Annotated in this window: 49 protein-coding genes, 2 tRNA genes and 1 pseudogene (2 of these 52 cut by a window edge); 39 read left to right on the top strand and 13 right to left on the bottom strand. The window is 35.8% G+C overall.

What is annotated here, in order from left to right:
* A protein-coding gene (gene trhA / locus KE503_RS01835; RefSeq protein WP_022374701.1) for a PAQR family membrane homeostasis protein TrhA crosses the window boundary here: on the bottom strand, window positions 1-516 show its 5' portion. 129 nt of this gene lie to the left of the window's left edge; the window shows 516 of its 645 coding nt (coding positions 1-516); it begins with the start codon at window positions 514-516; its stop codon lies off the left edge, out of view.
* Between the two features lie 190 nt (window positions 517-706).
* Between trhA and KE503_RS01840 the strand changes: the two genes are divergently transcribed.
* The 11 genes from KE503_RS01840 to KE503_RS01890 all read left to right on the top strand — a co-directional run bounded on the left by KE503_RS01840 (window position 707) and on the right by KE503_RS01890 (window position 10,907).
* A complete protein-coding gene (locus KE503_RS01840; protein WP_022374702.1) occupies window positions 707-1,396 on the top strand; it encodes a FadR/GntR family transcriptional regulator in 690 nt (229 codons plus the stop codon).
* Window positions 1,397-1,651: 255 nt separating this feature from the next.
* Window positions 1,652-2,440, top strand: a complete 789-nt coding sequence (locus KE503_RS01845; protein ID WP_008394146.1) for an electron transfer flavoprotein subunit beta/FixA family protein — start codon at window positions 1,652-1,654, stop codon at window positions 2,438-2,440.
* Window positions 2,441-2,455: 15 nt separating this feature from the next.
* Complete coding sequence (locus tag KE503_RS01850) at window positions 2,456-3,649, top strand: electron transfer flavoprotein subunit alpha (RefSeq protein WP_117944225.1); 1,194 nt, start codon at window positions 2,456-2,458, stop codon at window positions 3,647-3,649.
* Window positions 3,650-3,654: 5 nt separating this feature from the next.
* Window positions 3,655-5,058, top strand: coding sequence for an FAD-binding oxidoreductase (locus tag KE503_RS01855; protein WP_022375622.1), 1,404 nt, complete (start codon window positions 3,655-3,657; stop codon window positions 5,056-5,058).
* Between the two features lie 202 nt (window positions 5,059-5,260).
* Window positions 5,261-5,656 carry a Fur family transcriptional regulator gene (locus tag KE503_RS01860; protein ID WP_022375623.1) on the top strand — a complete coding sequence of 132 codons (396 nt, stop codon included), beginning with the start codon at window positions 5,261-5,263 and terminating at the stop codon, window positions 5,654-5,656.
* 132 nt (window positions 5,657-5,788) lie between these two features.
* Window positions 5,789-6,334: an NADH peroxidase gene (locus KE503_RS01865; RefSeq protein WP_022375624.1), complete on the top strand. Its 546-nt coding sequence runs from the start codon at window positions 5,789-5,791 to the stop codon at window positions 6,332-6,334.
* Window positions 6,335-6,434: 100 nt separating this feature from the next.
* Window positions 6,435-6,890 carry a hypothetical protein gene (locus tag KE503_RS01870; RefSeq protein ID WP_022375625.1) on the top strand — a complete coding sequence of 152 codons (456 nt, stop codon included), beginning with the start codon at window positions 6,435-6,437 and terminating at the stop codon, window positions 6,888-6,890.
* Window positions 6,868-7,854, top strand: a complete 987-nt coding sequence (locus KE503_RS01875) for a hypothetical protein (protein ID WP_022375626.1) — start codon at window positions 6,868-6,870, stop codon at window positions 7,852-7,854. The genes KE503_RS01870 and KE503_RS01875 overlap by 23 nt, the downstream gene beginning before the upstream one ends.
* A gap of 2 nt (window positions 7,855-7,856) precedes the next feature.
* Window positions 7,857-8,729 (top strand): diadenylate cyclase CdaA, encoded by an 873-nt coding sequence (gene cdaA / locus KE503_RS01880; protein ID WP_212384348.1) that lies wholly within the window; start codon window positions 7,857-7,859, stop codon window positions 8,727-8,729.
* Window positions 8,713-9,936 (top strand): CdaR family protein, encoded by a 1,224-nt coding sequence (locus tag KE503_RS01885; RefSeq protein WP_212384349.1) that lies wholly within the window; start codon window positions 8,713-8,715, stop codon window positions 9,934-9,936. Before cdaA ends, KE503_RS01885 begins: the two co-directional genes overlap by 17 nt.
* A 23-nt stretch (window positions 9,937-9,959) precedes the next feature.
* The gene (locus KE503_RS01890; protein ID WP_117944220.1) at window positions 9,960-10,907 is read left to right on the top strand and encodes a glycosyltransferase family 2 protein; all 948 of its coding nucleotides are present in this window, start codon (window positions 9,960-9,962) and stop codon (window positions 10,905-10,907) included.
* A gap of 116 nt (window positions 10,908-11,023) precedes the next feature.
* Here the strand turns inward: KE503_RS01890 and tnpA are convergent.
* The 4 genes and pseudogenes from tnpA to KE503_RS01910 form a co-directional block, all read right to left on the bottom strand.
* Window positions 11,024-11,284 (bottom strand): annotated as a pseudogene (tnpA, locus tag KE503_RS01895) (IS200/IS605 family transposase); the annotation flags it as partial.
* 106 nt (window positions 11,285-11,390) lie between these two features.
* Complete coding sequence (locus tag KE503_RS14945) at window positions 11,391-11,573, bottom strand: hypothetical protein (protein WP_249182929.1); 183 nt, start codon at window positions 11,571-11,573, stop codon at window positions 11,391-11,393.
* A gap of 634 nt (window positions 11,574-12,207) precedes the next feature.
* Complete coding sequence (locus KE503_RS01905) at window positions 12,208-14,898, bottom strand: YfhO family protein (protein ID WP_212384350.1); 2,691 nt, start codon at window positions 14,896-14,898, stop codon at window positions 12,208-12,210.
* Between the two features lie 38 nt (window positions 14,899-14,936).
* A complete protein-coding gene (locus tag KE503_RS01910; RefSeq protein WP_117944218.1) occupies window positions 14,937-15,362 on the bottom strand; it encodes a GtrA family protein in 426 nt (141 codons plus the stop codon).
* Between the two features lie 129 nt (window positions 15,363-15,491).
* Here KE503_RS01910 and KE503_RS01915 point away from each other — a divergent pair, with 129 nt between their 5' ends.
* From KE503_RS01915 to KE503_RS01975, 13 genes are all read left to right on the top strand, one after another.
* Window positions 15,492-18,203, top strand: a complete 2,712-nt coding sequence (locus KE503_RS01915) for a YfhO family protein (RefSeq protein WP_212384351.1) — start codon at window positions 15,492-15,494, stop codon at window positions 18,201-18,203.
* Window positions 18,204-18,264: 61 nt separating this feature from the next.
* Window positions 18,265-19,383, top strand: coding sequence for a UDP-galactopyranose mutase (gene glf / locus KE503_RS01920; protein WP_212384352.1), 1,119 nt, complete (start codon window positions 18,265-18,267; stop codon window positions 19,381-19,383).
* 24 nt (window positions 19,384-19,407) lie between these two features.
* The gene (locus KE503_RS01925; protein ID WP_249182930.1) at window positions 19,408-20,649 is read left to right on the top strand and encodes a DUF1015 domain-containing protein; all 1,242 of its coding nucleotides are present in this window, start codon (window positions 19,408-19,410) and stop codon (window positions 20,647-20,649) included.
* Window positions 20,650-20,748: 99 nt separating this feature from the next.
* The gene (gene galE / locus KE503_RS01930; RefSeq protein WP_022375635.1) at window positions 20,749-21,771 is read left to right on the top strand and encodes a UDP-glucose 4-epimerase GalE; all 1,023 of its coding nucleotides are present in this window, start codon (window positions 20,749-20,751) and stop codon (window positions 21,769-21,771) included.
* Window positions 21,772-21,891: 120 nt separating this feature from the next.
* Window positions 21,892-24,414: a glycosyltransferase gene (locus tag KE503_RS01935; RefSeq protein WP_022375636.1), complete on the top strand. Its 2,523-nt coding sequence runs from the start codon at window positions 21,892-21,894 to the stop codon at window positions 24,412-24,414.
* Window positions 24,415-24,430: 16 nt separating this feature from the next.
* A complete protein-coding gene (locus KE503_RS01940) occupies window positions 24,431-26,197 on the top strand; it encodes a hypothetical protein (protein WP_022375637.1) in 1,767 nt (588 codons plus the stop codon).
* An 81-nt stretch (window positions 26,198-26,278) separates the two neighbouring features.
* Window positions 26,279-27,055 carry an ABC transporter permease gene (locus KE503_RS01945; RefSeq protein WP_117944211.1) on the top strand — a complete coding sequence of 259 codons (777 nt, stop codon included), beginning with the start codon at window positions 26,279-26,281 and terminating at the stop codon, window positions 27,053-27,055.
* Window positions 27,056-27,064: 9 nt separating this feature from the next.
* On the top strand, window positions 27,065-27,805 hold the full coding sequence (locus KE503_RS01950; RefSeq protein ID WP_212384353.1) for an ABC transporter ATP-binding protein: 741 nt from the start codon (window positions 27,065-27,067) through the stop codon (window positions 27,803-27,805).
* A gap of 23 nt (window positions 27,806-27,828) precedes the next feature.
* On the top strand, window positions 27,829-28,245 hold the full coding sequence (tagD, locus tag KE503_RS01955; RefSeq protein ID WP_022375640.1) for a glycerol-3-phosphate cytidylyltransferase: 417 nt from the start codon (window positions 27,829-27,831) through the stop codon (window positions 28,243-28,245).
* Between the two features lie 6 nt (window positions 28,246-28,251).
* A complete protein-coding gene (locus KE503_RS01960) occupies window positions 28,252-29,424 on the top strand; it encodes a CDP-glycerol glycerophosphotransferase family protein (protein ID WP_117944210.1) in 1,173 nt (390 codons plus the stop codon).
* An 8-nt stretch (window positions 29,425-29,432) separates the two neighbouring features.
* The gene (locus tag KE503_RS01965) at window positions 29,433-31,583 is read left to right on the top strand and encodes a bifunctional glycosyltransferase/CDP-glycerol:glycerophosphate glycerophosphotransferase (RefSeq protein WP_212384354.1); all 2,151 of its coding nucleotides are present in this window, start codon (window positions 29,433-29,435) and stop codon (window positions 31,581-31,583) included.
* A gap of 76 nt (window positions 31,584-31,659) precedes the next feature.
* Entirely contained in the window at window positions 31,660-32,595 is a 936-nt protein-coding gene (locus KE503_RS01970; RefSeq protein ID WP_022375642.1) for a glycosyltransferase family 2 protein, read from the top strand.
* A gap of 9 nt (window positions 32,596-32,604) precedes the next feature.
* On the top strand, window positions 32,605-33,774 hold the full coding sequence (locus KE503_RS01975) for a CDP-glycerol glycerophosphotransferase family protein (RefSeq protein WP_212384355.1): 1,170 nt from the start codon (window positions 32,605-32,607) through the stop codon (window positions 33,772-33,774).
* Between the two features lie 57 nt (window positions 33,775-33,831).
* On the opposite strand, the gene KE503_RS01980 is transcribed toward KE503_RS01975, so the two are convergent.
* A complete protein-coding gene (locus tag KE503_RS01980) occupies window positions 33,832-34,860 on the bottom strand; it encodes an LCP family protein (protein WP_212384356.1) in 1,029 nt (342 codons plus the stop codon).
* A 55-nt stretch (window positions 34,861-34,915) separates the two neighbouring features.
* Entirely contained in the window at window positions 34,916-36,346 is a 1,431-nt protein-coding gene (locus KE503_RS01985; RefSeq protein ID WP_212384357.1) for an undecaprenyl-phosphate glucose phosphotransferase, read from the bottom strand.
* 257 nt (window positions 36,347-36,603) lie between these two features.
* Between KE503_RS01985 and KE503_RS01990 the strand changes: the two genes are divergently transcribed.
* From KE503_RS01990 to KE503_RS02010, 5 genes are all read left to right on the top strand, one after another.
* Window positions 36,604-37,992: a S1C family serine protease gene (locus tag KE503_RS01990; RefSeq protein ID WP_212384358.1), complete on the top strand. Its 1,389-nt coding sequence runs from the start codon at window positions 36,604-36,606 to the stop codon at window positions 37,990-37,992.
* A 98-nt stretch (window positions 37,993-38,090) separates the two neighbouring features.
* The gene (locus KE503_RS01995; RefSeq protein WP_249182931.1) at window positions 38,091-38,564 is read left to right on the top strand and encodes a DUF5721 family protein; all 474 of its coding nucleotides are present in this window, start codon (window positions 38,091-38,093) and stop codon (window positions 38,562-38,564) included.
* A gap of 207 nt (window positions 38,565-38,771) precedes the next feature.
* Window positions 38,772-39,608 carry a DegV family protein gene (locus KE503_RS02000; protein WP_022375648.1) on the top strand — a complete coding sequence of 279 codons (837 nt, stop codon included), beginning with the start codon at window positions 38,772-38,774 and terminating at the stop codon, window positions 39,606-39,608.
* A 282-nt stretch (window positions 39,609-39,890) separates the two neighbouring features.
* Complete coding sequence (locus tag KE503_RS02005) at window positions 39,891-41,723, top strand: NAD(P)-binding protein (RefSeq protein WP_022375649.1); 1,833 nt, start codon at window positions 39,891-39,893, stop codon at window positions 41,721-41,723.
* Entirely contained in the window at window positions 41,717-43,429 is a 1,713-nt protein-coding gene (locus KE503_RS02010; protein WP_212384359.1) for a [FeFe] hydrogenase, group A, read from the top strand. Before KE503_RS02005 ends, KE503_RS02010 begins: the two co-directional genes overlap by 7 nt.
* A gap of 110 nt (window positions 43,430-43,539) precedes the next feature.
* Here KE503_RS02010 and KE503_RS02015 read toward each other — a convergent pair whose 3' ends face one another.
* Together KE503_RS02015 and deoC are read right to left on the bottom strand one after the other, a co-directional pair.
* Window positions 43,540-44,115 (bottom strand): glucose-6-phosphate isomerase family protein, encoded by a 576-nt coding sequence (locus tag KE503_RS02015; RefSeq protein ID WP_022375651.1) that lies wholly within the window; start codon window positions 44,113-44,115, stop codon window positions 43,540-43,542.
* Between the two features lie 40 nt (window positions 44,116-44,155).
* The gene (gene deoC / locus KE503_RS02020) at window positions 44,156-44,866 is read right to left on the bottom strand and encodes a deoxyribose-phosphate aldolase (protein WP_117944204.1); all 711 of its coding nucleotides are present in this window, start codon (window positions 44,864-44,866) and stop codon (window positions 44,156-44,158) included.
* Window positions 44,867-45,079: 213 nt separating this feature from the next.
* Here deoC and KE503_RS02025 point away from each other — a divergent pair, with 213 nt between their 5' ends.
* Complete coding sequence (locus KE503_RS02025) at window positions 45,080-45,802, top strand: GntR family transcriptional regulator (protein ID WP_212384360.1); 723 nt, start codon at window positions 45,080-45,082, stop codon at window positions 45,800-45,802.
* A gap of 101 nt (window positions 45,803-45,903) precedes the next feature.
* Entirely contained in the window at window positions 45,904-47,103 is a 1,200-nt protein-coding gene (locus tag KE503_RS02030) for an NADP-dependent isocitrate dehydrogenase (protein ID WP_055196228.1), read from the top strand.
* A gap of 138 nt (window positions 47,104-47,241) precedes the next feature.
* On the opposite strand, the gene KE503_RS02035 is transcribed toward KE503_RS02030, so the two are convergent.
* Both KE503_RS02035 and KE503_RS02040 read right to left on the bottom strand, forming a co-directional pair.
* A tRNA-Leu gene (locus KE503_RS02035) sits at window positions 47,242-47,325 on the bottom strand.
* Window positions 47,326-47,330: 5 nt separating this feature from the next.
* Window positions 47,331-47,415: transfer RNA gene (locus KE503_RS02040), tRNA-Leu, on the bottom strand.
* Window positions 47,416-47,577: 162 nt separating this feature from the next.
* On the opposite strand from KE503_RS02040, the gene KE503_RS02045 reads away from it, so the two are divergent.
* Both KE503_RS02045 and KE503_RS02050 read left to right on the top strand, forming a co-directional pair.
* Window positions 47,578-48,480 (top strand): deoxyribonuclease IV, encoded by a 903-nt coding sequence (locus KE503_RS02045; RefSeq protein ID WP_022374171.1) that lies wholly within the window; start codon window positions 47,578-47,580, stop codon window positions 48,478-48,480.
* Entirely contained in the window at window positions 48,477-49,151 is a 675-nt protein-coding gene (locus KE503_RS02050) for an MBL fold metallo-hydrolase (RefSeq protein WP_212384361.1), read from the top strand. Before KE503_RS02045 ends, KE503_RS02050 begins: the two co-directional genes overlap by 4 nt.
* Here KE503_RS02050 and KE503_RS02055 read toward each other — a convergent pair.
* Window positions 49,133-49,630 carry a DNA-deoxyinosine glycosylase gene (locus KE503_RS02055; protein WP_022374169.1) on the bottom strand — a complete coding sequence of 166 codons (498 nt, stop codon included), beginning with the start codon at window positions 49,628-49,630 and terminating at the stop codon, window positions 49,133-49,135. The two genes, KE503_RS02050 and KE503_RS02055, sit on opposite strands and share 19 nt — an antisense overlap.
* A 175-nt stretch (window positions 49,631-49,805) precedes the next feature.
* Here KE503_RS02055 and KE503_RS02060 point away from each other — a divergent pair, with 175 nt between their 5' ends.
* From KE503_RS02060 to recO, 6 genes are all read left to right on the top strand, one after another.
* The gene (locus KE503_RS02060) at window positions 49,806-50,591 is read left to right on the top strand and encodes a sigma-E processing peptidase SpoIIGA (protein ID WP_283092986.1); all 786 of its coding nucleotides are present in this window, start codon (window positions 49,806-49,808) and stop codon (window positions 50,589-50,591) included.
* Window positions 50,581-51,312 carry an RNA polymerase sporulation sigma factor SigE gene (gene sigE, locus KE503_RS02065; protein ID WP_055196226.1) on the top strand — a complete coding sequence of 244 codons (732 nt, stop codon included), beginning with the start codon at window positions 50,581-50,583 and terminating at the stop codon, window positions 51,310-51,312. The genes KE503_RS02060 and sigE overlap by 11 nt, the downstream gene beginning before the upstream one ends.
* A gap of 132 nt (window positions 51,313-51,444) precedes the next feature.
* Window positions 51,445-52,839, top strand: a complete 1,395-nt coding sequence (locus KE503_RS02070; protein ID WP_249182933.1) for a GH25 family lysozyme — start codon at window positions 51,445-51,447, stop codon at window positions 52,837-52,839.
* 93 nt (window positions 52,840-52,932) lie between these two features.
* Window positions 52,933-55,833: an insulinase family protein gene (locus KE503_RS02075; RefSeq protein ID WP_212384363.1), complete on the top strand. Its 2,901-nt coding sequence runs from the start codon at window positions 52,933-52,935 to the stop codon at window positions 55,831-55,833.
* A 23-nt stretch (window positions 55,834-55,856) separates the two neighbouring features.
* Window positions 55,857-56,762: a GTPase Era gene (gene era, locus KE503_RS02080; protein ID WP_022374164.1), complete on the top strand. Its 906-nt coding sequence runs from the start codon at window positions 55,857-55,859 to the stop codon at window positions 56,760-56,762.
* A gap of 2 nt (window positions 56,763-56,764) precedes the next feature.
* Window positions 56,765-57,487 (top strand): DNA repair protein RecO, encoded by a 723-nt coding sequence (recO, locus tag KE503_RS02085; RefSeq protein WP_055196223.1) that lies wholly within the window; start codon window positions 56,765-56,767, stop codon window positions 57,485-57,487.
* Window positions 57,488-57,584: 97 nt separating this feature from the next.
* Here the strand turns inward: recO and KE503_RS02090 are convergent, their stop codons facing one another.
* A protein-coding gene (locus KE503_RS02090) for a helix-turn-helix domain-containing protein (protein ID WP_242852072.1) crosses the window boundary here: on the bottom strand, window positions 57,585-57,671 show its final stretch. Its footprint extends 246 nt past the window's final position; the window shows 87 of its 333 coding nt (coding positions 247-333); its start codon lies beyond the right edge, outside the window; it ends in the stop codon at window positions 57,585-57,587.

The following is a 57,671-nucleotide window of genomic DNA, read 5'->3' on the forward strand; positions in this document are numbered from 1 at the left end:
GCCAACAGTATAAATGATTCCACCAGCAAGCAGCCATCCAAAGGATGCGTGGGAAAGCGAATGAATGATCGGAGCGATCGCAACGATACAAAGCCATCCCATGGCAATATACATTACAGAAGACACCCACTTTGGACAAGTAACCCAGAACATCTTAAATACGATACCAAGGATTGCAATAGCCCAGATGACAGATAATAATCCATAACCAATCTTACCGCCAAGAACGATCGTACAGATCGGAGTATAAGAACCGGCGATCAGAACAAAGATCATTGCATGGTCGAGTTTCTTTAACTTTTTGTTGATCCGAGGTGAGATATTAAAAGAGTGGTAAGCAGTACTCGCTCCATAAAGTCCGACCATGCTTAAAGTAAAGATGATCAGAGAAATAATGCGTACATAGTCCCCGCTTAAAAAACTCTTGATGATCAAAGGGATGGAAACGATCGCTGCAAGGATCATTCCGATCAAATGTGTAATAGCACTTCCGGGATCTTTTAATTTATGTGTCATGGTAAAACCTCCAGTCATTCTAGTATGATAAAATCTATAACATAGTATTAAAAACCACATCTAACTTTCCTACATACTACTACTATTTTAATAATATTGCAAGGGCTTTTCAAAAAAAAATGAATCTGTTATACTATTAACAATTATAGGATTTAAAAGAAAAGTAACAGACAGAATGGATATTTAAAATATGGAAAAAACGAAGAAAGCCTATGAGATCGTCATAGACAGTATCAAAGAACAGATCATGGATCAGGAACTCGTCCTTGGACAAAGTCTTCCACCAGAGAGAGAAATTTCAGAGAAGCTTGGAGTCAGCAGAAATTCCGTCCGTGAAGCACTAAAGATCTTAACCGTCATGGGAGTTGTTTCAAGCAGGCAGGGAGCAGGCAATTATATATCAGGAAATTTTAAAGGATATATGGTAGATGCCCTTTCTATGATGTTTATGCTTGATAAGCTTGATTATGATCAGATCAACCAGATCCGTATCGGACTGGAGATGCAGGCATATGCACTTGCAGTGAAGAATGCAGAGACAAAAGACATCATAGAATTACAAGAATATGTGAATGCATTAGATCAGAGTACAGATAACGATGAGAAGACAATGTACGATAAGAAGATCCATTATGCGATCGCGAAAGCATCAGGCAATGTTCTGATCGTGAATATCTTAGATGCATTATCTGAAGTGATGGATATCTTCATTTTTGAAATGCGTCGAGAAATCTTAAGAACTGAGAAGCGAAAAGGAATGTTACAGGAAGCACATAAGCAGATTGTCGAATGTTTATTAAAGAGAGATGTGGTCAATGGACAGAAAGCATTGATGAAACATTTTGATATGATCGATAACATTATTCACAAAGAACTTTAAGGAAAGAGCCATTTTGGCTCTTCTTTTTTATGCAAGATTAACAAAAAAAAGAAAAATATCAAATAGTACTTTACAAAAGTAGACAATGTATATATAATAAAAACATAAATTGGTAGTACCAATAAGACAAAAACAGATAAAAACAATGGATGCGAAAACATCCAAATTTTTTTCAAACAAAATTGGTAGTACCAATATAGAGCGGAAGAGCTTAAGATAAAGGATAGAAAGTCTTAGGAATGAGGAGGAATAGCAATGGACATTTTAGTATGTATCAAACAGGTACCGGCATCTAATAAAGTGGAAGTTGATCCAGTAACCGGTGTGCTGTTAAGAAACGGAGCCGATTCAAAGATGAATCCATATGATCTGTATGCGTTAGAGACAGCGCTTAAGATCAGAGAAGAAGTAGGTGGAACGATCAGTGTCATCAGTATGGGACCACCACAGGCAATGACAGTGATCAGAGAAGCATTTGCCATGGGAGTTGACCGTGGAGCATTATTATCAGACCGAAGATTTGGTGGAGCCGATGTACTGGCAACAAGTTATACGATCGCACAGGGAATCAAGAAGATGGGAGATTTTGACCTGATCCTATGTGGAAAACAGACAACTGATGGTGACACAGCACAGGTTGGTTCCGAAGTATCTGAATGGTTAAATATCCCAAGCGTATCAAATGTAAAGAAGATATCTAAAGTAGAATCCGATGCAATCACGATCGAGATGGATCTGCCGGAAGAACTGGAGATTGCTAAAGTTCAGTATCCATGTCTGTTATCCGTAGATAAAGACATTTTCCAGCCAAGACTTCCATCCTATGTAAAGAAGATGGATACCGCAGACCGTGAAATTGAAGTATATTCCTTAGATGATATGGAAGACAAAGACGAAACACATTATGGATTAAATGGTTCACCAACACAGGTAAAACGAATTTTCCCTCCAACAGCGAATGACCATCATGAAGTATGGGACGGAGACGGAAGTGAAGTCGCAGACAAATTATTCCATATGATCACAGATATGAAATTTATCTAAAAGGGGGAAATGAGAATGCCAAAATTAGTAATACATCAGGAAAAAGTAGAAGATCCACAGGTTCTGGTTGATATTTGTCCATTCGGTGCGATGGAAGAAAAAGACGGAAAACTTTCTATCAATGCCGCATGTAAGATGTGTAAATTATGTGTGAAGAAAGGACCAGCTGGAGCAGTAGAATATGTAGAAGATGAGAAGAAAGAAGAGATTGATAAGAGTCAGTGGAACGGAATTGCTGTTTATGTCGATCATGTTGATGGAGAGATTCATCCAGTCACATACGAATTGATCGGTAAAGCAAGAGAACTGGCAAGTAAGATCAATCACCCAGTATATGCTTTATTTATGGGAAATAACATCGAAGACAAAGCAGAAGAATTATTACATTACGGAGTTGATAAAGTATTTGTTTACGATTTTCCAGAATTGGCAAGATTTAAGATTGAATCCTATACATCCGTATTTGAAGATTTCATCAAGAAACATCAGCCATGCGCAATCCTTACTGGAGCAACAACTGTTGGAAGACAGTTAGCACCAAGAGTTGCAGCAAGAATGAAAACAGGACTGACAGCAGACTGTACGATCCTTGAGATGGATGAGAACACAGACCTTTCCCAGATCCGACCAGCATTTGGCGGAAACATTATGGCACATATCTTAACACCAAATAATCGTCCACAGATGGCAACGGTAAGATATAAAGTCATGAATGCACCAGAGAGAACTGAGGAAACTCATGGAGAGATTATCCCATGTGCGATCGATAAAGAAAAGATCAAAGCACACGTAGATGTTTTAGATATTGTTAAGAAAGAACCAGAGAAATTTATTGAATCTGCCGATGTCTTAGTCGTTGCAGGAAGAGGAATCAAGAAAGAAGAAGACCTTGCAATGATCAAAGAATTAGCAGAATTATTAGACGGACAGGTAGCCTGCACAAGACCACTTGCAGAAGCAGGATGGGTGGAAGCAAAATGTCAGGTAGGATTAAGTGGAAGAACCGTACGCCCGAAACTTATCATTACCTGTGGTGTATCAGGAGCCATCCAGTTTGTCGCTGGAATGGATCATTCTGATTGCATCGTATCCATTAATACCGATGAAAAAGCACCAATCTTTAAGACAGCACACTATTGTCTGGTAGGAGATGTCTACGATATCGTACCAAAACTGATCGAGAAGATTAAAGCTGCGAAAGGGGCGTAAGAGATATGAGTTATAAGAAATTTGATCAAACAGATTTAGAAGCTATCAAAAATATTGTAAAAGATGAAGAAAGAATTTTATATGCGAAAAATATTAATGAAGAATACAGTCATGATGAATTAGGTGGAGCAAGTAGCTATCCAGATGTAGTAGTAAAAGCGACATCCGCAGAAGAAATTTCAGAGATCATGAAATATGCATATGAAAATAATATTCCGGTCACACCACGAGGAGCTGGAACCGGTCTGGTAGGATCATCCGTAGCAATTGAACACGGGATCATGATCGATTCAAGCCTTATGAATCATATATTAGAACTTGACGAAGAAAACTTAACGATCACCGTAGAACCTGGAGTTTTATTGATGGAACTTGCAGCCTACGTTGAAGATCACGATTTCTTCTACCCACCAGATCCAGGAGAGAAATCTGCAACGATCGGTGGAAATATCAGCACGAATGCCGGTGGTATGCGTGCCGTAAAATATGGCGTGACAAGAGATTATGTCAGAGGTCTTGAAGTTGTCCTTCCAAATGGAAAAATAGTGGAATTTGGTGGAAAGGTTGTAAAAAACAGTTCTGGATATTCCTTAAAAGACCTGATGATCGGTTCCGAAGGAACCTTAGGCTTTATCACAAAAGCCACATTAAAATTACTCCCTCTGCCTAAAAAGGCAATAAGCTTACTGATACCATTTAAAACCTTAAAAGAAGCAATTGACACAGTACCTCTCATTATTAAGTCCAAAGCAATCCCGACCGCTATTGAGTTTATGCAGAGGGAGGTCATCATTGATGCAGAAGAATACCTAGGTAAAAAATTCCCAGATTCTCAATCCGATGCGTATCTTCTGCTCAAGTTTGATGGCAATTCAACAGAAGAGATCGAAGCAGACTATGACAAAGTTGCAAAATTATGCTTAGAAGCAGGAGCGATCGATGTATTGATCTCAGACACAGAAGAAAGAGAAGAATCCATCTGGAAAGCCAGAGGAGCCTTCCTTGAAGCAATCAAAGGATCTACAACCGATATGGATGAGGTAGATATGGTTGTACCAAGAAATAAAGTTAACGAAATGGTAGAATATCTGCATAATCTACATAATGAAGTAGATATTCGAATCAAGAGCTTCGGACATGCTGGAGATGGAAACCTGCATTCTTATATCTTAAAAGATGATCTAAGCCAGGAAGAATTTGAAAAACGAATGGCAGCAGCAATGGAAAAAATCTACGAAAAGGCTGCACAGTTAGGCGGAAAAGTATCTGGAGAACATGGAATCGGATTTGCAAAGAAACCATATTTAAGAGAATCTCTTGATCCTGAAACCATTGAATTGATGAGCGGAATCAAGAAAGCATTTGATCCAAAGAATATCCTGAATCCACATAAAGTATTCCAAGGTTAAATGAAAGAAGATTGGAAACATACATTCATAGAAACCCTCTTAAGTTTAAAAATACACAAAGCAGACAGGAAAGACCTTCCTGTCTGCTTTGTGTACATAAAATAATACAATTTGTTGCAAAATGGTTGACAGATATTTCAAAAAAACATATACTAAAAATAGTAACAATTACTATTTGAATGTAAAAGGAAAGGAAGAGGTTATGCAGCCAGCAACAAAGAAAAGCAAACAAAGGGATGCAATCATCAAGTTTTTAATGACTCGCAAAGACCATCCGACTGCCGACATGGTATATATGAACATCAAAGAGGAGTTTCCAAAGATTAGTCTTGGAACGGTCTATAGAAATCTTGCATTATTAAGCGAGCGCGGGGAGATACTAAAGTTATCTTATGAAGGCGGAGCAGATCATTACGATGCATGCACCGATCCACACTATCATTTCGTATGTCAGGAATGCGGATCAGTCATTGATCTGGATATGGCACCGATCGATGAGAAGCTAAATGAGATCGCAAGCGAGAATTTCCCAGGAGAGATCACACAAAACGTCGTATATTTTAAAGGAATCTGTAAAAATTGTTTAAAAAAACATTGACAAAAATACAATGTGGTGGTAATATAAAGACGAGTTAAAAACAGTAACAATTACTATTTTTAATTCAGAGACACTAAGCCGAGAGGCAAAGCAATATAAATGATTATATAAAGTATAAAGGAGAACAAGATTATGAAGAAATGGATTTGTACAGTATGCGGATATGTATATGAAGGAGAACAGGCACCAGAGAAATGTCCACAGTGTGGAGTACCAGCTGATAAGTTCAAAGAGCAGGTAGAAGGAGAAAAAGAATGGGCAGCAGAACACGTAGTAGGTGTTGCCAAAGGTGTCAGTGAAGATATCTTAGCTGATTTAAGAGCAAACTTCGAAGGAGAATGTTCTGAAGTAGGAATGTACCTTGCAATGGCAAGAGTTGCTCATAGAGAAGGATATCCAGAAATCGGATTATACTGGGAGAAAGCAGCATACGAAGAAGCAGAACATGCAGCTAAATTCGCTGAATTATTAGGTGAAGTTGTAACAGACAGCACAAAGAAGAACTTAGAGATGCGTGTAGATGCAGAACACGGAGCAACAGAAGGTAAATTCGACCTTGCAAAACGTGCAAAAGCAGCAAACTTAGATGCAATCCATGATACAGTTCATGAAATGGCTAGAGACGAAGCTCGTCATGGTAAGGCATTTGAAGGATTATTAAAGAGATACTTCGGATAAGAAGGATTATTTTAGGAGGTATGAGTTTTCATACCTCCTTTTTTTTTGCTATATTCCATGCTATAATAAAAAATAAGACTGAAAAAGCAGGTGAAAGCATATGATTTCAGAAGAGAAAGTAAAGATTATGGCAGAGATGGCCAGATATGAGAAGAATCACGGGAAAGATGATTTCCGTGTTTATAAATATGAGAAGAAAGACTATATCAGATTAGAACAGATCAAGACAAGTATCTGTCTGTTGATCGCATATCTTATTTTGACAGGATTGCTGTGTGTTGTGAAGATGGATACAGTGATCATGAACCTGAGAGATGGGAAAATCATTATATTAGCAGCAGTTGTTTTGATCATTTATATAGCAGTGTATCTTATTTATAGTCATTTCATAAAAAAACGTGCAGCCAGACATTATGATGAAGTAAGGGCAAGAGTTCTGATCTATGACAAACATCTGGAGGAACTCGAGATGCTTTATAAAGTGGAAGAGAATGAGGATGTAAGTCCAACGATCGCACCGGAGGAAGACGAAGATGGAAAAATTATTGATATATAGAGAACGGCTTTTAAAATTTATAGCAGCAAGAGGAAGATATATTCAATCAGGAATCAGATTTCTAAGCGGATTTATCCTGTTTTATGCAATGGGAAGATTATTTGGTTATACAGATTTTTTTGCATCACCATTTTTCCTTGTTATGATGGGAATTATTAATGTATTTATTCCAACATCAGCCCTTTCATTGATTTTCTATGTAGTCATATTTTTACAGTTGGCACATGTTTCTCTGGAAGTTGCATTGTTTTTTTTACTTGCTGTTTTGTTATATTTTTTAGTGTACCAAAGAGTATTTCCGGAGACACGAATTTATTTGATGATGGTACCGGTATTCTTTTACTTTCAATTGCCAGCATGCATTCCAATCTTTGCAGGAATGTTTGCAGGAATTGCAGGAATTCCTGCTATCTTAATGGGAACATTTATTTATTATCTTGCAACGATGGTCTCACAGGCGGTGACACAGCTTCAGACAGGAGCAGCACATGGAAAGATATACAGCCTGGTCGCAGCAAGAGCAATAGATAATAAGGAATTATTGCTGTATTTTGGAATATTCTGTTTGATCGTGGTACTGATAACTGCGATCAGAAGAAAAGGTGCGGCACGCAGCTGGGAAGTATCAATTCTGGTAGGAGGAGCAGCGTATGTAATCTTATTGTTTGCAGGTGGATATTTTGCAAACAGTGAAGTTTCTATTTTGGCACAGATCGGGATGGTCGTAGTAAGTATCGTGATCGCGATCATCATCCAGTTTTTATATAATGTAATAGACTACACGAGAGAAGAGACATTTGAATTTGAAGATGAAGAATATTATTATTATGTAAGAGCAGTGCCAAAGGTATCTGTGGAAGAAGAAGAATTTAATGTGACGCAGATCACAGCACCGGCACATAGATTCAGTTTAAGAAGAAAAGAACATAAAGAACAAGACAAAGAGCATAAAAAGGGAGAATAGATTTGAGCAAATTTTTCAATGGACTTGAAAAGTATATATATTGGACATCAATACCAAAGATGGGGATCAATGATATTGTAGATATTTTGATCGTTAGTGTTATGATCTATCTGATCGTTAAGTGGATCAAGACAACAAGGGCATGGGTATTATTAAAAGGAATTATTATCCTTCTTTGTATCGCATTTGCAGCATATATTCTGCAGCTCCACACAGTATCATGGATTCTGTCTAATACGATGAGCGTTGGAATTACAGCAATTCTGATCGTATTCCAGCCAGAACTTCGTAATGCACTGGAACAGCTTGGAAGGAAGAACTGGGTAACAGATATCTTCTCTACGGAGAACAGACAGGAAGAACAGGAATATACTGCAAGAACATTGCAGGAGATTTCAAGGGCAGCAATTGAGATGGGTAAAGTAAAGACAGGAGCATTGATCGTGTTGGAGAGAACGGTTGCACTTGGAGAATATGAGCGAACAGGAATTCCAATCGATGCTAAAGTCAGCAGCCAGCTGCTGATCAATATATTTGAACATAACACACCACTTCATGATGGAGCAGTGATCATCAGGAACAACAGAGTTGTATCTGCAACATGCTACCTTCCATTAAGTGATAGTGTGGAGATAGACAAAGAGATGGGAACCAGACATAGAGCTGCAGTAGGTATCAGTGAAGTGTCAGACAGTCTTACAGTCATCGTCTCAGAGGAAACAGGAGGAATTTCGATTGCAAGAGATGGAAAGATCATCAGACATTTAGATCCGCAGGGGCTTAGAGATGAACTTTCTGTATTGAGAGAAGAAAAAGGACAGAATAAGAAGTTTAAATTATGGAAGGGACGGAATCGTAATGAGAAAAAGAATTGAAAGTGATCTTTTATTGAAAATACTTTCTGTTGTTTTTGCATTTCTGCTCTGGATGTTTGTAATTAATACGGATAATCCGGTGATTAAGAAGACATTTAGTGATGTTCCTGTAGATATGCTGAATGAACAGGTATTAGATGAACTGAATCAGACATATAAGATTGAATCTGGAGATACAGTGAGTTTTACTGTTAAAGGAAAGAAAGATATTGTAGACCGTTTGACGAAGTCAGATTTCCGTGCGACTGCGGATGTATCGTCTATGTCCGATGTTCATGCGATTCCGATTAAGGTTGAGGCATTAAGGTATAAGAGTCAGTTAGATGTAGATACAGGAAATGCAACGGTTAAGGTTGTGCTTGAGGATGTGAAGAGTGATCAGATTCCAGTTGTTATGGAAGTAAAAGGAAAGCCTGCAAGCGGGTATACTGTCAGTACACAGACAGCAACTCCAAATCTTATCTCCATATCCGGGCCAAAGAGCGTTGTGAGCAGAATTAAACAGATTGTTGCAGTTGTCAACGTTTCTGGTGTCAAAAAAGATGTCACAATGACACAGAGTGTAAAATGCTATGATGAAGACGGAGACGAGGTAAGTCAGGAAAGAATTAAACTGGATACGAACAAGATCAAGGTCAAGATTGGTCTGTCAAGAACTAAGGTTGTTCCATTTAAGGTGGATACCAAAGGAAGTCCGGGAAAAGGGTATGTTCTTGGAAGTATTGATTATCAGCCAAAACATATCGAGATCACAGGATCGAAAGAAGACCTGGACAAGGTTGACAGTATCAAACTGGTGAAGCTGGATATCAGTGACAGTACAAAGAGCATTGAAAAGACGATCAAAGCATCAGATATCAAGCTTCCAGATGGAATTTCATTTGTGAAATCCGTAGATAAGATTAAGAATGTGGTAATACGTGCGAACATAGAAAAGAAAAAGAGTCGTACACTTACGATACCGACAAGTCAGATTGCACTGATCAATAATACAAAGAATTATGCTGTGACATTTGACGATCAGGATATTAAAGTGAAGATCAGTGGTTTACGTTCAGTTATCGATAAGGTTGTTGTCAAAGATCTGAATCCAAAACTGGATATGAGATTATATGAACAGGGAACACATACCGTACAGATTCAATTAACAAAGATTAAGAACATGACGATCGAAGATAATGTAAGTGCGAAAATCACTGTCGAATAGAAAATTAAGGAGTTAGAGGTAGAATGGGTAAGAAATTGTCAGTTGTTCTTCCATCGTATAACGAAGAACAGATGATTGAGAAAACTGCCAAGGTGGTAGGAGATATTTTGAGCAGGGAGCAGATACCCTATGAGCTGGTATTTGTAAACGATGGGTCGAAAGACCATACATGGGACAAAATACTAAAGATTAAGGAAGAAGATTCCTGTATCAAAGGAATATGTTTTTCAAGGAATTTTGGAAAAGAATCCGCAGTATTTGCTGGGATTGAGCAGGCAGATGGAGATTGTATCGCAGTTATGGACTGCGATCTCCAGCATCCGCCAGAAGTATTGGTTAAGATGTACAGATTATGGGAAGATGGCTTTCAAGTGATCGAGGGTGTGAAGGCATCCAGAGGAAAAGAAAGTTTTATTCATAAGATGTTTGCCAAGACGTTTTATAAGATTATCAGTGATGCAACAGGAATTGATATGTCTCGGGCATCTGATTTTAAATTATTAGACCGTCAGGCAGCAGATGAATTTCTAAAGCTGCCAGAGCGTAATGTATTCTTTAGAGCATTGTCTTCCTGGGTTGGATTCAAGACAGCCTATGTAGAATTTGACGTACGGGAGAGAGAAGCAGGAGCTTCCAAATGGTCGTTTAAATCATTGGTAAAATACGCGGTCAATAACATTACATCGTTTAGTGCAGCACCGATGCAGATAGTGACGTTTTGTGGGATTGTGTTCTTTGTATTTGCAGTGATACTAGGGATACAGTCACTTTATATGTATTTTGCAGGACATGCAGTTGCAGGATTTACAACAGTGATCTTATTGCTATTGCTGGTTGGAAGTATTTTGATGTTTAGTCTTGGAGTGATTGGATATTATATTGCAAAGATTTATGATGAAGTGAAGATGAGACCGAGATATATTATATCAGAAGTTGTGAAATCAAAAGATAAATCAAAACCACCGGCTTAGCCGGTGGTTTGTACTAGCCCTATAAGGGCTTATTACCGACGCTAGGTCTAAAGACCCATCGAATTTGGTTCGCCAACTGTACCGTCATTTACTTATTAAGCCCTATGGGGCTTATTTTATTTATTTTGGTTTACTGGCTCACCCGTAAACGGGTCAATATATTCTTTTAGTGTCATCTGATCATACTCTAAATCATTTTGTAACTGATTTTGAATATATTCTTGTATCTTCTTTGCATTTTTCCCTACAGTATCTACGTAATATCCTCTACACCAGAAATGGCGATTTTCATATTTGTATTTTAAATTTGCATGACGTTCGAAGATCATAAGTGTACTTTTCCCTTTCAAATACCCTACAAAACTTGAAACACTTAAGAGTATCATCTACTTCCCATCCGACGATACAGCGGCTGTACCAGTCGATCACTGCAGACAGATACAGAAATCCGTGTTTGATCGGGATATATGTAATGTCAATGGATCATGCCTGATTTGGCTTATCGATGACAGCGTTGCGGAGTAGATAAGGACAGACTTTTGCCTGTTGCATACGCTTAGACAGATTCATCTTAGGATAGATTGGATGAATGTCCATTTCATTCATATATCGCCTGGCTTTCCGACGACCGACTCTATATCCTCTGGCTTTTAATTGTGCAGACATCTGTCTTGCACCCCAGGTTGGATTATCCGTATGGAGATGATCAATGATCTCTTTACATGCCAGTTCATCATCAGATACTGGAGATCCTTTGTAATAAATACTTGTACGGTTGATATCAAGTAAGCTGGCACCAACAGAAGCAGGAAGTTTTTTTAGTCGTCAAAAGGTTTCGGACTAAATTTACTCTCGTAGTCAGGTCCGCAAATTTCTTCTTTTTCTGGACATGACACTGAATCCTTTCTTATGTATTGATTTAAGTATATCAGATTCATTAAGATCTGTCCGAAAAAGTGTCTTAATTTATGAGACCATTATAGTTTGAAATTGCCATGAATTAAGTTACGAAAGAAAGTACGGAGATATTCTCCGTAATACAGGAGAGAGGTAAAATGCTGAGATGATCCGTCTTGCCCAGAACGTCCCCAGATGAGAGATAAATGATTTGCAAAAGATGGGTGAAGAACAATCGTGCATAAGATTGTAAATAAAATAGTGTATATAAGAAATAGATATTTTTTCTTTATTGTTTGCATAAATAATTACTCCTTGTATTCAAAATATCTGAACAAAAACTATTGAATGCTTTTGCTCAGATATTGATTGAAATATAAATAACTTGTTGTAACCTAGTAGTTTATTGGATATTACTTTTTTTATAAATGTGCGATTTTCTGTTTCTTAAAATAAAGCCAATTAAAATAATCAAACTGATTAAAGAGGTACAAGCACCTGCCTTGAGACCAGGGGTCGTATAATCGAGTTTAATATGATGTTTTCCAGCGTTTAAAGAAATTCCACATAACATACCATTAACTTTTAAGAGTTTTACTGGTTTTCCATTATCAGTTGCCTTCCATCCTTTGTTATAAGAAATAGGAATACAAAGAATACGGTTATCTTTTGTAGTGATATCTCCCGAAAAATGATTTGCACCATCGTAAGAAATATTGGTTAAATGAGGTGCATTCTTCAGAGCATTTAAGTTCGCATTTTGTTGTTTATCGTTAATATTTACAACAGAAATTTTACCAATAGTGTATTCATTAGGCCTTTTTAAAGTGAATGTTACAGTTGCATCTTTTGATCTATCAATATTGGAAGTATCGATATCAATAAGATAACTTCTTTTACCAGTGTCATAAATAGATCCAGCTTCAGGATTATATAGAGTTAATTTATGCCCTGCAATGTTGACAGAGAATCTCGAATTATTTTTTCCATCATATAAAATGTGATTGCGTCCAGTATTATATGGTGTTAGGCGGACATCTTGAAGATAAAGATAACAATGAGCACTGATATAATTTTTAGGAATCTTAATTGTGACATTTTTCTGTTTCTGTTTTTTCTTATGGAAAACATAATTTGTACCAACATCTTTGGTTATCGTATTGTCAGAGTAAACAGTTTTTTTTGCAGAAACAGATACATTGTCATCAATAACAGCACTTTGAAGCATTGCCTGTTCTTTTTGTCCAGCATTTAATTTTTGGTATTCACTTTCTGTGATATAGGAGTTATAACTATAGCCAAAAGGAAGTATGTTCTTATTTTCATAAAGTTTACTTCGATCGTTTTCATTAATAAGTTGATATCCACTTGGTATTTTTTTATGACTTTGTTTATTGGTAATAATGTATTTTACCCCATACAGATTCATAAGATTTTCACGAAGGTCAAGCTTTTTAAATTTAAATTTATATTGATATTGAGTCAATCCAAGATCCATCAAAGTATTAGAAACATTTTTATCGGTTACACTTAAATAATTTGTTGTGTTTGGTATATGATCAACTAATCCCCAGTTTGGAATATTGGAATTGATTGATTCTATACGATCTAGTTTATTGTTTTTGATATCCGATTCTTTTAAAATATTCGTTTCCTTTTCACATAATGTTTTGTAAGCTTTTCCATTTGTAACGTATTTTACTGTGACTTGACTTAATTTTAAAGAATAATGCGCAAAAGCTGAGACACAGATAGAAAAACATACTACACCATACATAAGAAAATGTTTTAGATTGAATTTTGATAAAAATGGAAAAATATTAATTAAAAGTAACACTAAAGCTGTTAAAATCAATACAATAATCGCTAGCTTAATATCGAGCATACCATCAGACATTAGTTTATAGAGCAGACAGTAGAAGATAATACCAACAGCAATTCCTAATTTTTGGAGTAATGTTAGATTAAGAAGATCTTCATATACCTCTGTTACAGTACATGCTACTACAAGTGCCAGTACGAAATTCCAACGATTCGTAGGATAAGTAAATGCATGCATTACATAACCAAAGATTGGAAATAAAATAATAATTATAGAAACAATAATAGAAGCTTTATATGCAAAGCGTTCTTTGGATTTTTTTAAAAATAATGCAATAATAGCGAGGTAAGCTAATGCAACATAGTTTAATGAGGTAGCACGTGTAAGAGGGTGATAGCCAATAGATTGCTGTATAACGCCTATGTAATAAGCTTTTTGGTATAAAAAGATATTAAAATAGTTAACAGTGGATGCACTTCTGGCGTTGTTAGAAAATCCTATTAATACAGGTAAAAGAATAATCATTGAAATACCAAGACCAAGAATATACCATCCTGCAAAACGTCCAATGGTTTTAAAAAAACCAGATTCTTTATATACAGGGAAGCGAATTAGTGCATAAATAACAGCTGCTATGGTGAGCATATAAAAGAAATAGAAATTACTCATAGCAGAAACAGCTATCATAATAGTAAATAAATATGGTTTTTCCTTTCGATAAATCTTCTCGACTGCCATGATCAGTAGTGGAAGATAGATCATTGGGTTTAAGAAGAAAGGATGGCGGATTCCATAAATAAGAAAAAATCCAGAAAATACATAAATCAGACTTCCAATGATGATACCATGGGAATTTTTCTTTAGATAACATCCAAAGATGATAAAAGATATTCCAGCAAGATAAGCACGGAAGATAATCATAAAATTATATAAATATTCAGCATTAGATTTGTTTGCAAATGCATAAACAAGATTTAATGGGTCTCCGATCGCATAATAGTTTAAGGATGAAATAATGTCGGAACCATATCCAATGCTTGTATCCCACATAGGCAGACTAAAATTTCCATGAATCAGATTTGAAAAGAAATTCCTGATATATTCACCATAATATGTTAATGCTGCATAATGTTGAGAAATACCATCTTGACCAGAAAGTCCCCAAATAAGTGAAAGGTGATTAACATAAAATGGATAAAAAACAACTATACATAAAATTGTAAACAAAATTGTATATGTAATAAATATATATTTTTTTGTAGTTACTTTCATAAATTACTCCTCTTCTAAAGAATCTGAATAAGCATCATTTACTTGCCTTGCTCAGATCCGGATTTAAATACAAATAATTTGCTGATAAAATAATTGACGATCACAACAATGACCTGTGTTTCAATTTTTGCGACCATCTTTGGCTGCCCAAGCAGTTCTACGCAAAATGGTACACCGCCAACTTCAACGACCATTGTCACAAGACGTCCAAGAACAAATTTGATAAATTCCTGTACAGTATCGCTGAAAGTTTTAGACTTTGATTGAAAAACATAAAGTTTATTTACCACAAATGCAAAACAGATTGCGATCGCAACAGAAAAGAAATTACTAATCTTATAATCAATTCCCAGTGGACCTTCGAGAATTCCAAAAACAACAATGTTAACAAGTGTTGTCAGTCCACCGAAAAATAAATAACGTATTCTTGAATCATAATATAATTTTTTGATTAAATTTAACAACAGATACTCCTCCTTATAAAAGTTATACATGTCTTACATCTTAAGATATTTTTCATTAATTTTCAACTAAAATATGATATACTAAAACTGACTATAAAGCAATAAGATAAAGGGTAGAGGGAACAGAAAATGAGAGAAAAAGAAAGAAAATATTGTTATGGAATGTATACACTGCTGTTTTTAATGATGAGTATGGCAGCATTCCTTCCTTTTTTTATGCAAGGAAAGAGCTTTGTGTGGGGTGCAGGAGTAGAAGATGGATTGAGCCAGCATTTTTCAGCATTGGCGTATTATGGAGAATTACTCCGTGAATTCGTTAAGAATCTGATCGTAGGACATCCAAAACTTACGATGTGGAATATGAGTCTTGGTTATGGTGCAGATGTCATTGCAACACTGAATTATTATGCGATCGGAGATCCATTAAATCTTCTATATGGATTTATACCAGTAAAATACACAGAGATCATGTACAACTTTATGATACTGTTTCGAATGTATCTGGCAGGAATCGCATTTATTTTGTATGCAAGAAAGATGAGGAAGAGAACGTATGGAACAGTGATCGGGGCATTAGTGTACGTCTTTTGCGGATTTTGTTTTCGTCTGGGACTTAGACATCCGTTTTTCTTAAATCCAATGATCTATTTTCCATTGCTTTGTCTTGGAATTGAGAAGATCTACCAGAAGCAGAAACCATATTTATTTATCGTCATGATCTGTGTGTCAGCGATCAGTAATTATTACTTCTTTTATATGCTTACGATCTTTTCAGTGATCTATGCATGGATCAGATTTTACAAATATACAGAGAAGGACAGAATTAAGAACTTTTTCTTAACGATTCTTAAATTTGGCGGGTATTACGTTCTTGGGATCTGTATGGCGACAGTGATATTGATTCCGTCAGTGATTGGATTCCTTGGCAATGGAAGATATGGAAGCGGTACAGACTGGAGAACACTATTAATTTATCCAGGAAAATATTACCTGATGTTTCTTGAAAACTTTGTTGGTTATGGAAATGTTGGAAGCAATACTAATACAGGATACCTTCCGATTGTAGGAATCGTAGTGTTGTTTACTTTATTTTCAAAAAGAATGAAACATAAGAAATACTGTCTTGCATTTCTTGGAAGTGTGGTTGCATTGATCTTCCCAATCTTTGGATATGTATTTAATGGTTTGTCTTATGCAAATAACCGATGGGCATTTGTCTTAAGTTTTATCGTGGCACTTTTGACAGCAGAGATGTATCCACGACTTTTTATCATGACAAAGAGACAGAAGATCGGGATTGGAGCAGGCATTGGTTTGTATATCATCTTATGTATGGTGATCAGTGTATCAGGTGGAAAAATGCTTAAGAATCCAGGAATTATGGCAGCATGCATTATGATGGTTGTATTTTACGCAGCATTTCTCATCTTTCAGAAGATGGAATACGACAGCAGGACAAGAAGTGCAAGGATCGTGACAGTTGTTTTGCTTCTGATCTCAGTAGGAATTCATGGCTATTACCGTTTTAATACAGACCAGTATGCGTATGCAAATGAATTTCTAAATCAGGGAACAGCATTGAAGGAATTAAGAACAGAGAATATTACGATGCTTAAAAATGTCAAAGATTCATCTTTGTACAGGGTTCATGCAGAGGGATACCGCTATAAGAACTACGGATTGATCAATGATCTTAATACGATCAGTGGTTATTATAGCATCACACCGAAATGTGTAACAGATACGGTGAATAGTTATGAGACACTTGGAATGCAGTATGCAGATAAATATAAGGGGTTAGATCAGAGAATTGGGTTATTGTCACTATCAGGTGTAAAATATATGACAATACCAAAAGAAAAGAAGATAGGAAAAGATCAGATTACCGCAGCTGATGTCCCATATGGAATGAAAAAAGTAAAGCAAAATGGTGATATTACATTATATAAGAATCCTTATGCATTGCCATTTGGATATGGCTACGATTCATACATCACACAAGAACAATACGAAAAGCTCAATGGTGTTGAAAGAGAACAGGCAATGTTAAATGGGGTTGTACTGAATGAAAAAACGCAGAAGAATACATTAAATCATATAAAGAATGCAAAAGATAAAAATATCTCTGTGACAACGATTTCAGATAATGACATCTCATCTTCAAAAGGGAAAAAATATTGTAAGATTACGGTACCAGTGGAGAAAGATAAGGAAACATACTTATATTTTAAGAATCTTGAATATAAAGGAAAGATTAAAGTTAATAATAAGTTCTTGTTGGAAGGGAAGAAAGGAACAAGCAGTATTCTTGTCAGTGACAATGATGTGCAGCAAAAGATTCACATTCAGAATCCGACAAATCCATATTACTTTGGAAGAAAAGACTATATGGTAAAATTAAATCATCATACAAGTAAATCCAAAGAAACTGTAAGGTTAGATTTTCAAGTGCCGGGTAATTATGAGTATGATGATATTACATTGATCACAGTTAAGAAGCAGAATACTTTTCATAAACTGGAGAACTTAAAGAAATATCCACTTAAAAATATTGAATATAAAGAGAATGCTTTTAAAGGAAACTTCAAGACAGATAAAGAAAGAATGCTTTGCATTACAATACCATATTCTGACGGATGGAGCGCAAAGGTTGATGGACAGAATGTCAAAATCTACAAAGCAAATGGGATGTTTATGGGGATTTTAATGACACCAGGAGAACATAAAATAGAGTTGAATTATATGACACCGGGATTAAAAATGGGAGTCGTCTTAAGCCTTGCAGGTTGGATAGCACTGGCAATCCTCGCTTTACTGCGCAAGAAATATATAATAAAATAAGAAGCAGTTATCATAGTAAAAGAGAAAATATCATAGTAAAACAGAAAGGGAACAGAAACAAATGAAACAATATGATTATCTGATCGTAGGAGCTGGATTATACGGAGCCGTATTTGCACAGCAGGCAGTAAAAAACGGCAAGAAAGTTTTAGTGATCGATAAACGTCCAAACATTGCAGGAAATGTATACACAGAAGATATAGAGAAGATTCATGTACACAAATATGGAGCCCATATCTTCCACACAAACAATAAGAAAGTATGGAACTACATCACACAGTTTGCAGAGTTCAACCGATTCACAAACTCACCAGTAGCTAATTACAAAGGAGAATTATATTCTCTTCCATTTAATATGTACACATTCAATAAGATGTGGGGCGTTATAACACCAGAAGAAGCACAGGCAAAGATTGAAGAACAGAAAAAAGAAGCAGGGATCATAGAACCAAAGAACTTAGAAGAACAGGCGATCAGTCTCGTTGGAACAGATATCTATGAGAAGCTGATCAAAGGATACACACAGAAACAATGGGGAAGACCATGTAGTGAACTTCCATCCTTTATCATTAAGAGACTTCCAGTCAGACTGACATTTGACAATAACTATTTTAATGCATTATATCAGGGAATCCCAGTTGGAGGATATACAAAGATGGTAGCTAATATGCTTGGGGATGTGGAAGTACGACTGGATACAGATTATTTCGAACATAAAGAAGAATTGGATGCACTGGCAGATAAAGTTGTATACACAGGAGCAGTGGATGCATACTTTGATTACAAACTAGGAGAGTTAGAATACAGATCTGTAAGATTTGAGACAGAAGTCTTAGATAAACCAAACTTTCAGGGAAATGCAGCAGTGAACTACACGGATGCCGAAACTCCATGGACAAGAATTATTGAACATAAATGGTTTGAGTTTGGAAAAGATGATGAAGGAAATGATATTCCTAAGACAGTTATCAGTCGTGAATACAGCTCAGAATGGAAACCAGGAGATGAACCATATTATCCAGTAAACGATGAGAAGAATGGAAAGCTGTATGAAGAGTACAAGAAGCTTGCAGAGCAGGAAGAGAATGTAATCTTTGGTGGAAGATTAGGTGAATATAAATATTATGATATGGATGCAGTAATTGCTGCGGCACTTGAGATGTGTGAGAAGGAATTATAAAATTAAGAAAAGAGGAATCATAAATTGAGTACATTTATACCAGCAGACATACTAATGCCACAAGTAGATTCTATGAAGAAATGGGCAGTCATCGCCTGCGACCAGTTTTCATCACAGCCAGAATACTGGAAAGAAGTGGAAGACTATGTAAAAGAAGCACCATCCACATTACATCTGATGCTTCCAGAAGCAAAACTTGGCAGTAAAGATGAAGATGAGAAAATTCGTAAGATTCAATCCACAATGAAGAACTATGTAGACAATCATTTGTTGAAAACCTACGAACAATCCTTCATATATGTGGAAAGAACATTACAGAATGGCAAGATACGAAGAGGAATCGTAGGTGCGATCGACCTGGAAGAATACAGCTACACACCAGAAGATGAAGCAAAGATCCGTTCTACAGAGAAAACAGTTATGGAGAGAATTCCGCCAAGAATGAAGATCAGATATCAGGCACCGATTGAACTGCCACATGTGATCTTACTTTGTGATGACTGGAAGAATGAATTATTAGAGTATATTACACAGAATAAAGGCAACCTGTCAAAGCTATATGAATTTGATCTGATGCAGAAAGGTGGACATATTGCAGGATGGCTGGTAGATGGAGAGATAAAAGAACAATTCATAGAGAAGCTACAGCAATATGAACAGATGATGGCTGATAAATACAAGGATTTAAGTGAACATCCAATGTATTATGCAGTAGGAGATGGGAATCACTCTCTGGCAACAGCGAAAGCATGTTATGAGAAATTAAAGAAAAATCATCAATGGAAACATGTAGAGAATCATCTGGCTAGATATGCACTCGTAGAACTTGAAAATCTTCACGATGATTCACAGCAGTTTGAACCAATTCACAGGGTTATCACAGGAACGGATGTACAAGAATTAATAGAAGCAATGAAAGAACAGTGTTGCGGTGAAAATGGACAGGAAATCAGATGTTATTATGGAAATAAAGAAGAAGTATTACATTTGAATCTCCATGAACATCAATTAGCAGTGGATAAAGTTCAGACATTTCTTGATGAATACTTAAAAGAAAATTCAGGAGTTATTGATTATATTCACGGAGAAGACGTATTAAGGAAACTTGCAAGTCAGGAAAATGCGGTAGGAATTGAATTACCAGCAATGGAGAAAGATCAGTTATTCCCAAGCGTAATGACAGATGGAACGCTGCCAAGAAAAACATTTTCCATGGGACATGCAAGTGAGAAAAGATATTACATAGAAGGAAGAGCAATTAAATAGGAAGAGTGCACAGTAATAAAAGCTTTTGTATCACTAAAAACTGTGATATGATAAAAGATAGAGTAAATAAACCAAACAGAGAAAAATGGAGGAACGAACATGGCTATTTTAGTAGCAGGTGGTGCTGGATATATCGGCAGCCATACATGTGTAGAACTGTTAAAAGAAGGATATGAAGTTGTAGTAGTAGATAATTTATATAACTCAAGTGAAGAAGCATTAAAGAGAGTAGAACAGATTACAGGAAAGACTGTGAAATTCTATGAAGCTGATATTCTTGACAGAGAAGCTTTAAATAAGATCTTTGATGCAGAGGATATTGATTCAGTTATCAACTTCGCAGGTTTAAAAGCTGTTGGTGAATCAGTACAGAAACCATTAGAATATTATCATAACAATATCACAGGAACATTAATCTTATGTGATGTCATGAGAAATCATGGAGTAAAGAATATTATCTTTAGTTCATCTGCAACAGTCTATGGAGATCCAGCATTTATTCCAATTACAGAGGAATGCCCAAAAGGACAGATCACAAACCCTTATGGACAGACAAAAGGAATGTTAGAGCAGATCTTAACAGATTTCCATGTAGCAGACCCAGAATGGAATGTTGTATTACTTCGTTACTTTAATCCAATCGGAGCACATGAAAGTGGACTGATCGGAGAAGATCCAAAAGGAATTCCAAACAACCTTGTACCATATATCGCACAGGTAGCAGTTGGAAAACTTGAGAAATTAGGAGTATTCGGTGACGATTACGATACACCAGATGGAACAGGAGTTCGTGACTATATTCATGTAGTGGATCTTGCAAAAGGACATGTTAAAGCATTAAAGAAATTTGAGCAGGAACCACAGGTAAGTATCTACAATCTTGGAACAGGAATCGGATACAGTGTATTAGATGTATTACATGCATATGAAGAAGCATGTGGAAAGAAACTTCCATATGAGATCAAACCAAGAAGAGCTGGAGACATCGCAACATGTTACTGTGATGCAACAAAAGCCAAAGAAGAACTTGGATGGGTAGCTGAAAAAGGAATCAAAGAAATGTGTGCTGATTCTTGGAAATGGCAGTCTATGAATCCAGATGGATATCGCACTGAAAAATAATATATTATATTGTAAGTTTGGAAGGGACATTTTTCGAAATGTCCCTTTTTAGGTGGTTTTAAATCATTAACAAATGTGTTAAAATAAAAAGAAGTTATATATATAAGAGGAGTTATTTGGATGATACAAACGAAATTAGAACATGTAAAAAAAGTATATAATCATGTAAAATCAAATAGAAATAAAAGCGAATATTCAAAAAGAAGATGTGATTATGCAGAGTATTATAAAAAATGTAAAGTAAAGAATATTGTTTTATATGAAGCATTTGCAGCAAGAGGAATGCTTTGTAGTCCATATGCGTTATTTAAAGAATTTATGAACAGAAGTGATTTTGATAAATATGAGCATGTATGGGCAATTTACGATATGGAAGATAATGAATATATTATTAATAAATATAAGAATGTTTCCAATGTTCGTTTTGTAGAATTTAATTCAAATGAGTATTTAAAAGCATTAGCAGAAGCAAAATATATTATTAATAATAGTACATTCCCTGGTTTTGTGACAAAAAAAGATGAGCAAATTTATATTAATACATGGCATGGAATACCACTTAAAACATTGGGATACGATCTCCCAGATGCTAATATAGCAGTAGCTAATACAATGAGGAATTTTCTATCAGCAGATTATCTTATTTCACCAAATAAATTCCATTCAGATATCTACTTAAAGGCATACAAATTAGATGGATTATACGAAGGTACTATTATCGAAGAGGGACAGCCAAGAAGTGATATGATTTATCATGCGGATCGTGATGAAGTGATAGATCAGTTGAAACATGAGGGGGTTACAATTGATCCAAATAAGAAGATTATCATGTATGCTCCAACATGGAAAGGAAGCGATTTTGGGAAACCTGAGTTAGGTTTAAATGCATATTTTGAGTTTCTTGACAAAGTTAAAAGTCGTATTGATACAGAGAAATATCAGGTTTTTGTGAAACCGCATCAACAGGTGTATCGATTTATTAAGGATGATCCAAGTTTAAGTGGTGATTTTATACCTGCGACAATTGATACTAATTCACTTTTATCAATTGTTGATATTCTTGTATCAGATTATTCAAGTATTTATTTTGACTTTTTAGATACAGGTCGTCCGATATTATTCTATATTCCGGATTTGGAAATGTATAAAGGATATAGAGGTGTGTACTTCCCATTAGAGGAATTACCAGGTCCAACAACAAAAGAATTAGATGATGTTGTAGGTTGGATTAATAACATTGGAGATGTACAGAAGGAATATCAAGAAATTTATAATAAAAATGTTGAATGGGCATGTCCAAGAGATGATGGAAATGTATCAAAAAAAGTATGGGAAATTATTCTTGATGGAAAAGAAGGATACAATTTAAGAAAAGCAGATACTAAGAAAAAGAAAAGAGTTTTATTATTCCGTGGTACGATGTCAGAAAATGGAATTACACATTCATTTATGAGTTTATTAAATAACTTTGACTATGATAAATATGATGTAACTGCGTATGTAAGTGCAGGTGCAAATGACACAGCTGCAAAAAACAGAGTTCTTGAATTAAACAAAAATGTTCGTACATTAAAAAGAGTAGGAACATGGAATGCTGATTTTAAAGAAGACTTTATGAAAGAAGTATTCTTTGAAACGGGAATAAAAAATGATTTCTTTATGAAACAATTTCCGCATGATATGTTTGACAGAGAGTTTAGAAGATGTTTTGGACAGACACATTTTGATTATGTAATTGATTTTTCAGGTTACTCTCCGTTTTTTAGCATGCTTTTACTGCATGCGGAAGGTGCTAAAAAACTTATTTGGCAGCATAATGATCTGAAAGCAGATAGAGAAAAGGTCGTCAATGGTAAACAGCCACATATTATCAAATTGAGAACTGTTTTCTCATTATATCCATATTTTGATAAAATTGTTTCATGCAGCAAAACAGTTATGGAGGTTAATAAAAAGAATCTTCAGACGCCAAAAACAAAAGATAAATTTTTCTATGCAGCGAATACATTAAACTTTGACCGAATTCAGGCATGCTTAAAAGAAGATATTGAACTTAAAATGAATGGAAAAGTATATCTGGTTAAAACTGAGCAGGATGAATCAGAAAGTACGAAGAAATTAGAATTAATGGAAGCACCAAGAGAGAATTATATTAATTTTGTTACAATTGGAAGAATGTCTACTGAAAAAAATCATCTAGCATTGATTAAAGCATTTGCAAAATTAAGCAAGGAGTATCCACAGGCAAGATTACATATCATTGGGGATGGAACATTAAAACAGCAAATAGAGAAAGAGATATTTGATCAAAACCTGACAGGAAAGGTGATTCTTACAGGAAATATAAGCAATCCATTTGCTTATATGAAGAGATGTCAATGTTTTATTCTTCCATCATTACATGAAGGTCAGCCGATTGTGCTTTTAGAAGCAAGAACATTACAGATGCCATTAATTATTGGAAAGTTTTCTTCTGTAAGTGATAGTGTCATGGAAAATGGACAGTTACTGATTGATACAGATGAAGAGTCAATTTATCAGGGAATGAAAGAATTTATGTTAGGAAATGTACCATCATATAGTTTCAGCCCAGAACGATATAATGAAGAAGCTTACGGTGACTTTGAAAAATTGCTGGATTAGGATAGGAGAAATTATAATGATTGAAAATCAAACAGATAAATATCAAGATGCGTATCAGAAAGCTTTGAGTAATATTCAAGATCCAACAGATGTGCAGAAAAAGGCATTAGAATATGGCGAAGAATTAGAAAAAACAATTAAAAATATTATTTTATTTAATATTGAAACTACGAATAATAAGCATGCAATGATGAATTGTTATATAAAAGCATGTTGTGATAAACAGGAATTTGCCGATTATAAATTTGTTGTAGGGGTTAAAACATTAGAAGAAAAAGAGTTTTTAAAAGGCAAATTTAGTAATGTAGACATTGTTTCTCAAAAAGAATTAGGATATAAAGAAGCTGCAGCAACTTCGAAAATAATTATTTCGAATAAAAGAATGCCTTATTATTTCATGGCAAGAAAAGAACAGATTTATGTTAGATTATTTGAAGATAGTTTTTATGAAGATATTCAGGAATATTCTACAAAAGAGAATATTGATCAGAGGAGAATGGTAACTAGGGATTTATTAAATGCAAGTTATATTTTTTCTAGAGATAGCAAGATGACGGAAGAATATTTGAAAGAAAATTATCAGTTAAGATCAATATATTCTGGTGAAATTATTGAGATGGATAAAGTAGATCCTGAAAAATTCAGCCAGATATTAGAACAGATTTGTAAAAATGAAAAAATAGAAAATACTGTCACATGCAAAGATGAAAAAAAGAAGATATTGATTTATGCTGACTACAGAGGAGCAAAATGGTGGCATCCAATGTTAAAAAGAATTTTGGATGACATTGATTATCAGAAATATGATATTACTCTAGTAAGTCAGATAGTACGAAATGCTGCACAAATTAAAGTATTACAAGCGCTAAATAAAAATATCAGAATTTTGATGAGATCAGGCCATATGAATGCAGAAAAAGAAGAGTATGTCAAATATCATTGTATGATAGGAAAATATCTTGAGTTAAATAACTATCAGGAATTAAGACAGGAAATCTCAAGAGATACTATTCAAAATGAATGGTACAGAATTTTTGGAGAAGCTTCTTTTGATAAAGTGATTGTATGTGACAATATGGCTCAGAAACAGATGGGATTATGGCATATGTTGATTTTGCAAAGCGATATTCCAGAGAAATATGTGATAGCATATAGAAATTTTGAGTCAGAGTATAAAATGATGCAGGGCAATGAAGAATATGCCAATAAAGTAAATAACTATATAAAAAATTGCAATCAATATGATAAGATGTATCTTATATCAAATGAAGCATGCAATTATGTAAGAGAAAATTTTGATATTAATACAAAGCTTGAAGTATTAAAAGATCGTATACCAAAGGAATTTGCTGTAACACAAAAAGTGAATCATTGTTATTATCAAAATGATCAGTTTTTTGTATTAAATCAACAAGGATCTGGCGGAAACTTAACAATAACTGTTGTAAAAGAACCAGAAAAGACAAAATATAATTGTGTTACGAATATTACCAATTATTCTGAAGAAAACTTTGAAAAGTTATTGTCAAGATTTTTGGAGATTAAAGAAGAAAAAGCACATGCCAAACTTTATCTTTTGGATAATATTCGCTATGTATCAGATGCAGTATATGCACAGTTAGATGATATGGACTTACGAGACGATGTATATGTTGTTTGTGGAGTTGATTTAAATGATCAGTATTTGGCAAAATTTGATCAGTATTTGATCTATGATTATGATAATCCAGAAGAAGATATTTATCTGGATGAAGCAAGAAAATTGATAACAATTTGTGAATAATAATAAATAATTTGAATAATTTGTCGATGAAGAGTATAATATCACAGAGATTAAATCAAATAACAAAAATGGAGAAGTACAGTGAAAGCGTATATTGAGAATTTTAAAAAGTACAGATTCCTTTTATGGGAATTAGTAAAGAAGGGTGTCAAGTTAAAATACAGAAGATCTTATCTTGGAATTTTATGGACACTTTTGGAACCATTAATGACAATGATCGTATTAAGTGTAGTATTCGGTACATTGTTTGGCAACAAAGATCCACACTTCCCAGTGTATATTCTTTGTGGACGATTGATGTATAGTTTCTTTTCATCTGCGACGAATGGAGCAATGAAGGCAATCAGAACGAATTCTGGAATGATAAAGAAAGTATATGTACCGAAGTATATTTATCCATTATCAAGTGTTTTATTTAACTACATTATTTTTGCAATTTCATTAATTGTATTGGTTGTTGTATCAATTGTTTTGAAGGTATATCCAACAGTTTATCTGTTGCAGGCAATCATTCCGCTGATTTTATTATTGATTACAGCTTTTGGAGTAGGAATGATCTTATCAACAATGGCAGTTTTCTTCAGAGACTTAGAGTATTTATGGTCTGTAGGACTGATGATCATTATGTATGCATCTGCAATTTTCTATAAACCAGACAGATTATTAAAGTCAGGATTTGGATGGATTTTAAAATGTAACCCATTATATCTTCTGATCCATAACTTCAGACAGGCAGTTTTTGGTATGCCAATGAATATGAAATTTTTAGCAGCATCAGTATTATTTGCAATTGTAAGCGTGATTGTAGGATTGGTTTTCTTCTATAAGAAGCAAGATGAATTCATTCTGCACATTTAGGAGGGTATCATGGCAAAGAAAGAAGTATTAAAGGTTGAACATGTTGGAATGAAGTTCAACTTAAGTCAGGAAAAAGTAGATGATTTAAAGGATTATGTAATTAAATTATTAAAACATCAGATTTCATATAATGAATTCTGGGCATTAAAAGATATTAACTTTACACTGAATAAAGGAGATCGTCTGGGTATCCTTGGATTGAATGGTGCAGGAAAGAGTACTCTGTTAAAGGTTATCGCAGGAGTATTAAAAGCGACAGAAGGAACAGTAACATCAAAAGGAAAGATCGCACCACTTCTGGAACTTGGGGCTGGATTTGACCAGCAGTATACAGGACGTGAGAATATTTATCTGTATGGAGCAGTTCTTGGATTCTCAAAGAAGTTCTTAGATGAAAAATTAGATGAGATCATTGAGTTCTCTGAACTTGGAAAGTTTATTGACGTGCCGGTTAAGAACTATTCTTCAGGTATGAAGTCAAGACTTGGATTCTCCGTAGCAACATTAGTAGAACCTGATATTCTGATTCTGGATGAGGTATTATCTGTTGGAGATGCCAAATTCAGAAAGAAGAGTGAAGCGAAGATCATGAGTATGTTTGATAAAGGAGTTACGGTATTATTCGTATCTCATTCCTTAGATCAGGTAAAGAGACTTTGTAATAAAGCGATTTTACTGGAAAAAGGAAGAATCATTTCTCGTGGTTCAATCGAAGAAGTAAGTAAAGTATACGAAGAAAAAACAAAATAAAACAGAGTACAAGGAGTTTTAAAATGAAGAAAGTTATCACATATGGAACATTTGACCTGTTACACGCAGGACACATCAATTTGTTAAGAAGAGCAAAAGAACTTGGAGATTATTTGATCGTTGTTGTCTCAACAGATGAATTTAACTGGAATGAAAAACAGAAGAAATGTTATTTTACCTATGAAGAAAGAAAAAAACTGGTAGAAGCAGTTCGCTATGTTGACCTTGTGATTCCAGAAAACAGCTGGGATCAGAAAATTTCAGATGTACAAGAATATCATGTTGATACATTTGTTATGGGAGATGACTGGAAAGGTAAATTTGATTTCTTAAAAGATTACTGTGAGGTTGTATATCTTCCAAGAACAGAGGGAATTTCTACAACTAAGATTAAGAAAGACCTTGGACTTGGAACAACAATTACAAAAGAGGATGAGTAATCTTTTATGAAGCAGTTAATTAAGAATATAACAATTCAACTTTATAAAGTATTGACATATCTGATTCCGACGGATAAGAAGATAATCATATTTCAGAGCAGTAATGGAAGAAATTATACAGGAAATCCACGTTATATTTATGAGGAGATGGTTTGTCAAGGATTAGATGAAGAATATGAATGTATTTGGTTTTTATTTGATACGAGTATCGAGATACCTGGAAGATGTAAAAAAATCAGAAATAATTATTTCCCATATTTCTGGTATTTGATGCGTGCGGGATTTTGGGTATTTGATAGTCGTCAGCCATTGTATTGTCGAAAGAAAAAGAGTGTGACATATATTCAGACGTGGCATGGAACACCGCTTAAGAAGCTTGCACTTGACATGGATCGTATGGATATGGGTGGAAGTACGGATATTAATGATTATCATCGGCAGTTTTTAGTAACATGTAAGGACTGGGATTATCTTATTTCACAAAATAATTTTTCAACAGAAATTTTTAGATCATGTTTTGCATTTAAAGATAGACCAATTCTTGAAATTGGATACCCAAGAAATGATATTTTGATAAGAGACAATAAAAAAGATAAGATTATCGAATATAAGAAGATGCTTGGATTACCTTTAGATAAGAAAATTATTTTATATGCACCAACATGGCGTGATAATGAATACTCTGTAAAGGGCAAATATAAATTTGCATCAAAGTTGAATTTTGATAAAGCTCAGAAAGAATTATCAGATGAATATATATTTATTGTTAAATATCATTATCTAGTATCAGACAAGATTGATTGGAGTCCTTATGAAGGATTTGTATATACATTTGATGAGACAAAGGATATTGCATGGCTTTATCTGGTATCAGATATGATGATTACGGATTATTCATCTGTTATGTTTGATTATAGTTTATTAAAGCGTCCAATGTTGTTTTTTGCATATGATTTGCAAGATTATAAAGAAAATCTAAGAGGATTTTATTTTGATTTTGTGGAAGAAGCACCAGGACCTATTTCAAGAGATACCAATCAGCTTATTAATGACATCAAGTCATATGAGCCTTTAAAATGGGAAGATAAGTATCAGACATATAGTAATAAGTACAATCATGTGGATGATGGACATGCATCAGAGAAAGTCATTGATTTGATTAAGAATAGAAGCAAATAGGAGGCTTTATGAAGATTAGTGTAATTGTTCCTTTTCATAAGGGAGTGCATTTTCTTACAGACTGTTTAGATAGCTTATGTGATCAGATGGAGAAAGATTTTGAAGTTTTAATAGTTGCTGACAGAGTAGAAGAGAATTTAGATTCTCTTCTTGCTTCTTATAAAAGCAAACTTCAGATTACCAAACTGATTTCACAAGAGGAAGGTGTAGCAGCAGCAAGAAATCTTGGAAAAGAATATGCAACAGGAGAATATATATATTTCTTAGATAGTGATGATTATTTAGAAGAAACAACATTAGAAGAACTTTTAAAAACAGCCAAGTCTTCAAAGAAAGATTTTGTATATGGACCATTAGAATATACATGGTTTAATCGTCATATTTATCATGAAACTGAAGATGTAGATGTGCAACAACAGATATATACAGGGAGTGCAGAGAAAGATTTGTTGACTGGGCGTCTTGGACTAAGAAGATTGTCAGTTGTAAATATTTTGATCAAAAGGTCCGCATTGGCTGGAATTGCATTTGAAAAATTATTAAGATTATATTCAGATATTCCGGTGTTGGCTGACATTTTAAAGAAAGCAGATAATATAAGCTTTTGTGAAAAAGGAATTTATATTAAAAGATTTCATAACGATGAAATTTTATACCCATCATTATCTTATGGAGAATTCAAAGATCGTTATGAACAGCTAATATTAGCATATCAGAATATGAAAGAAAATCACCATCTGTCAAAGAAGCTAAAAAATGAATTTGATGAAAAATTATTAGGGTTTTGTCATGGAATTTTCTTAAGAAGATTTAGACAAGAAAAGGTTTCAGATTGGAAGAACAGTAAATTTAGTATGTTTCATCAGTACATGAAGGAAATTGCAAAGGATGCAGCTTCCGATAAGATGCAGAAGAAGGTATTGGAAGGTTTTTGCCAGAATGATTACAAACAGGCAAAGAAGAAAATTAATAAGATTCTTGCAAAAGAAAAGATTAAAAAGATGTTTACTAATCGTAGATTTTTCTATCGTACGATCAATAAATATGTATTTGAGCGTTTTTCACAGAAAGATAACTGGGTTGTGTTTGAAAGTTTTTTGGGAAGGAATTACTCAGACAGTCCTAAATACATTTATAAATATTTATTAGAACATAAAGGAGATAAGTATCGTTATATTTGGATTATTAATGATACAAAAACAAAGATTCCAGGAAATCCAGTAAAAGTTAAACGTTTTAGCTTGAAATATTTTTATTATATGACAAGAGCAAAATATTGGGTAAACAACATGCGTCAGCCAGTTTGGTATGCAAAGAGGGATTCTCAGATTTTGCTTGAAACGTGGCATGGAACACCACTTAAGAAATTGGTATTTGATATGGATGATGTATATTCAGCATCACCAACATATAAGAGACAAGTATATAGTCAGTCAAGATTTTGGGATTATTTAGTTTCAGCTAATCCATTTTCAACGGATGTATTTCAAAGTTGTTTTTTATATGAGAAGGATAAGATTTTAGAAAGTGGATATCCGAGAAATGATATTCTTTATGCACCAAATAAAGAAGAAATAGCAGCACAGATTAAGAAAAATCTTGGAATTCCAGAGGATAAGAAGACAATTCTTTATGCACCAACATGGAGAGATGATGAATTTTATGATAAGGGTCAGTATAAATTTAAGCTGAAACTTGATTTAGAGTATTTGAGAAAAGAAATTGAGGATGAATATGTGATTTTATTACGAACACATTATTTCATTGCAGATGCAATTGATGTAACAGGAATGGAAGATTTTGTGTTCAATGTATCTAAGTATAATGATATTGCAGAACTGTATTTGATTTCTGATATCTGTATAACAGATTACTCTTCTGTATTTTTTGATTATGCAAACTTACGTCGTCCAATCTTATTCTTTACGTATGATCTTGAAAAGTATAGAGATGTATTAAGAGGGTTCTATATCAGTATAGAAGATGATGTCCCAGGTCCATTGTTGTTTACTAATGAAGAAATAGCAGATGCTGTTAAGAATATCGATAAGGTAAATGAACAATATGCACAACGATATGAAGAATTTTATAATAGATTTTGTTGCTTTGATGATGGACATGCATCACAAAGAGTCGTAGAACGAGTATTTGATAATTAGATTTAAGTATCAGCATAAAAGAGTGACAATTTTTGTCTATGCTGGTAAAATATAAGTCAGGAGGTTTGAAAACATTATGGTAACGATTCTGTTAGCGACATTGAATGGAGAGGATTATTTAAAGGCGCAGTTAGAATCAATTGCAGCTCAGACCTATGAAAACTGGCAGCTGGTCGTTGGGGATGATGGTTCTACCGATGATACGATCAGTATTATAGAAGAATTTAGTAAAAAACATCCAGATCAGGTAACGATCATAAAGAATGATCCGCCGCAGGGAAGTGCCAAGGATAACTTCATTTCCCTGTTGCGTAATTCCTATGGACCATATTTTATGTTTTGTGATCAGGATGACGTATGGAAACCGGATAAGATTTATCTGACATTACAGAAGATGGAGTCTTTGGAGGCACGTTATGGAGATAAGATACCGATTCTGGTACATTCTGACCTTTCTGTGGCGGATAGCAATCTGGAGATGATCGCAGAATCATTTTTCCAGTATGCAGATATTCCAAAGAGAATTGTGTTAAATCAGCTGATGGTACAGAATTCAGTGACCGGATGTACTGTGATGATCAATCGATGCTTACAGCAGTATTTTCTGCGGGAACTTCCAATTTCCAAGATCATTATGCATGATTACTGGGCAGCATTGATTGCGAAAGTCTTCGGTAAGATTGGATTTGTCAATGAATCCACGATGTACTACCGCCAACATGGCAACAATTCTGTTGGAGCCAAGAATGCGAAGAATCCGGTGTATTTATATCATCGTCTCAAAGAAGGCAAGAACAGTTACCGCAGGATGATGATTGAATCCATGGAGCAGGTACAGGGCTTTGTGGATACTTATGGAGAAGAGATAGACAGTCTGGACGTATACGAACTTTTGGCATGTTATGGTGAGTTATATTATAAAGGAAAGCTGCGTCGTTTAAGCTTCTACAAGAACAACCATGTATTAAAGGAAGGAAATGTCCGCAAGCTGATGCAGTGGCTGTGGGGATAAAGGGTGTTTATGAAAAAAGCAGCAGGACTTATTGGAAAATATCTGGTCATGTATCTTTCTTGCCTGTTTCCAAGAAGTAGAAAGATCTATATATTTGGGGCATGGCTGGGAGAGCAGTTTGCAGATAATCCAAGATATTTATTTCTGGAAGCACAAGAACACAATGATATTCGTCCAGTATGGATCACAAAAGATGAGAAGGTATGTGCGAAGGTTAGAAATCTTGGCTACGAAGCCTATATGTTTAATAGTCTGAAAGGAATATGGATGCAGCTTCGAGCCAAATACGTTGTTGTATGCAATGGAATCAGTGATGTCAATCATACATTTATGGGACGTGCGGTGTTCTTAAATCTATGGCATGGTGTTCCATTAAAGAAAGTCGGATACGATGACGACAAGGTAAAGAACTGGTACAGTAAAGGCCAGAGAATAAGACGTGCGATTCAGGAGATTCCATTAGGACGAGAATATGTGGTTGCAACTAGTGATTTTTATGCAAAGATTTATGAAAGTGCATTCCGAAGAAGATCAGACCACATTTTAACACTGGGACAGCCAAGGAATGATGTGTTTTATGATCAGGATGGAAGATTTACAACATCCCATCAGTTAAAGAAAGCAGCCAAAGGTAAGAAAATCATTCTTTATGCACCAACACACAGACAGGAAGGGAAAATAGTATTTCCATTGAAGGAACAGTTTGATTTTGAGAAGCTGAATCAGTGGTGTGTAGAGCATAATATGGTATTTGTTATACGTCGCCATTTCTATCATAAGAATGAAGAAGTTGATTTCTCAATGTATTCTAATATTACAGATATCACGAAGAAATCCATGGATATTCAGGAAATTTTAATGGATACGGATATTCTGATCAGTGATTATTCAAGCACTTATATTGACTATCTGTTGTTAGATCGTCCGTTGATCTTTTATAACTTTGATTATGAAGATTATCTTCAGAATGATCGTGAGATGTATTATGATTATGATGAAGTGACACCTGGTTATAAGGCGGCAACATTTGATGAGTTGATGACAGAATTAGATAGTATTGCCAAGGATGAAGACCATTTTGTTGAAGATAGACAGAGAGTCAGAGATTTGTTCTATTGCAAAGAAGGACAGCAGATGGTTGGGGAGAAGCTTCTTGAATTTTTGAAAAATCTTAAATGAATGATAAAATAATCGGCAGGATTTATATATAGAATCCTGCCGATTTATTATATAATTTTAATACCCAACCCGATAAATAATCTTCTGATTAATCCTGCTCAATTCATCACTAACCTGATAATCTTTTGTACCAAACAGATACTCATGAGCACGGATCGCATTTTCTTTCAGTGTTGTTGGAAAACCATAATAACTTCCATAATAACGCATCTCTTTCTGATCCCAAGGGAATCCCTGTTGGTCTTTAATCTCATATTTAAATACAGATAACACCATCTTAAATAATTCATCCTGACTCATATTTGTCTTAACCTGTGGAAGTACTTCATCCATAACAGACATCATTTTTAAAGGATTTTTCTTACCCTTTTCGAAAATTTGTTCAAGAACCTCTCTTTGTCTTCCAGCTCTTGCAAGATCACCTCCGGCTGTATAACGGATTCTGGAATAAGCAACGGCCTGATTACCATCAAGCGTGTAAGTTCCGGCACTTTTGATCGTAGAAGAATTACCACCATTGATACGGTTCATATCTTTAATATAAGAATTCAAGTTCTTTATAATACTTTTATCAACATTTACTTCAATACCACCAACAGCATCGACGATATTTGCAAGGATCTTAAAGTTTACAGTTGCATATTTTTCAATATTCAGATCGAGATTACGATTGATCGTACTGATGGCAAGTTCTGGACCACCCCATGAGTAGGCTGCATTTATTTTGCTGTATTTTCCATTGATGCTTAAAAATGTATCACGGTAAATGGAGAGCAGTTTTACTTCTTTTGTGGAATTATTGATGCTTACAACAATGATCGAATCTGAGCGGTTACCTCGGTCAGACATACTTCCTGTCTGTGAATCAATTCCGAAGAAAGCATAATTCGTATAATCCTTCATGTTGTTGTCATTATTGACGGTGACAAGCTGGCTTTGATCCAGCGCTTTTGTCTGAACTTTGCCAAGCTTTGAATGAAGCATAAAAACAACAATTCCGATAAGTACTGCGATCAGAAGGATCAGTAAAAATAAGAAACGAATTGGTGATCGCCGTCTTTTTTTAATATGTTTTTTATGTGCCATAAAGTAGTTCCCCCTTTAAACAAAAAACGGATGAAAATGACCATCCGTTTTGTTATTAATATGCATTTTTATTGACAAATCCTTTAAAGAATGTAAGAAATAAAATCTTGATATCAAGTCCCAAAGACCAGTTCTCGATATAATAAAGGTCATGTTCGATTCTGCTTCGGATGGAAGTATCACCGCGGAATCCGTTAACCTGAGCCCATCCTGTGATACCGGGACGAACCTGATGTTTGATCATATAACGAGGAATCTCTTCTTTAAACTTCTCAACAAAAAGTGGACGTTCTGGCCGTGGACCGATCAGACTCATGTCGCCTTTTAGTACATTCCAGAACTGTGGAAGTTCATCAAGGCTTGTCTTACGAATGATACGTCCAACAGGTGTAACACGGGCATCATTCTTGGTTGTCCATTCTTTGGCTTCTTTCTTAGGATCCTGAACTCCCATGGAGCGGAACTTGTACATCTTAAATGGTTTATTCCCCAGTCCGATACGTTCCTGTGCAAAGAAGATTGGTCCCGGAGAACTCTTCTTAACAAGAATCGCTACAACGAGCATGATCGGTGAAAATAAGATCAGTGCCACAATAGAACCGATAATATCGATTAGACGTTTGATCATTCGGTTGACTGTATTGGTAAGCGGAACGTTACGGATATTAATAACTGGAAGTCCGTCAAGATCTTCCGTGTATGGGTTTGTCGAAATAAAGTTATAATAATCAGGTACAAACTTCGTATGAACACCAGACTTCTCACAGATCGCAACGATCTGTTCCAGCTTGTGGTATTCGTTCAGATTCAGCGTGATCGCAACTTCATCCAAGGAAGACTTCTCAAGGTAAGCAGCCAGATCTTTTAATGTACCGATCTTCTTAATCCCGCGGTATTCAAAGTTATCGCTTACAAGGTCGTCAAAGATACCATGAACTTTAAGTCCCCATTGAGGGTTCGCCTTAATACGGTCGATATAAGCTGCCGCGGATGTACTGAATCCGATAAATACAGTATGCTTGATATTTCTTCCCTTCTTACGGTTCACTTTCAAGAATTTACGAATCAGATATCTTGAAAAGACACCGAAGATAAAGTTAAAGAAATAAAAAAGCAGATATAAGGAACGTGGAAAATTCTGAATCTGAAATACGGTGATCACAAAAGCAGAAACTCCAAGTCCGATCAGGTTTGCTTTTACAAGATTCACAAGTTCTTTTGATCCACGTTGATAACGTTTTGGAGTATAAAGTCCAAAAAAGGAATATAATAGAAGTAAAAAAATCAGTGAAGCGATCAATGGCTGCTGGTACTGATAGAATTCCTTATAATAACGGTTATACTCAAAAATCTCTTTATTCAACCAGAATCCATGAATAATCATCTTGAATCTTATATAATAGGCCACATATCCTGCAAGATAAATGCAAGCAGCATCCATCACGACGTGCAGCCTGTTTAAATAGGTTTGATTTTGCTTGATCATAGAAACAATTCTCCTTTTTTACTGTTTCTATTATAAGGGAAAAATGAAGATCGTACAACGAGAAATTGCCTTAACTTTTTCTTATTTTTGAGGAAAACGGAAAAAACTTCAATTTTTGAAAAAAACCATTTTTTTGTAACATATTAATCACATTTTTTACACATTTATAAGATATATTTATCTCATAAAGGAAAAAACATACAAAGATCAGATATCGATCAAAGACAAAAGATCAAGATTGAAAGGAGAACATCAATATGGATGGATATCATACAAATCAAGACGGACAGTGGAAGACTTCTGATCAGTGGAGAGCTGAGGAAGCCAACACTTCAAATAAGAAACCAAAGAAATCAGGTAGAGGAAAATACGCAGCGAAACTTGCAGCATCAGCAGTAGCATTTGGTTTGATCGCAGGTCTTGTGATGCAGGGTGTTACTTATGGATTTTCAAAAGCAGGCATTGGAAATGGAGCAACACAGCTTGCAACGACGAAGACAACAAGCAGCAGTTCCAGCACAAGCAGTGAAGACCTTTCAGGAGTATCATCAAATGTTATGCCATCAATCGTTTCCATCACAGGAAAGTTTGAGACAACAAGCCAGAGTTGGTTCGGTCAGACACAGAGCAGCGAATCAGAAGGTGTTGGTTCTGGGATTATCATTGGGAAAAAAGATGGTAAGATCTTAATTGTAACGAATAACCACGTTGTTGCAGATGCGAAATCATTATCAGTAGGATTTGTTGATGGCAAGAGTGCAAGTGCAACGATCCGTGGAACCGACAGTGATGCCGATCTGGCGGTTGTAGAGGTTAATACAAAAGATATGAAAGCTTCTACATTAAAGAAAATCGCAGTGATCACACTTGGTGATTCTTCCAAGTTAAAGACAGGTGAGAGAGCGATTGCAATCGGTAATGCTTTAGGTTATGGACAGTCAGTAACTGGTGGATATATCAGTGCCTTAAATCGTCAGGTTCAGTTAACAGATAAGACAATGACACTGATTCAGACAGATGCAGCAATCAACCCAGGTAACAGTGGTGGTGCGTTATTAAATAGCAAAGGTGAACTGATCGGTATCAATACAGTCAAATATTCTTCTGAAGATGTAGAAGGAATGGGATATGCGATTCCAATCAATACAGCAAAACCGATCATCAATAAGCTGATTAAGAATGAAGCCACAAGTGAGAGTGAGCAGGCATATTTAGGAGTATCAGGACAGACGATCGACAGCTCAATGGCAAGTCAGTTTGATATGCCATCTGGTGTTTATGTACAGCAAGTGATCAAGAGCTCTCCAGCTCAGAAAGCAGGAATCAGTGCAGGTGATGTGATCGTATCAATTGATGGAAGCAGTGTTTCTACAATGGATGGATTAAAAGAGAAGATTTCGAACTTAAAAGCTGGAAAGAAAGTCAAGATTGTTGTAAAACGTCAGAATCAGATGGGAACATATGAGAAGAAGACATTGACAGTAACATTAGGAAAGAAATCTGATGCACCAAGCACAAGCAGCAATAGCGGAAGCAGTAACAGTAGCAATAGTGGAAACAGTAATAACAGCGGAAGCAGCAACAGTTATAACAACAATTATAATAATGAAAGTTCCGACAGCCAGTATTACAGCTATGGACAGTAAAATCAGTTGAAAAAATATTCAAACAAAGATACAATAAAATGGAACCCTGATCAAAGGCAGGGTTCCATTTTTTTAGTCAGGAGAAGAAACCTATGGTTATGATCGAAATAGAAAATATCAAAAAATTCATGGCAGGATTTTTAGGAGGAAATCTGTTTGATGATTTTTTAATGAGCGAAGGAAAACTTTCTATGAATATCGCATATGAATTTGATGGGAAGATATTAAAAGAATTTTATGATACTGAAGAATGGGAAGAAATGAAAACCTATCCCTACGTGATGTGGCAGGAAGAGAAAGAAAAGATCTTTTCACTGGTAAAAGGTAAGAAAACACCTCTGTCATTTCAGTTTGTCATGATGTTAAAACTAGATCTTGTCAGCGATATCCTTGCAAAATACAACCTAGCGATCAGAGAAGACGAAGTCGCAGGACTTTTCATCAATATCTTATATGACCGACAAGGATTAAAATGCACGGCTGGTGTTTCAAGAAAGACGTTTGTCCTTGATAAGACATTAGAAGAAGCATGGGATCAGGAAGTAAAAGAGAGATTTTTGGAATTTTTATAAGATAAATTAAAAATTTTTTTCATAAAAAATGTAAGTATATACTATAACTTGTGCCACTTTTTAACAAAGTATCTGTAGATTTTTTCACAAACTTATAGGCAAGATCCACAAAGAAACTTAGTTTGTATGTTTCTTTTTCAAAAGATATATGTTAGAATAAGTAGTAATGAATACCAGATAAGAAAGTTGTAAAAAGGAGATACGAATATGAGTTTTCATATTGTTTGTGACAGCTGTACGGATTTGACAGAAGAAGATATTAAAAAGGGATGTTATACATGGGTGCCATTAACCTTATTAGTGGACGGAGAAGAGATTATAGATGATGAAACATTTGATCAGGCAGACTTTTTAGCGAAAGTAGCAGCCAGCAAAGAATCAGTAAAATCAGCATGCCCAGCACCAGAAAGTTACATGGAAGCTTATTCCAAGGCGGATGATATTTATGTTGTAACATTATCTGCAGAATTAAGTGGATCATATAACAGTGCGGTACTTGGAAAGACCCTCTATGAAGAAGACCATGGAAAGAAAAATATCCATGTAGTAAACTCAAGAGGAGCTGCTACAACACAGGTATTGATCGCACGTAAGATCTATGAATATGCAAGTCAGGGAATGCCATTTGAAGAAGTAGTTGAGAAGATTGAAGAATACACAACAAGTCTTAGAACATATTTTGTTTTAGAGACATTAGAAGTATTAAGAAAGAACGGAAGACTATCAAGGCTATCAGCAACGATCGCAAGTGCACTGAATATCAAACCAGTCATGATCGGAACAAGAGATGGCGTCATTCAGAAAGCAGGCCAGGCAAGAGGAATGAAGAAAGCACTCGCTAAGATGGTAGAACATATGGCTAGTGAAGGAAGAGACCTTTCAGGAAGACAGTTTGTGATCTCACATTGCAATTGCTATGAGAGAGCTGTATTTGTAAAAGAACTGATTCAGAAGAACTTACATGCCCAGGATGTAGATATTGTTGATACTAAGGGAGTTAGTAGTATGTATGCATGCGATGGGGGAATTATAGTTTCTTACTAAAATTTTAATTTTGTAATTGGCCAACTGTAGATTTCGAGTATATGATAAAAAATAAATAAGCAACCGCAGCGCTTTCGGTTGCTTATTTATTTTTTATCATATACCAGAAGGCTATCAAATCGCAATTTCTTTGTTATGAATTTAACGTTATAATGCACAAAAAAGAAACAAATTGTTACGAATTTAACGTATATAATGCACAAAAAATGATTGAATTGCTCGAAATTCTCCGCTATAATTGAAACCAATATACTGATATAGAGGAATTAAGGAGGATGAGTCATGAGTCGTTTAGAATTAAGGACTCCAAACCAGGCACAACTGGTTGTGGAAGGACTTTATAAGGATCTGGAACGAAGAATCGAGTCAAGCCCGCCGGGGTTGTGTCCAGTAGATATGTCCAGAGCATTTTTAGAGATTTGTCATGCACAGAGCTGTGGAAAGTGTGTTCCATGTCGTGTGGGACTAGGACAGCTTAAGAATTTGATCACAGATGTCTTAGATGGCAAAGCAACGATCAGGACATTGACAGCAATTGAAGAAACAGCAAAATCCATTATGGAATCAGCAGATTGTGCAATTGGTTATGAGGCAGCCAATATGGTATATAAAGGAGCTATTGGATTTAAAGATGATTATGTGGAACATATTATGTATCATCGCTGCTTAAGTACATTAAAACAGCCAGTACCATGTGTATCAAGATGTCCCGCAAGAGTAGATATTCCAGGATATATTGCACTGGTGCGTGAAGGAAGATATGAGGATGCGATCCGTCTGATCAGAAAGGATAATCCTTTCCCTACAACATGCGGATTTATTTGTGAGCATCCATGTGAGGCATTATGCCGTAGAAATATGATCGATGATGCCGTAAATATCCGTGGATTAAAACGTATGGCAGCAGATGCAGCAGGTTATGTTGCACCACCTGCGTGTGCAGAATCTACCGGTAAGAATATCGCTGTTGTTGGTGGTGGACCAGGTGGATTAAGTGCAGCTTATTTCCTACAGTTAATGGGACATCAGGTAACAGTATACGAGATGCTTCCAAAACTTGGTGGAATGTTACGTTATGGAATTCCAAACTACAGACTTCCAAAAGAACGCTTAGATGATGATATTCAGGCAATCTTGGATACAGGAGTAAAAGTAGACTGTGGAAAATCCATTGGTAAAGATTATTCCATTGTGGATTTAAAAGAAAAGTATGACGCAGTACTGATCACGATCGGTGCAAGTACAGATAAGAAGTTAGGACTTGACGGAGAAGATGCTAAAGGTGTGATCTCAGCAGTACAGTTCTTAAGAAATGTTGGATACGGAACGCAGGAAAGTTTAGAAGGCAAAGAAGTCGCCGTTATCGGTGGTGGAAATGTATCTATGGATGCGGTTCGTACATCCGTAAGATTAGGTGCGAAGAAAGTAAGCATTGTATATAGAAGAAGAGTCGCAGATATGACAGCCCTTCCAGATGAGATTTCAGGTGCGGAAGCAGAAGGTGTTGAGATCAAAACGCTGATGGCACCTTCAAGAATTGAGAAAGACGAAGAAGGCAATGTCAAAGGTGTATGGGTAACTCCACAGATGATCAGTAACATCAAGAATGGAAGAGCCTCTGTAAAACCAACAGGGGAAGAAGATATATTTATCCCATGTCAGGCATTGATCGTAGCGATTGGTCAGGATATCGAATATCAGCATTTTGAAGAAGCAGGAGTTCCAGTGCAGAGAGGTAAGATCAATGTAGAGAAATTCGGTGGATTCGAAGAAATGCCTGGAGTATTTGCAGGTGGAGATTGCGCAACAGGTCCATCTACAGTGATTTCTGCGATCGCAGCTGGTAAAGTTATTGCAGCAAATATTGATGAATATCTTGGATATCACCATGAAATTACAGCAGATGTTGAGATTCCAGAGCCAAAATTAGAAGATAAACCAGCATGTGGAAGAGTGAATCTTACAGAGAGAGAAGCCGGAGAGAGAATCAAAGATTTTGAAGGAATTGAAAACTGCATGACAAGTAAAGAAGCATGTCAGGAAGCTGGACGATGCTTACGTTGTGACCACTTTGGTTACGGAATCTTTAAAGGAGGGAGGGCTACAAAATGGTAAATATTACAATCGACAACCATACGATCGCAGTTCCAGCAGGTACAACGATCATGGAAGCAGCTGCCTCCATCCATATTCCAATTCCAAAACTTTGTTATTTAAAAGATATCAACGAGATTGGTGCCTGCAGAGTCTGTGTAGTTGAGATCGAAGGTCAGGATCACCTTGTAACATCATGTAACAACGTGGTTGAAGAAGGAATGACGATCTATACAAACAGTCCAAAAGTAAGAAGAAATAGAAAACATACGGTAGAGATGATCCTTTCCCAGCATGATGCACAGTGTGCAACGTGTGTAAGAAGTGGTAATTGTACGTTACAGACCATTGCAAATGATTTGAATGTTGTGGAAAGTCCATATAAGAAGGAAATCTGTGTAGAAGAGTGGGATACAAGATATCCACTGGTGCGTGATGCAAGTAAATGCGTCAAATGTATGCGTTGTATACAGGTGTGTGATAAGATTCAGGGAATGCATATCTGGGATGTATCTGGAACAGGAGCAAGAACAACGGTTGGAGTGTCTGGGAACAGAGATATTAAAACAGCGGATTGTGCATTATGCGGACAGTGTATTACACATTGCCCAACAGGAGCATTACGTGAACGTGATGATACAGAGAAATTATATCGTGCATTAGAAGATAAAGATACGATCGTTGTAGCTCAGATCGCGCCTGCAGTTCGTACTGCATGGGGTGAAAGTCTTGGATTATCAAGAGAAGAAGCAACCGTAGAGAAGATCGTAGATGCATTAAGAAAGATCGGGGTTGATTATGTATTTGATACAACATTTTCAGCAGACCTTACGATCATGGAAGAAGGAACCGAATTTGTAGAGAGATTTACAAAAGGTGATCTTGATATGTATCCAATGTTTACATCCTGTTGTCCTGGATGGGTAAGATTTATAAAATCCCAGTATCCACAGATGGCGAACAGATTATCATCAGCAAAATCTCCACAGGAGATGTTTGGAGCAGTGATGAAAACTGCATTTGCGAAGAAGATGGACATTGATCCAGACCGCATTTTTGCGTTGTCCATCATGCCATGCCTTGCAAAGAAAGACGAAAGAGAGAAACCATTATTCCATGGAGAGTTTGCAGGTCATGGAGTTGATCTTGTATTAACAACAAGAGAATTAGACCGACTGATCCGTGCAGACCACATTGATCCAAAGATATTAAAAGATTCTGCATTTGATGCTCCATTTACAGAAGGAACAGGAGCAGGAGTGATCTTTGGAGCAACCGGAGGAGTTATGGAAGCGGCACTTCGTTCTGCATATTACCTGATCACAGGAAAGAACCCAGAAGCAGATGCATTCAAAGAAATCCGTGGAGTAAATAAAAATGGATGGACAGAAGCGAAATTTGATATTGCAGGCAATACGGTAGAGATTGCAGTTGTTAGTGGACTTCAGAATACAAGAAATCTGATGGAAGCAATCCGTAAGAGAGAAGTACACTATCATTTTGTAGAAGTCATGGCCTGTCCAGGCGGATGTGTAGGTGGAGGCGGGCAGCCGATCCATGAAGGAAAAGAAATGGCGTCCGACCGTGGATCCAACCTATACTTCCTGGACAAGACTTCTCAATTAAGATTTTCCCATGAGAATCCAGATATCAAACATCTATACGATGAATATTTTGGATCACCGGGAAGTCATAAAGCACATCAGTTACTACATGTGCAGGAATAGCTGTTAATACCTTTTAATATTATAAAGAGAACCCATATATTTAGAAGATATAAATCCTAAATATATGGGTTCTCTTTATAATATTAAAATTTCGTTGATAAATGATGAAATTACCATCGTGGGTTATCCAATACTTTCATTTCACCGTCAATATCACAAACGATATGATGGTATCCTTTGGTTTCAATCGTTCCATAATCATGTCCGGCATTGGCATCAAATACATAAAAAGCAGTGAGAATCTCATCGCCGGTATTGATGGTACGATGAGCATATCCACGGGGAACATACAGTGCTTTTCCCTTCTCCATGCGTTCGACTTTCCAGTCGCCTTCAAGATTTTCAAGCATCATATATCCCTCACCCTTTAATGTATAATAAACTTCTGCAGTATCCACGATCTGATGAAAATGCCCTTTGGTCATGTAATATTCATTTCCAATCTTACCAGGATGGATCATCGTTGTGCCAAATGCAAGATCTCCGGCACGTTCCGGACATCCAAGTTCATAAAATTCATAGATCAAAGGATCATCATTCTTAAGAATTTCTTCAACTACCTGCTGGTCTTGATACATATCTTTCATCTGAGAAAGATAACGCTTTGTAGTCTCTGCATGTTTGGACAGACCGTCATTTAGATCAAAATCCAAAGTAAAAGCCTGATCCCAGTTAAACTGATTCATAAACAGCCTCCTAAAGAAAAAATTTTCTAAATCTTAAGTGCTAAATCTCAAGTGTGGAAACACCTTGTTCTTTCATCATAGCTTCGAAATCTTTGATGATCGTGACTCCAGCACTCGTACCGATACGTTCTGCACCGCATTCTACCATTTTCATAAATGTCTTGGCATCACGAATTCCACCAGCAGCTTTTACCTTAACTTCATTTCCAACATGTTCTTTCATTAATTTTACATCATCAAATGTAGCACCGCCAGTACCGAATCCAGTAGATGTTTTGATATAGTCAGGTTTCACTTCCTTTGCAATTTCGCAAAGCTTGATCTTCTCATCATCATTTAGATAACAGTTCTCAAAAATAACTTTGCAGGTAACATCTTTTTCATGACAAGCAGCAACGATCTGAGTCATCTCATCTTTGATATAATCCCAATTACCAGCCTTGATCTCTGTTTGATTCACAACGTAATCGATCTCATTTGCCCCATTTGCAATGGCATCTTTTGTATCAAAGACTTTGGAAGCAATTGTTGTCTGTCCCAGAGGGAAAGAAATAGCAGCTCCTATATGAATATCGGTTCCGCTAAGTAATTTTGCACATAATCCAGACTGTACCTGATTGATCGCTACCATGGCAAAATGATTCTCTTTCGCTTCATTACATAAGATTTTCATGTCATTTGGAGAAGCATCCGTATGTAAATTCGTGTGATCGATCATTCTTGCAAGATCATCTAAAGTATATGATTTCATAAAAACCTCCTGTTTTTTCTAATATGTTTACTTCATGTTAATTAAAATATAACATTATGTAATTGTTATGTCAATATTATGTAAATGAAATAAAAGGAAATAAATTGACATAATATGAAAAATTCGATAAAGTGATGTAAGTGTCAAAAATATCAATTGCGTAGCAAAGAAACAATCCAGATATATCATAAAGTAAAAGAAAGAGAGTATAAAATGGGAGCATTTTATTTAGATATAAAAAAAGATTTATTAGATAAGATTTTAAGCGGAGTCTATCCACAAGGAAGCATTATACCAAATGAATATGAATTGGCAGAAATCTATAAAGTCAGCCGTCCAACGGTCCGTAAGGCAGTACAGATCTTAGTAGGTGAAGGCTATTTAGAGAAACGAAAAAAAAGAGGAACGATTGTATGTGATCCAACGATCCGCCAGGAATTTGCACAGGTGATTCAGACATTTGATCAAGAAGTGAAAGAAAAAGGACTTACCCCATCAACGAAAGTCCTGACATTCAAAAAAGAAAAGGCAGAGGAGGAAGTCTGTCAGAAATTAAATCTGTCAGAAACAGAGGAAGTATATAAACTGGTAAGACTAAGATACATCGATGATCAGCCAAATGTTTTGGTTACAACGTATGTGCCATGCAGGCTGTTTGAACACTTATCAGACATTGATTTTGAAAAGGAAAGTCTGTATCAGACATTTCATAAGGAAGGAAGAGATATTACATCAATAAAACGAAAGTTGGACGTGATCCTTGCAGATGAAACATGTGCTGATCTTTTAGATATCAAAAATGGAGATCCTTTATTTTATTTTCATTCCACAGGATACGATGCAACGCATACAGTCATTGAATATTCTATTGCGAAATACAGGGGTGATCGAAACAGTTTTGTGTTTGAACTTTCGAACACTGTGTATTATTCTTAATACATTTATTTACAACTGTCAGTTTTTTTGGTATGATAAACAACAATAAGCTGAAAATAACAGCCAGACAGCAAATAAAACGTAACGCAGGAGGAATGACCATGAGCAAAATTCAGATGACAACTCCATTAGTAGAGATGGACGGAGATGAGATGACAAGAATTCTTTGGAAGATGATCAAAGATGAACTATTATTACCATTTATTGATTTGAAGACAGAATATTACGACCTTGGGTTAGAACACAGAAACGAGACAAACGATCAGGTAACATTTGATTCTGCAGAAGCTACAAAGAAATATGGAGTTGCAGTCAAATGTGCAACGATCACTCCAAATGCAGCACGCATGGACGAATATGATTTAAAAGAGATGTGGAAAAGTCCAAACGGAACAATCCGTGCGATCTTAGATGGAACAGTATTTAGAGCACCGATCACAGTTAAGGGAATTGAACCAACTGTTAGCAAATGGAAGAAACCGATCACGATCGCAAGACATGCTTATGGTGATGTATACAAAGGTGTCGAGATCAAAGTTCCAGGAGCAGGAAAGGCAGAATTAGTATTTACAGGAGAAGATGGTACAGAGATCAGAGAGACAATTCATGATTTTGATGGACCAGGTGTGATCCAGGGAATGCATAACATTGATGAATCTATCGCAAGCTTTGCAAGAAGCTGCTTTACATATGCATTAGATACAAAACAGGATCTGTGGTTTGCAACAAAAGACACAATCTCTAAGAAATACGATCACACATTCAAAGATATTTTCCAGGAAATCTTTGATGCAGAGTATAAAGAGAAATTTGATGAGGCAGGAATTGAATATTTCTACACACTGATCGATGATGCAGTAGCACGTGTTATGAAATCAGAAGGTGGATTTATCTGGGCATGTAAGAACTATGATGGAGACGTTATGAGTGATATGATCTCTTCTGCGTTCGGATCATTAGCTATGATGACATCTGTTTTAGTATCACCACACGGATACTATGAATATGAAGCAGCTCATGGAACAGTACAGCGTCATTATTATAAACACCTAAGAGGTGAAGAAACATCTACAAACTCTGTAGCAACGATCTTTGCATGGACAGGAGCGTTAAGAAAACGTGGAGAATTAGATGGCAATAAAGAATTAATGGAATTTGCTGATAAGCTTGAGAAAGCAACATTAGACACGATCGAGAGTGGAACAATGACAAAAGACTTAGCACTGATCACAACTCTTGAGAATGTAAATGCTGTAAACAGTGAAGGATTTATTAAAGCAGTAGCAGAACGCTTAAAATAATCGGGATCTTAAAATAGTAAAAAAGATATAAGACAAAAACGGTACAATGAACTCATGGATCCATGAGTTCATTGTACCGTTTTTCTAATTGCAAAAATATCCATAAAAACAAAAAAACCGAAGCTTCAACTTCGGTTATGCCGATGGCGAGATTCGAACTCGCACGAACGTAAGCTCACTGCGACCTGAACACAGCGCGTCTGCCAATTCCGCCACATCGGCTTGAATGCAGTTGAGGGGACTTGAACCCCTACCCAGTTAACCCGGACTAGATCCTTAGTCTAGCGCGTATGCCAATTCCGCCACAACTGCGCAACAAGGTTATAATATCACTATCAGCGTAATCTGTCAATAAAAATTACAAAAAAAATCAAATAAAATTTAAAAAAGTTACAAAATATAGATTTTATAAGATATTTTCGGTATAATCTGCATCAGAATAGCAAAGAAAATTTAAAAATTGGAGGCAAAAATATGTTGATCGGTTCTCATGTAGGGATGAAAGGGAAAGATATGTTTCTTGGATCAGTCAAAGAAGCATTATCTTATGGAGCAAATACATTTATGGTGTATACAGGTGCACCACAAAATACAAGAAGGAAAAAGATTGAAGAGCTGCGAATTGAAGAAGGCACACAATTGATGAAAGAAAATGGAATGGATACATTTGTTGTACATGCACCTTATATCATCAATCTTGCCAATACAACAAAACTAGAGACATTTGAACTGGCAGTAGAATTCCTTGAGGTTGAGGTAGAACGTACGAAAGCGATGGGAAGCCATACACTTGTACTTCATCCTGGCTCTCATGTCGGAGCGGGCTTAGACAAAGGAATTGACCGCATCATAGAAGGTCTTAATAAAGTCATGTACAAAGATATGCCGGTTCAGATTGCACTTGAGACAATGGCAGGAAAAGGAAGCGAGATCGGACGAGAATTTGAGGAGTTAAAAAGAATTTACGATGGAGTTAAATATCCAGAGAATTTAAGAGTATGCTTCGATACCTGTCATGTAAGTGACAGCGGACTAGATCTGACAGAAGGGTTTGATACTGTTATCGATAAGTTCGATCAGGCACTTGGCAAAGACCAGATTGCAGTCTTTCATATCAATGACAGTAAAAATCCAGTCGGAGCAGGTAAGGACCGCCATGAGAATCTCGGATTTGGAACAATTGGATTTGAGACATTAAATTATATCGTTCATCACAAAGATTTTGAGAATGTACCAAAGATCTTAGAAACACCATATATCAAGACAGAAGACGGAAAGAAATCCTATCCGCCATACAAATACGAGATTGAGATGCTTCGCACAGAAACATTTGATCCACAAATGAAGGAAAAGATTTTGGAGGATAATGCAAAATGAAAATCACATTTATAGAACACAGTGGTTTCATGGTAGAAATGGAACACACAGTCTTATTATTTGATTATTATCATGGAAAGATTCCAACATTTGATAAGAATAAGATGCTGTATGTGTTTGTATCTCACAGCCACGCAGACCATTATAATCCGGTCATCTGGGAATTAAAAGAGCAATATGAAAAAGTGCAATATATCATATCTGATGATGTTAAAACAAAGGAAAATGCACTTCGTATGAAACCACATGAGAAAAAGCAGATCAGCGAAATGACAGTAGAAACATTAAAGTCAAATGATATGGGAGTGGCATACATTGTAGAAGTGGAAGGTAAAGTAATTTACCATGCAGGAGATTTAAACTGGTGGCATTGGAATGGAGAGCCAGAAGAAGACAATGAATATTACAAAAATACCTTCCAGGATGAAATGAAATATCTGGAAGGCAAGAAGATCGATCTTGCATTTATGCTGCTAGACCCAAGACAGGAAGATAAATACTGCTGGGGGATGAATTATTTTCTGGAACATACGGATGTAAAAACAGTATTTCCAATGCATTGTTTCAAAAAATACAAGATCAATCATCATTATCTAAACTGTGATGATGGACGCAAATGGAATCAGATTGTCAAAGATATTACTCATGCAGATCAGTCTTTTGAAATCTGATCTGCGATAACTTTCCATTCACTGATCAGACGATCAAGAGAATAAGAAGCATTAGCAGGACTTGTTGAAGGAAGTTTCATAGCTTTAATGCCTGTTACCTTTTCACAATATTTATGATAAAGCTTATAAGCGGTTCCACCGTTCGTATAGATTTTACGGATTGGGGCCGCTTTTAGTATGTCTGAGAAGTCATTTGGAACTGCATTTTTGATACTGCTGTCACTGGAACCTTCAATATCGCAGGAAGCGATCACGTCCCATACAGCAATATGATTTTTTAACAAAAAATCTTTTTTCTCATCAATCGTCTCAGGCAGAACATCATTTACAATGGTGGATAATACTTTCCAGAAACGGTTTTGCTTATGATGATAAAAGAACCGTCCTTCTCTGGATTTTACAGAAGGAAATGAACCAAGAATTAAAATCTGGCTGTTTTTATTGTATACAGGTGGAATTTTATGAATCACATGTGTCATATCAAGTTGTCCTTTCTTTTGTTTTTTCTACATTTTACTACATTTATTTTATCAGATGGTGAAAAAGTGTGAAACAATTCGTCAAAAGCTGTAAGAAGTTGTTGTTTTTTTCTTCTATATTTTGACAAAGTATTTCGGCATCCTTTCTTATAATTGCAATATGTATTTCATAGAGATGTTTTTCGAGCAATGGGTGATGGGGATCATACAACTCATCTTGCTTGGAACAATCTTAAAAAAGAAGATGGAATACTTAAGAATGTTGTATTCAGCAGGAATCGGAAGTTTTTTGGGATGTCTGATCCTTGAATTTTGTAGTAAATATCATACGTTAAGTTTTTTGATGATAGAACCAGTTTTGATCATAACGATAAAAGCAGCGTATGGCGTATCTGTGAAAAAGGCAGGAACTTACAGTTTGTATACATGGATTCTTGCATTTGTAAGTGGAGGAATTTTTACAGTGATAAGACAGCACTTTTCATTGCCGTGGATCATATGTGCATTATCCACTATGTTTTTCCTAAGAAGAGTGTATGAGCTGCTCGGAAAAGATCTGCTGGAGAAGCAAGGAAACTTTTATGAGGTTGAATTTATATGGAATCATACAAAAGTTTGTGTATGTGGTTTTGTAGATACAGGAAATTTTTTATATGATCCGATCAGTCATCTCCCGGTCTGTATTCTGGAGGAAGAAGCATTCAAAAGGTATTTTCATCATTCATTAGAGGAATTCATCAAAAAGTATGAAACGGATAAGATCCGTCTGATTCCTTATCGAAGCATTGGAAAAGAAGGGGGCATCATGACGGCAATCTTTGTCAGTGATCTCAAGATTGTTGAGGAAAAACGAAGGATAGAAGTACCACATGCAGTCATTGCAGTTTCCAAAGTTTCCCTTTCAAAGTGGGGACAATATGAAATACTGCTGCATCCGGACTTGATAAAAAATGGGAGGTAATGTCGTGTTAAAGTTAAGCTTGGTAAGTAGAAAGAGAACATTTTTTGCAAGAGGAAATGAGATTCATTATATTGGAGGAACAGAAATCCTTCCAGCACCACTTGATGCGGTGGAAGAACAGAAGATGATCCATATGCTCGGAACATCAGCACAGGAAGAAGCAAGATCAAAGTTGATCGAGAGAAATTTAAGACTTGTCGTGTACATAGCAAAGAAATTTGATAATACTGGAATTGGTGTGGAAGATTTAATTTCCATTGGAACGATCGGACTCATTAAAGCGATCAATACATTTAATCCAGCGAAGAAGATCAAACTTGCAACTTATGCATCCAGATGTATTGAAAATGAGATCTTGATGTATTTAAGAAGAAATAATAAGACCAAAATGGAAGTATCCATCGATGAACCACTCAATGTTGACTGGGACGGAAATGAATTGTTATTATCTGACATCCTTGGTACAGATGATGATATCATTTATAAAGATTTAGAACATGAGGTTGATAAAAAACTTTTGATGCGTGCCATGACAACATTAACAGAACGTGAAAAAATGATCATAGAATTAAGATTTGGGATCAACCAGAAAGAGGGAGAAGAAAAAACGCAGAAAGAGGTTGCAGATCTTCTTGGAATCTCCCAGTCTTATATTTCAAGACTTGAAAAGAAGATCATCAAACGGCTGAAAAAAGAGATGATCAAGATGGGCTGTGTATAATTTACGAGAAAATTTAAGAAAATGTTCACTTTTTGTCATTTTATCCATGCTATAATGAATTTAACAAAACAATGAGACAGCAGCAATGAGGGACAGGTTTTATAAAACCGCCAGGCACAAAAGGAGGGTAAAATGAGAAGAAGTGAAAAACTAGGTATGCTGACTGGGTTGATCGTAGGAACGATTCTTTTACTGATCAGCTTTCTGATGGGAGTGAAGCCAGTTTGCAAAGTATGGGGAAGTCAGACAGCATACACTGCAAGTGAGGCAGAAAAGACAGGTGTTGAGAACAGTTTCCGTTATAAAGATGGAAAATTAATTGTTAATTCCAATAAGTCAGGAAGAAGTATTGCAAGAGTTATAAAGCCATCTAATACAACGGCACAGGGAATCGATGTAAGTTATCGGCAAGGGGATATTGACTGGGAAAAAGTGAAAAATAGCGGTCAGGTTGATTTTGCGATCATCCGTTGTGGATTTGGAATGAATGAAACCAAACAGGATGATAGTAAGTGGAAATACAATTCCAGCGAGTGTGAACGGTTAGGGATTCCTTATGGTGTTTACTTATATTCCTATGCGGATACTGTAGCAAAAGCAAAGAGCGAAGCAAATCATGTGATTCGTCTGATCAAAGGAAAGAAGTTGTCATATCCAATTTATTATGATATGGAAGAAAAGACAGTTCTTAATTCAACAAATATGACAAGAACCAAAGCAGCACAGATTGCACAGGCATTTTTTAGTACTTTAGAAGCAGCCGGATATAAGAATTTAGGAATATACAGCAATGCGTCACGTTTCGACAGTAAATTAGCAGATGGAAAGCTGACGGCTTCAATTTTTAACCAGTATCCAAAATGGGTAGCAAGTTACAATGATACGTGTAAGTATCAGGGAAACTATCATATGTGGCAATATAGCAATGTAGGAACGATTGATGGAATCTCAGAAAATGTAGATTTGAATTTTAAGATTGGAAACTGGAAAAAAGCAGGGTTTACACCAAAGAAAGTTACATTAGATAAAACAAGTCTTACCATGACAACAGGAACATCAAAGACGATAAAGGCATATGATCCTGCAAATAGTGCATACAAATTATCCGTTCAGTGGAAAAGTTCCAACACAAAGATCGCAACAGTGGATAAGAATGGCAAGATCACTGCCAAATCAGCAGGCAAGGTCAATATCACCGCAGTATTAAATAGCCAGGCAAAAGCAACTTGCCAAGTAAGCATTGCACCAAAACCAACAAAGATCAAAAGTGTAAAGAAAAGCGGCAAAAATGGAATCAAGGTCACATGGAACAAAGTATCAGGTATCAGCAATTACCAGATCTATATGTCCACAAAAGCAAGATCAGGATTTAAAAAGATCGCAACCATTTCTGCCCAAAAGACATCTTACACAAAAACAAAATTAAAAAAAGGCAAGAAATATTATTTTAAAATAAGAACAGCAAAAAAAGTTTCAGGAACATATTACTATAGTTCCTACACAGCAGTAAAATCAATAAAACGATAAAAACTACCAAAACTACCCCTTTCAATTCTGTTCCATTTGTAGTAGCATAAAAGGTATCAAATGATATAGAAAAAGGAGATTTTGTAAGATTTTATGAATAATAAATATACAATTATCAAACAGGAATCTATTGAAGAATTAAATGGAACAGGATACCTTTTAAAACATAACAAGACAGGGGCAAGAGTCGTTGTCGTATCAAACGAAGATGACAATAAGGTATTCCAGATCGGATTTCGTACACCACCGAAAGACGACACTGGAGTACCTCATATCTTAGAGCATTCCGTTTTATGCGGATCAAGAGAATTTCCAATGAAAGACCCGTTTGTAGAACTGGTCAAAGGATCATTAAACACATTTTTAAACGCTATGACATATCCAGACAAGACAGTCTATCCGGTTGCAAGCCAGAATGACAAGGACTTCTTTAATCTGGTACATGTTTATCTTGATGCCGTATTTTATCCAAACATCTACAAGAAACCAGAGATTTTAAAACAGGAAGGATGGCATTATGATCTGTTAAGTGAAGATGCCGACCTTACTTATAATGGTGTTGTATTTAATGAGATGAAAGGAGTATTCTCATCTCCAGACCAGCAGCTTGCCCGTATCATTCAGAAGTCTTTATTAGAAGACACACCATATGGATTCGAATCAGGAGGAGATCCAAAGGCAATCCCTGATCTGACTTATGAGATGTTCCTTGATTTCCATAAGACTTATTATCATCCATCCAACAGCTATATTTATCTGTATGGAGATATGGATGTGGATGAATATCTGACATTTATCGATGAACATTATTTAAGTGATTTCGATGAGAAACAGATTGATTCTTCATGGGAGAAGCAGCAGCCGTTTACAGAAGTAAAACGTGTGGAAGAATATTATCCAGTCGGGGAAAATGATTCTGAAGAAGAGAAGACTTATTTATCTTATAATGCAGTGATCGGGGACAGTCTGGATGCGAAACTTTACTTAGGATTTGAAATCTTAAACAGAGTGTTATTTGATGCACCAGGGGCGCCAGTGAAGAAAGCATTGATGGATGCACAGATCGGAAAAGATATTCAAAGCTCTTATGATAATGGAATCATGCAGCCAGTATTTTCTGTGATCGCACAGGAAGCAAGAGATGATCAGGAAGAGGAATTTGTTAAGATCTTAGAAGAGAATTTAGCAAAGATCGCCGAAGAAGGAATTCCAAGAAGAAATCTTTTAGCCGCATTTAATTATTATGAATTCAAATACAGAGAAGCAAACTTTGGACGTTTTCCAAAGGGACTGATGTATGGACTTCAGATGTTTGACAGCTGGTTATACGACGATGAGAAACCATTTATTCATATTAAGACAAATGAGACATTCAAGCAGTTAAGAGATGAGATAGAGAATGGTTATTTTGAAAATCTGATCAAAGAATATCTGATCAATAACAAACATAAGTCCATCGTAATTATGAAGCCAAAGAAAGGTTTACAGAAAGTCAAAGACCAGGAAGAAGCGAATAAATTAAAAGCTTATAAAGATTCTTTATCTGAAGATGAAGTGAAGAAATTAGTGGAAGAGACAAAACAGTTAAAAGCATCACAGGAAGAAGCTTCCACCAAAGAAGAATTAGAGAAGATTCCAGTCATCGATATCGAGGATATCAGAAAAGATGTCAAACCATTATCCAATGTGGAATCTGAACTTGGAGGTGTGAAAGTCTTATGGCATCAGTATTTTACAAACAAGATCGCTTATGTCAAATTGGCTTTTGATATGAGTCATGTACCAATGAATCTAGTACCATATGCATCATTTTTAGCAGAGATCTTAACAATCGTTGATACAACAAACTACAGCTATCAGGAATTAGGAAATGAGATCAGCATTGAGACAGGTGGAATCGGTGCGACAATGGATGTTATGCCAACCGATGTTCATGAATTCCTGCCAATGTTTATCTTAAAGACAAAATGCTTCTATTCTAATATCACAAAAGCATTCGAGTTATTAAAAGAAGTTGCATTTGAAAGCAAGTTAGATGATAAGAAACGATTAAAAGAGATCATCGGACAGATTTATACAAATCTTAAGATCACACTGACAGAGACAGGACATAAGAGTGCTGCAAACCGTGCGATGTCTTATTTCTCAGAATACGCAGCATACCGTGAAGCAATTCAGGGAATCACAATGTTTGATACTGTGAAGAAATGGTATGAAAACTTCGAGGAAGAATATGACAACATCGTCAATGGATTAAAGAAAGCAGCGAAGGCAATTTTTGAGAAACAGAATATGACGATCAGTTACACAGGAAAAGAAGAAGCTCCTGAATTCATGAAAGCAGAAGTAGAAAGCTTTATCGAAGGGCTGTATGAAGATCAGAAACAGGGTGAGAAAGTTAAAGTTATATGCACAAAGAATAATGAAGGATTTGCAACAGCAGGTGGTGTTCAGTATGTAGCATGTGCAGGAAACTTTAAAGATGCAGGCCTTGAATATACAGGGGCATTAAAAGTATTGCAGATGATCTTCTCTTACGAATATCTGTGGATTCAGCTTCGTGTCAAAGGTGGAGCTTATGGATGCATGTGCAGTTTCTCAGATCAGGGAGATTCTATGTTTGTGACATACCGTGATCCAAATCTTGCAGAATCTTACAAAGTTTATGATGAGGCAGCAGATTATGTAGCAAATTTCGATGCTGATGATCGAGATATGAAGAAATATATCATCGGAACGATCGGAAATATGGATATTCCAATGGAAGCGGTTGATATGGGAGCAAGAAGTTTCCATGCATATTTCCTAGGAAAGACAGAAGCAGATCTTCAGAAAGACAGAAATCAGGTATTATCTTGCACACAGGCAGATATCAGAGCGTTAGCACCGATCGTTAAGGCAGTCGTAGAATCAGGAAACCGTTGCTGTATTGGAAATGAAGAGAAGATTGATCAGAATAAAGAATATTTTGATGAAGTAAAACACGTACTATAGAGAAAACAGGGAAAGGACAATTTATGGCAAATGAATTTAAATCTGGATTTGTAACATTTATCGGACGACCAAATGTTGGAAAATCAACATTAATGAACCGCTTGATCGGACAGAAGATCGCGATCACATCAAGCAAACCACAGACAACAAGAAATCGTATTCAGACTGTGTATACAGATGAAAGAGGACAGATCATCTTCCTCGATACACCGGGGATCAACAAAGCAAAAAATAAACTTGGAAACTATATGTTACAGGTTGCAGAACGCACATTAAATGAAGTTGATGTAGTTTTATGGTTAGTAGAACCAAGTACTTTTATTGGTGGTGGTGAAAAATATATCATTGAACAGTTATCTAAGATCAAAACACCGATCATTTTGGTGATCAACAAGATTGATACAGTGGAAGAAAAAGATATCTTAGAAGCAATCGATACTTACAAAGATGTATGTGACTTTGCAGAAATCATACCAGTATCAGCTCTGAAAGGCAAGAATACAGATGATGTCATAGACAGCATTTATAAATATTTAGATGAAGGTCCAATGTATTTTGATGAAGACACGATCACAGACCAGCCGGAGAGACAGATTTGTGCAGAGCTGATCCGTGAGAAAGCACTTCGCTTGTTAAGCCAGGAGATTCCGCATGGAATCGCTGTTGTGATCGATGCGATGAAGGTCAGACGTCATGGACATATCGTAGATATCGATGCAACGATCGTATGTGAGAGAGATTCCCACAAAGGAATCATCATCGGAAAACAGGGATCTATGCTTAAGAAGATCGGGACACAGGCAAGAATTGAGATGGAAAACCTTCTTGATATGAAAGTAAATCTTCAGTTGTGGGTCAAAGTGAAAAAAGACTGGAGAGACAGTGACATGCTGCTTAAGAACTATGGATACGATAAGAAAGAAGTATAAAAATGTCACAGGAGATCAAAGTGACAGGTATGGTCTTACAGGCTGGCAATATCGGGGAGTACGATAAACGGATCGTACTCCTTACAAAAGAACGCGGAAGAATTTCTGCATTTGCCAGAGGAGCAAAAAAAGCAACCAGCCAGTATGCTGCTGCCTGTCAGCCATTTACATTTGGAGAGTTTTCTTTATATGAAGGAAAGAATTCTTTTAATCTGATGTGGGCAGGAGTCGATAATTATTTTGATACATTAAAGAAAGATTTAGATCTCATTTATTATGCCAGTTATTTTTGTGAGCTTGCATCATATCTTACAAGAGAAAATAATGATGAACTGGAAATTCTAAAATTACTATATCAGACTTTGCGGGCGTTGGAGAAAAAGACGATCAATATCGAACTGATCCGCTGCATTTATGAGATTAAGATTCTAGCATTTTATGGAATAGGAATTGAAGCATCCAGATGTGTAAAATGCGGAAAAACCGAAAATCTGATCTGGTTTGATGCAAAAGAATGTGGCGTTGTATGCAAAGATTGTGAGCATGGCAAAGTAAAAGTAAGCCCTTCAACCCTGTATACCCTTCAGTACATCATGTATAGTTCAATTCAAAAACTTTATACATTTAAGGTAAGTGATGATGTATTATGGGAATTAAAAAAGATCATAAGAGAATATATGAGATATCATATTGATCATGAATTTAAATCACTCGTTTTTTTGTAATCTGTTTGATACAAAACAAAAAATAAAAAACTTCAGGACTTGTTTTATAAAAACAAGTCCTGAAGTTTTTTTCGTTACTGAGATATGTATCTATTTGTTATTTTGATAAAATGCGAAGAACTTTTACAAATTTTTCTTTATCATCTGTAGAGAATTTTTCTAACAGACGAAGAATTTCTTTGTT

This window comes from Anaerostipes sp. Marseille-Q3525 (assembly GCF_018223505.1).
In the GTDB taxonomy this organism is placed as follows: domain Bacteria; phylum Bacillota; class Clostridia; order Lachnospirales; family Lachnospiraceae; genus Anaerostipes; species Anaerostipes amylophilus.

Bases quoted from the DNA above. Each gene is read 5' to 3' on its own strand.
- KE503_RS01845 (WP_008394146.1), top strand. From the start codon at position 1,652: ATGGACATTTTAGTATGTATCAAACAGGTACCGGCATCTAATAAAGTG.
- era (WP_022374164.1), top strand. From the start codon at position 55,857: ATGGCAAATGAATTTAAATCTGGATTTGTAACATTTATCGGACGACCA.
- KE503_RS01980 (WP_212384356.1), bottom strand. From the start codon at position 34,860: ATGGCACATAAAAAACATATTAAAAAAAGACGGCGATCACCAATTCGT.
- KE503_RS02055 (WP_022374169.1), bottom strand. From the start codon at position 49,630: ATGACACATGTGATTCATAAAATTCCACCTGTATACAATAAAAACAGC.
- KE503_RS01890 (WP_117944220.1), top strand. From the start codon at position 9,960: ATGGGTAAGAAATTGTCAGTTGTTCTTCCATCGTATAACGAAGAACAG.
- recO (WP_055196223.1), top strand. From the start codon at position 56,765: ATGTCACAGGAGATCAAAGTGACAGGTATGGTCTTACAGGCTGGCAAT.
- KE503_RS01840 (WP_022374702.1), top strand. From the start codon at position 707: ATGGAAAAAACGAAGAAAGCCTATGAGATCGTCATAGACAGTATCAAA.
- KE503_RS02010 (WP_212384359.1), top strand. From the start codon at position 41,717: ATGGTAAATATTACAATCGACAACCATACGATCGCAGTTCCAGCAGGT.
- KE503_RS01940 (WP_022375637.1), top strand. From the start codon at position 24,431: ATGATTGAAAATCAAACAGATAAATATCAAGATGCGTATCAGAAAGCT.
- sigE (WP_055196226.1), top strand. From the start codon at position 50,581: ATGGGAGGTAATGTCGTGTTAAAGTTAAGCTTGGTAAGTAGAAAGAGA.
- KE503_RS02015 (WP_022375651.1), bottom strand. From the start codon at position 44,115: ATGAATCAGTTTAACTGGGATCAGGCTTTTACTTTGGATTTTGATCTA.
- deoC (WP_117944204.1), bottom strand. From the start codon at position 44,866: ATGAAATCATATACTTTAGATGATCTTGCAAGAATGATCGATCACACG.
- KE503_RS01905 (WP_212384350.1), bottom strand. From the start codon at position 14,898: ATGAAAGTAACTACAAAAAAATATATATTTATTACATATACAATTTTG.
- KE503_RS01960 (WP_117944210.1), top strand. From the start codon at position 28,252: ATGAAGCAGTTAATTAAGAATATAACAATTCAACTTTATAAAGTATTG.
- KE503_RS01950 (WP_212384353.1), top strand. From the start codon at position 27,065: ATGGCAAAGAAAGAAGTATTAAAGGTTGAACATGTTGGAATGAAGTTC.
- KE503_RS01915 (WP_212384351.1), top strand. From the start codon at position 15,492: ATGAGAGAAAAAGAAAGAAAATATTGTTATGGAATGTATACACTGCTG.
- KE503_RS01870 (WP_022375625.1), top strand. From the start codon at position 6,435: ATGATTTCAGAAGAGAAAGTAAAGATTATGGCAGAGATGGCCAGATAT.
- KE503_RS01935 (WP_022375636.1), top strand. From the start codon at position 21,892: ATGATACAAACGAAATTAGAACATGTAAAAAAAGTATATAATCATGTA.
- tagD (WP_022375640.1), top strand. From the start codon at position 27,829: ATGAAGAAAGTTATCACATATGGAACATTTGACCTGTTACACGCAGGA.
- KE503_RS02030 (WP_055196228.1), top strand. From the start codon at position 45,904: ATGAGCAAAATTCAGATGACAACTCCATTAGTAGAGATGGACGGAGAT.
- KE503_RS02025 (WP_212384360.1), top strand. From the start codon at position 45,080: ATGGGAGCATTTTATTTAGATATAAAAAAAGATTTATTAGATAAGATT.
- KE503_RS01985 (WP_212384357.1), bottom strand. From the start codon at position 36,346: ATGATCAAGCAAAATCAAACCTATTTAAACAGGCTGCACGTCGTGATG.
- KE503_RS01975 (WP_212384355.1), top strand. From the start codon at position 32,605: ATGAAAAAAGCAGCAGGACTTATTGGAAAATATCTGGTCATGTATCTT.
- KE503_RS01860 (WP_022375623.1), top strand. From the start codon at position 5,261: ATGCAGCCAGCAACAAAGAAAAGCAAACAAAGGGATGCAATCATCAAG.
- KE503_RS14945 (WP_249182929.1), bottom strand. From the start codon at position 11,573: ATGTCTGCACAATTAAAAGCCAGAGGATATAGAGTCGGTCGTCGGAAA.
- KE503_RS01990 (WP_212384358.1), top strand. From the start codon at position 36,604: ATGGATGGATATCATACAAATCAAGACGGACAGTGGAAGACTTCTGAT.
- KE503_RS02060 (WP_283092986.1), top strand. From the start codon at position 49,806: ATGTTTTTCGAGCAATGGGTGATGGGGATCATACAACTCATCTTGCTT.
- KE503_RS01965 (WP_212384354.1), top strand. From the start codon at position 29,433: ATGAAGATTAGTGTAATTGTTCCTTTTCATAAGGGAGTGCATTTTCTT.
- KE503_RS01875 (WP_022375626.1), top strand. From the start codon at position 6,868: ATGGAAAAATTATTGATATATAGAGAACGGCTTTTAAAATTTATAGCA.
- KE503_RS02005 (WP_022375649.1), top strand. From the start codon at position 39,891: ATGAGTCGTTTAGAATTAAGGACTCCAAACCAGGCACAACTGGTTGTG.
- galE (WP_022375635.1), top strand. From the start codon at position 20,749: ATGGCTATTTTAGTAGCAGGTGGTGCTGGATATATCGGCAGCCATACA.
- KE503_RS02000 (WP_022375648.1), top strand. From the start codon at position 38,772: ATGAGTTTTCATATTGTTTGTGACAGCTGTACGGATTTGACAGAAGAA.
- KE503_RS01970 (WP_022375642.1), top strand. From the start codon at position 31,660: ATGGTAACGATTCTGTTAGCGACATTGAATGGAGAGGATTATTTAAAG.
- KE503_RS02070 (WP_249182933.1), top strand. From the start codon at position 51,445: ATGAGAAGAAGTGAAAAACTAGGTATGCTGACTGGGTTGATCGTAGGA.
- KE503_RS02045 (WP_022374171.1), top strand. From the start codon at position 47,578: ATGTTGATCGGTTCTCATGTAGGGATGAAAGGGAAAGATATGTTTCTT.
- glf (WP_212384352.1), top strand. From the start codon at position 18,265: ATGAAACAATATGATTATCTGATCGTAGGAGCTGGATTATACGGAGCC.
- KE503_RS01865 (WP_022375624.1), top strand. From the start codon at position 5,789: ATGAAGAAATGGATTTGTACAGTATGCGGATATGTATATGAAGGAGAA.
- KE503_RS01855 (WP_022375622.1), top strand. From the start codon at position 3,655: ATGAGTTATAAGAAATTTGATCAAACAGATTTAGAAGCTATCAAAAAT.
- KE503_RS02050 (WP_212384361.1), top strand. From the start codon at position 48,477: ATGAAAATCACATTTATAGAACACAGTGGTTTCATGGTAGAAATGGAA.
- KE503_RS02075 (WP_212384363.1), top strand. From the start codon at position 52,933: ATGAATAATAAATATACAATTATCAAACAGGAATCTATTGAAGAATTA.
- KE503_RS01885 (WP_212384349.1), top strand. From the start codon at position 8,713: ATGAGAAAAAGAATTGAAAGTGATCTTTTATTGAAAATACTTTCTGTT.
- KE503_RS01850 (WP_117944225.1), top strand. From the start codon at position 2,456: ATGCCAAAATTAGTAATACATCAGGAAAAAGTAGAAGATCCACAGGTT.
- KE503_RS01995 (WP_249182931.1), top strand. From the start codon at position 38,091: ATGATCGAAATAGAAAATATCAAAAAATTCATGGCAGGATTTTTAGGA.